50 protein-coding genes, 1 tRNA gene and 1 pseudogene (2 of these 52 running past the window's edge) are annotated in these 57,671 nt (G+C 35.0%); 39 read left to right on the top strand and 13 right to left on the bottom strand.

Features of this window, described 5'->3' with window-relative positions:
• The 6 genes from ACIEHO_RS05660 to dnaN form a co-directional block, all read left to right on the top strand.
• Positions 1-688, top strand: partial view of an SAM hydrolase/SAM-dependent halogenase family protein gene (locus ACIEHO_RS05660; RefSeq protein WP_406969530.1) — the 3' portion only. Its footprint begins 206 nt before the window's first position; the window shows 688 of its 894 coding nt (coding positions 207-894); its start codon lies off the left edge, out of view; its stop codon occupies positions 686-688.
• A 15-nt stretch (positions 689-703) separates the two neighbouring features.
• Complete coding sequence (locus ACIEHO_RS05655; protein WP_406969528.1) at positions 704-1,000, top strand: putative quinol monooxygenase; 297 nt, start codon at positions 704-706, stop codon at positions 998-1,000.
• 70 nt (positions 1,001-1,070) lie between these two features.
• On the top strand, positions 1,071-1,790 hold the full coding sequence (gene gldF, locus ACIEHO_RS05650) for a gliding motility-associated ABC transporter permease subunit GldF (protein ID WP_406969526.1): 720 nt from the start codon (positions 1,071-1,073) through the stop codon (positions 1,788-1,790).
• Positions 1,787-2,272: a hypothetical protein gene (locus ACIEHO_RS05645; RefSeq protein ID WP_406969524.1), complete on the top strand. Its 486-nt coding sequence runs from the start codon at positions 1,787-1,789 to the stop codon at positions 2,270-2,272. The genes gldF and ACIEHO_RS05645 overlap by 4 nt, the downstream gene beginning before the upstream one ends.
• Positions 2,265-3,932 carry a gliding motility-associated ABC transporter substrate-binding protein GldG gene (gldG, locus tag ACIEHO_RS05640; protein ID WP_406969522.1) on the top strand — a complete coding sequence of 556 codons (1,668 nt, stop codon included), beginning with the start codon at positions 2,265-2,267 and terminating at the stop codon, positions 3,930-3,932. The genes ACIEHO_RS05645 and gldG overlap by 8 nt, the downstream gene beginning before the upstream one ends.
• A 175-nt stretch (positions 3,933-4,107) precedes the next feature.
• Positions 4,108-5,226, top strand: a complete 1,119-nt coding sequence (gene dnaN / locus ACIEHO_RS05635; protein ID WP_406969520.1) for a DNA polymerase III subunit beta — start codon at positions 4,108-4,110, stop codon at positions 5,224-5,226.
• Between the two features lie 109 nt (positions 5,227-5,335).
• On the opposite strand, the gene ACIEHO_RS05630 is transcribed toward dnaN, so the two are convergent.
• Together ACIEHO_RS05630 and ACIEHO_RS05625 are read right to left on the bottom strand one after the other, a co-directional pair.
• Positions 5,336-5,671, bottom strand: coding sequence for a DUF4870 domain-containing protein (locus ACIEHO_RS05630; protein ID WP_406969518.1), 336 nt, complete (start codon positions 5,669-5,671; stop codon positions 5,336-5,338).
• Positions 5,672-5,755: 84 nt separating this feature from the next.
• Positions 5,756-7,792, bottom strand: coding sequence for a FlgO family outer membrane protein (locus tag ACIEHO_RS05625; protein ID WP_406969516.1), 2,037 nt, complete (start codon positions 7,790-7,792; stop codon positions 5,756-5,758).
• 135 nt (positions 7,793-7,927) lie between these two features.
• On the opposite strand from ACIEHO_RS05625, the gene ACIEHO_RS05620 reads away from it, so the two are divergent.
• The 5 genes from ACIEHO_RS05620 (at position 7,928) to ACIEHO_RS05600 (ending at position 15,631) form a co-directional block, all read left to right on the top strand.
• The gene (locus tag ACIEHO_RS05620; RefSeq protein ID WP_406969514.1) at positions 7,928-9,760 is read left to right on the top strand and encodes a sigma 54-interacting transcriptional regulator; all 1,833 of its coding nucleotides are present in this window, start codon (positions 7,928-7,930) and stop codon (positions 9,758-9,760) included.
• 12 nt (positions 9,761-9,772) lie between these two features.
• Complete coding sequence (locus ACIEHO_RS05615) at positions 9,773-10,642, top strand: helix-turn-helix domain-containing protein (RefSeq protein WP_406969512.1); 870 nt, start codon at positions 9,773-9,775, stop codon at positions 10,640-10,642.
• Between the two features lie 123 nt (positions 10,643-10,765).
• A complete protein-coding gene (locus tag ACIEHO_RS05610) occupies positions 10,766-11,320 on the top strand; it encodes a hypothetical protein (protein ID WP_406969510.1) in 555 nt (184 codons plus the stop codon).
• A gap of 198 nt (positions 11,321-11,518) precedes the next feature.
• Positions 11,519-12,073 (top strand): OsmC family protein, encoded by a 555-nt coding sequence (locus tag ACIEHO_RS05605; RefSeq protein WP_406969508.1) that lies wholly within the window; start codon positions 11,519-11,521, stop codon positions 12,071-12,073.
• A gap of 72 nt (positions 12,074-12,145) precedes the next feature.
• Positions 12,146-15,631, top strand: a complete 3,486-nt coding sequence (locus ACIEHO_RS05600) for a 4Fe-4S binding protein (protein ID WP_406969506.1) — start codon at positions 12,146-12,148, stop codon at positions 15,629-15,631.
• Here ACIEHO_RS05600 and ACIEHO_RS05595 read toward each other — a convergent pair whose 3' ends face one another.
• A complete protein-coding gene (locus tag ACIEHO_RS05595) occupies positions 15,632-19,045 on the bottom strand; it encodes a tetratricopeptide repeat protein (RefSeq protein WP_406969504.1) in 3,414 nt (1,137 codons plus the stop codon).
• Positions 19,046-19,163: 118 nt separating this feature from the next.
• Complete coding sequence (locus ACIEHO_RS05590) at positions 19,164-20,006, bottom strand: universal stress protein (RefSeq protein ID WP_406969502.1); 843 nt, start codon at positions 20,004-20,006, stop codon at positions 19,164-19,166.
• A gap of 542 nt (positions 20,007-20,548) precedes the next feature.
• On the opposite strand from ACIEHO_RS05590, the gene ACIEHO_RS05585 reads away from it, so the two are divergent.
• The 3 genes from ACIEHO_RS05585 (at position 20,549) to ACIEHO_RS05575 (ending at position 23,174) form a co-directional block, all read left to right on the top strand.
• Positions 20,549-20,917 (top strand): FUSC family protein, encoded by a 369-nt coding sequence (locus ACIEHO_RS05585; protein WP_406969500.1) that lies wholly within the window; start codon positions 20,549-20,551, stop codon positions 20,915-20,917.
• A gap of 129 nt (positions 20,918-21,046) precedes the next feature.
• The gene (locus ACIEHO_RS05580) at positions 21,047-22,099 is read left to right on the top strand and encodes a M28 family peptidase (protein WP_406969498.1); all 1,053 of its coding nucleotides are present in this window, start codon (positions 21,047-21,049) and stop codon (positions 22,097-22,099) included.
• Positions 22,100-22,166: 67 nt separating this feature from the next.
• Positions 22,167-23,174: a M28 family metallopeptidase gene (locus tag ACIEHO_RS05575; protein WP_406969496.1), complete on the top strand. Its 1,008-nt coding sequence runs from the start codon at positions 22,167-22,169 to the stop codon at positions 23,172-23,174.
• Between the two features lie 80 nt (positions 23,175-23,254).
• On the opposite strand, the gene ACIEHO_RS05570 is transcribed toward ACIEHO_RS05575, so the two are convergent.
• A tRNA-His gene (locus tag ACIEHO_RS05570) sits at positions 23,255-23,330 on the bottom strand.
• A 114-nt stretch (positions 23,331-23,444) separates the two neighbouring features.
• Positions 23,445-24,161, bottom strand: a complete 717-nt coding sequence (bshB1, locus tag ACIEHO_RS05565; RefSeq protein ID WP_406969494.1) for a bacillithiol biosynthesis deacetylase BshB1 — start codon at positions 24,159-24,161, stop codon at positions 23,445-23,447.
• A 272-nt stretch (positions 24,162-24,433) separates the two neighbouring features.
• On the opposite strand from bshB1, the gene ACIEHO_RS05560 reads away from it, so the two are divergent.
• The 3 genes from ACIEHO_RS05560 to ACIEHO_RS05550 all read left to right on the top strand — a co-directional run bounded on the left by ACIEHO_RS05560 (position 24,434) and on the right by ACIEHO_RS05550 (position 28,777).
• Positions 24,434-26,275, top strand: coding sequence for an SLC13 family permease (locus ACIEHO_RS05560; RefSeq protein WP_406969493.1), 1,842 nt, complete (start codon positions 24,434-24,436; stop codon positions 26,273-26,275).
• Positions 26,276-26,309: 34 nt separating this feature from the next.
• The gene (gene pckA, locus ACIEHO_RS05555; RefSeq protein WP_406969491.1) at positions 26,310-27,935 is read left to right on the top strand and encodes a phosphoenolpyruvate carboxykinase (ATP); all 1,626 of its coding nucleotides are present in this window, start codon (positions 26,310-26,312) and stop codon (positions 27,933-27,935) included.
• Between the two features lie 182 nt (positions 27,936-28,117).
• The gene (locus tag ACIEHO_RS05550) at positions 28,118-28,777 is read left to right on the top strand and encodes an HAD family hydrolase (protein ID WP_406969489.1); all 660 of its coding nucleotides are present in this window, start codon (positions 28,118-28,120) and stop codon (positions 28,775-28,777) included.
• A gap of 158 nt (positions 28,778-28,935) precedes the next feature.
• On the opposite strand, the gene ACIEHO_RS05545 is transcribed toward ACIEHO_RS05550, so the two are convergent.
• Genes ACIEHO_RS05545 through mscL form a run of 3 tightly spaced genes read right to left on the bottom strand, consistent with a single transcriptional unit; the run spans position 28,936 to position 30,491 of the window.
• Entirely contained in the window at positions 28,936-29,832 is an 897-nt protein-coding gene (locus ACIEHO_RS05545; protein WP_406969487.1) for a DUF2167 domain-containing protein, read from the bottom strand.
• 49 nt (positions 29,833-29,881) lie between these two features.
• On the bottom strand, positions 29,882-30,037 hold the full coding sequence (locus ACIEHO_RS05540; RefSeq protein ID WP_406969485.1) for a hypothetical protein: 156 nt from the start codon (positions 30,035-30,037) through the stop codon (positions 29,882-29,884).
• A 13-nt stretch (positions 30,038-30,050) separates the two neighbouring features.
• Entirely contained in the window at positions 30,051-30,491 is a 441-nt protein-coding gene (gene mscL / locus ACIEHO_RS05535) for a large conductance mechanosensitive channel protein MscL (RefSeq protein WP_406969483.1), read from the bottom strand.
• Between the two features lie 233 nt (positions 30,492-30,724).
• Between mscL and ACIEHO_RS05530 the strand changes: the two genes are divergently transcribed.
• Both ACIEHO_RS05530 and ACIEHO_RS05525 read left to right on the top strand, forming a co-directional pair.
• Positions 30,725-31,327, top strand: a complete 603-nt coding sequence (locus tag ACIEHO_RS05530) for a transcriptional regulator (RefSeq protein WP_406969481.1) — start codon at positions 30,725-30,727, stop codon at positions 31,325-31,327.
• Positions 31,321-32,043, top strand: coding sequence for a DUF3307 domain-containing protein (locus ACIEHO_RS05525; protein WP_406969479.1), 723 nt, complete (start codon positions 31,321-31,323; stop codon positions 32,041-32,043). The genes ACIEHO_RS05530 and ACIEHO_RS05525 overlap by 7 nt, the downstream gene beginning before the upstream one ends.
• A gap of 45 nt (positions 32,044-32,088) precedes the next feature.
• On the opposite strand, the gene ccsA is transcribed toward ACIEHO_RS05525, so the two are convergent.
• Together ccsA and ACIEHO_RS05515 are read right to left on the bottom strand one after the other, a co-directional pair.
• Positions 32,089-35,277 (bottom strand): cytochrome c biogenesis protein CcsA, encoded by a 3,189-nt coding sequence (ccsA, locus tag ACIEHO_RS05520; RefSeq protein ID WP_406969477.1) that lies wholly within the window; start codon positions 35,275-35,277, stop codon positions 32,089-32,091.
• A gap of 263 nt (positions 35,278-35,540) precedes the next feature.
• Positions 35,541-35,942, bottom strand: coding sequence for a group III truncated hemoglobin (locus ACIEHO_RS05515; protein WP_406969851.1), 402 nt, complete (start codon positions 35,940-35,942; stop codon positions 35,541-35,543).
• A gap of 58 nt (positions 35,943-36,000) precedes the next feature.
• Between ACIEHO_RS05515 and ACIEHO_RS05510 the strand changes: the two genes are divergently transcribed.
• The 10 genes from ACIEHO_RS05510 (at position 36,001) to ACIEHO_RS05465 (ending at position 44,428) form a co-directional block, all read left to right on the top strand.
• On the top strand, positions 36,001-36,768 hold the full coding sequence (locus ACIEHO_RS05510; RefSeq protein WP_406969475.1) for a Rossmann-like and DUF2520 domain-containing protein: 768 nt from the start codon (positions 36,001-36,003) through the stop codon (positions 36,766-36,768).
• Positions 36,749-37,279, top strand: coding sequence for a KdsC family phosphatase (locus tag ACIEHO_RS05505; protein WP_406969473.1), 531 nt, complete (start codon positions 36,749-36,751; stop codon positions 37,277-37,279). Before ACIEHO_RS05510 ends, ACIEHO_RS05505 begins: the two co-directional genes overlap by 20 nt.
• 10 nt (positions 37,280-37,289) lie before the next feature.
• Positions 37,290-38,165: an energy transducer TonB gene (locus tag ACIEHO_RS05500; protein WP_406969471.1), complete on the top strand. Its 876-nt coding sequence runs from the start codon at positions 37,290-37,292 to the stop codon at positions 38,163-38,165.
• Positions 38,165-39,079, top strand: a complete 915-nt coding sequence (locus tag ACIEHO_RS05495) for a geranylgeranylglycerol-phosphate geranylgeranyltransferase (protein WP_406969469.1) — start codon at positions 38,165-38,167, stop codon at positions 39,077-39,079. Before ACIEHO_RS05500 ends, ACIEHO_RS05495 begins: the two co-directional genes overlap by 1 nt.
• Positions 39,079-39,672 carry a Maf-like protein gene (locus ACIEHO_RS05490; RefSeq protein WP_406969467.1) on the top strand — a complete coding sequence of 198 codons (594 nt, stop codon included), beginning with the start codon at positions 39,079-39,081 and terminating at the stop codon, positions 39,670-39,672. The genes ACIEHO_RS05495 and ACIEHO_RS05490 overlap by 1 nt, the downstream gene beginning before the upstream one ends.
• 26 nt (positions 39,673-39,698) lie before the next feature.
• Positions 39,699-40,643 carry a septum formation inhibitor Maf gene (locus ACIEHO_RS05485; protein WP_406969465.1) on the top strand — a complete coding sequence of 315 codons (945 nt, stop codon included), beginning with the start codon at positions 39,699-39,701 and terminating at the stop codon, positions 40,641-40,643.
• Between the two features lie 278 nt (positions 40,644-40,921).
• Positions 40,922-41,476 carry a mechanosensitive ion channel domain-containing protein gene (locus tag ACIEHO_RS05480; protein ID WP_406969463.1) on the top strand — a complete coding sequence of 185 codons (555 nt, stop codon included), beginning with the start codon at positions 40,922-40,924 and terminating at the stop codon, positions 41,474-41,476.
• Positions 41,477-41,508: 32 nt separating this feature from the next.
• Positions 41,509-42,573 (top strand): magnesium/cobalt transporter CorA, encoded by a 1,065-nt coding sequence (corA, locus tag ACIEHO_RS05475; RefSeq protein ID WP_406969461.1) that lies wholly within the window; start codon positions 41,509-41,511, stop codon positions 42,571-42,573.
• A gap of 103 nt (positions 42,574-42,676) precedes the next feature.
• Positions 42,677-43,399, top strand: coding sequence for a DUF6090 family protein (locus tag ACIEHO_RS05470; RefSeq protein WP_406969459.1), 723 nt, complete (start codon positions 42,677-42,679; stop codon positions 43,397-43,399).
• Between the two features lie 189 nt (positions 43,400-43,588).
• Positions 43,589-44,428, top strand: coding sequence for a CPBP family intramembrane glutamic endopeptidase (locus tag ACIEHO_RS05465; RefSeq protein WP_406969457.1), 840 nt, complete (start codon positions 43,589-43,591; stop codon positions 44,426-44,428).
• Positions 44,429-44,488: 60 nt separating this feature from the next.
• On the opposite strand, the pseudogene ACIEHO_RS05460 reads toward ACIEHO_RS05465, so the two are convergent.
• Positions 44,489-45,442, bottom strand: a pseudogene (locus ACIEHO_RS05460) (transposase); the annotation flags it as partial.
• Positions 45,443-45,845: 403 nt separating this feature from the next.
• On the opposite strand from ACIEHO_RS05460, the gene ACIEHO_RS05455 reads away from it, so the two are divergent.
• The 10 genes from ACIEHO_RS05455 (at position 45,846) to ACIEHO_RS05410 (ending at position 57,430) form a co-directional block, all read left to right on the top strand.
• Positions 45,846-46,775 (top strand): carbon-nitrogen hydrolase family protein, encoded by a 930-nt coding sequence (locus ACIEHO_RS05455; RefSeq protein ID WP_406969453.1) that lies wholly within the window; start codon positions 45,846-45,848, stop codon positions 46,773-46,775.
• A 258-nt stretch (positions 46,776-47,033) separates the two neighbouring features.
• Positions 47,034-47,888 (top strand): mechanosensitive ion channel family protein, encoded by an 855-nt coding sequence (locus ACIEHO_RS05450; RefSeq protein WP_406969451.1) that lies wholly within the window; start codon positions 47,034-47,036, stop codon positions 47,886-47,888.
• 389 nt (positions 47,889-48,277) lie between these two features.
• Positions 48,278-48,730 carry a hypothetical protein gene (locus ACIEHO_RS05445; RefSeq protein ID WP_406969449.1) on the top strand — a complete coding sequence of 151 codons (453 nt, stop codon included), beginning with the start codon at positions 48,278-48,280 and terminating at the stop codon, positions 48,728-48,730.
• Positions 48,731-48,907: 177 nt separating this feature from the next.
• Complete coding sequence (locus ACIEHO_RS05440; protein ID WP_406969447.1) at positions 48,908-50,494, top strand: alpha-N-arabinofuranosidase; 1,587 nt, start codon at positions 48,908-48,910, stop codon at positions 50,492-50,494.
• Between the two features lie 198 nt (positions 50,495-50,692).
• Positions 50,693-51,178 (top strand): hypothetical protein, encoded by a 486-nt coding sequence (locus tag ACIEHO_RS05435; RefSeq protein WP_406969445.1) that lies wholly within the window; start codon positions 50,693-50,695, stop codon positions 51,176-51,178.
• Positions 51,179-51,343: 165 nt separating this feature from the next.
• A complete protein-coding gene (locus ACIEHO_RS05430; RefSeq protein WP_406969443.1) occupies positions 51,344-53,869 on the top strand; it encodes a PIG-L family deacetylase in 2,526 nt (841 codons plus the stop codon).
• A gap of 117 nt (positions 53,870-53,986) precedes the next feature.
• On the top strand, positions 53,987-55,681 hold the full coding sequence (locus ACIEHO_RS05425; protein WP_406969441.1) for a sodium:solute symporter: 1,695 nt from the start codon (positions 53,987-53,989) through the stop codon (positions 55,679-55,681).
• Entirely contained in the window at positions 55,678-56,664 is a 987-nt protein-coding gene (locus ACIEHO_RS05420; RefSeq protein ID WP_406969439.1) for a Gfo/Idh/MocA family protein, read from the top strand. Before ACIEHO_RS05425 ends, ACIEHO_RS05420 begins: the two co-directional genes overlap by 4 nt.
• 102 nt (positions 56,665-56,766) lie before the next feature.
• Positions 56,767-57,240 (top strand): hypothetical protein, encoded by a 474-nt coding sequence (locus ACIEHO_RS05415; protein ID WP_406969437.1) that lies wholly within the window; start codon positions 56,767-56,769, stop codon positions 57,238-57,240.
• On the top strand, positions 57,230-57,430 hold the full coding sequence (locus tag ACIEHO_RS05410; protein WP_406969435.1) for a helix-turn-helix transcriptional regulator: 201 nt from the start codon (positions 57,230-57,232) through the stop codon (positions 57,428-57,430). Before ACIEHO_RS05415 ends, ACIEHO_RS05410 begins: the two co-directional genes overlap by 11 nt.
• A gap of 174 nt (positions 57,431-57,604) precedes the next feature.
• On the opposite strand, the gene ACIEHO_RS05405 is transcribed toward ACIEHO_RS05410, so the two are convergent.
• On the bottom strand, positions 57,605-57,671 hold the 3' portion of the coding sequence (locus ACIEHO_RS05405; RefSeq protein WP_406969433.1) for a hypothetical protein. 470 nt of this gene lie beyond the right edge of the window; the window shows 67 of its 537 coding nt (coding positions 471-537); the start codon falls outside the window, past its right edge; it ends in the stop codon at positions 57,605-57,607.

Below are 57,671 nucleotides of genomic sequence, written 5' to 3'. Positions count from 1 at the left end.
TGATTCAGAATTAAATCCTGAAAACAAACACATAGCCATTAAGCTTGATGACCATTATTTTATATGTGCCAACAATGGGATTATGAGCATGATTTGTTCTGAAATTGCCCCGCAAAAAATTGTTGAAATAAACATACACGACAGAATACAGAGTAGTTTTCCGGTGTTGGATGTATTTGTAAAAGTGGCTTGTCATATTGCTCGTGGCGGAACATTGGATGTTATTGGTAAAAACATTACTGAAATAAAGCCTATCAAAAACATAAAACCTTATGTAAATGACGATAAAACGCAGATTGTCGGTAGTGTTATTTACATTGATAATTACGGAAATGTAATCACTAATATAAAACGAAGCTTTTTTGAAACTATACAAAAAGGAAGGAAGTTTGAAATCTCGGCACGCAACTATACCTTTAAAAAAGTATATGAAAAATATAGCGATATCGTAAATTTCGAAATTGCAGAACACAAAAGGCAAGATGAAGGGCGTAAATTGGTTGTCTTTAATTCTGGAGGTTTTTTAGAAATTGCCGTTTACAAAAGCAATAATAACACTGTAGGCAGTGCATCAACGCTTTTAGGATTAAGGTTAATGGATGCGGTAAGCATAAACTTCATTGCTTCTTCAGTAATCCCAAAGGGTATTGAAATATCAAAAGGAGTACCAAATACCACCAATTATTAATTAAAAAAATAATTTATGCTAGTTAGGATAGTAAAAATGGGGTTTTATAAACAGAACATTGAGGTTTTCCTTGATAATTTTCATAATACAAAACATGAAATTCGTGGTTTTGAAGGCTGCTCATACCTAGAGCTGTACAGAGATGAGGCCAACCCTAGTGTCTTTTTTACTTACAGTTATTGGGAGTCTGAAGAAGCCTTGGAAAAGTACCGAAAATCGGAATTGTTTAAAAGGGTTTGGGGCAAGGTAAAGCCTCTTTTCAGTATTCGTCCAGAAGCATGGAGTGTCGAAAAAATTGAAACCCTAAATTAATGTTTTGCAAAGTACTTGGACGCTTTGTGAAACAAAATGATAACTTTGTGGTAAAAGCAAAATACTAGTAATGTTCGCCATACTTAAAAAGGAAATAAATTCATTTTTCGCCTCCCCCATTGGATATTTAGTTATAGGTATCTTTTTAATTTTAAACGGGATATTCCTGTGGTTGTTTAAAGGGGATTTTAACATCCTTAATTATGGGTTTGCAGATTTATCGTCTTTCTTTCTTTTATCGCCTTGGATTTTGCTGTTTCTTATTCCAGCGGTGACCATGCGCTGTTTTTCCGATGAAAAAAAACAGGGTACTTTAGAGCTTTTGCTTACCAAACCTATATCGCCTTTCCATATTGTTTTAGGAAAATATTTTGGTGCTTTTATTTTAATTGTAATTGCCCTAGTTCCCACACTACTTTATGTTTATACGATTTACCAATTGGGTAACCCTGTTGAAAATCTTGATATGGCCAGCACATGGGGTTCTTACTTTGGTTTGTTGTTTTTTGTGGCGGCGTACACGGCCATTGGGGTATTTGCTTCTACCCTGTCAGACAACCAAATTGTAGCGTTTATTATTGCCGTTTTTATCTGTTTTATTTTTTATATCGGTTTTGAGGGCATGGCCGATTTTGTTTCAAGTGATTTTATTGAGAAATTGGGTATGAATGCCCATTACAAAAGCATGAGCCGTGGTGTTTTAGACACTCGTGATATAGTATATTTTTTGAGCATCACACTTTTCTTTTTAATATTAACCAAGTTAAAATTAGATAACGAGCGCAAATGATCGTAACTTTTACTTTTGTTATTTTATTGGCTATTGTTTTTGTTTTAGTTTGGTTGTTTGTAAACACCATAGACAAACGTAAATGGCTCACGTTTTTGGTTAGTTTAGTTTTAGCTCCATTGGTTTATTTTTATGTTTTTTATCCATTATTGAATATTTTTAGCAGTTACCACCACCAGAAACATTTTGACGGGGAAGCTTGGAAAGAAATACCTGCACTGCGTTACGAAATGAGTAATGAGATTTTGAACGACAGTATTTTTATAGGAAAAACTAAAGCTGAAGTGACGCAATTATTAGGAAAAAGTGAATGGTACGGATGGGATGAATCACAAAAAGCCAACTCGCCCGAAAACTGGAATTACAACCTAGGCATTAAACCAGGAGCGTTTAATAACATGCAAGAGTGTCTCGAACTGAAATTCGATAAAAACAAAGTGGAAACCGTTAGATTATATCAATTAGAAAGAACCTTTGAATAAACTTATAAAACATATTATTTTACTGATTGTGGCATTGATTGCCATTAACTTTTTAAGTAGTAAGATTTACCAACGGTTTGATTTTACTGCGGATAAACGTTATACCTTAAGCGAATCGGCTATTGGTATTGTAAAAGATATTGAATCGCCCATAGTAGTTGATGTTTTTCTGGAAGGTGATGATTTTCCTTCTGAATTTAGACGACTTCAAAAGGAAACCCAACAATTACTTGAGGAATTTCAGTCTGAAAATGACAATGTTCAATTTAATTTCATCAATCCTCTTTTAGATGAATCCACAAGAGACCGAAACATCCAACAGCTTACACAGCGTGGTTTAACACCCATGCAGCTTAATGTTCAAGAAAGTGGCAAGTCCTCTCAAGCAGTTATTTTCCCATGGGCGTTGGCTAGTTATAATGGGCAAACGGTTACTATCCCTCTGGTTAAAAATAAAATTGGAGCCTCTCAACAGGAACTGGTGACTAATTCCATTCAGCATTTGGAATATGCTTTTGCCGACGGGTTTAGCAAGCTTACCAAGCCTAAACGTAAAAAAATTGCCATTTTAAAAGGCAACCAGCAGCTTGAAGATAAGCACATTGCCGATTTTGTAAAAAAACTGGGCGAATACTACTTTATTGCACCTTTCACCTTAGACAGTGTAGCTAATAATCCGCAAAAAACACTAAATGACATTGAATCGTATGATTTAATTATTTCAGCAAAACCTACTAAAGCATTCACTGAAAAAGAAAAATTGGTGTTAGATCAATATACCATGAATGGTGGCAAGAGCCTTTGGCTAATTGATGCCATTATTATGGAAAAAGATAGTCTTTACAACGCCTCTGGGAAAAACTATGCGGTAACCCGAGATTTAAACCTTACCGATTTTTTCTTTAAATACGGGTTGCGCATCAATCCCGTTATGGTCAGTTCGTTATACTCGGCCCCCATTACATTGGCTATGGGTAGTGGTAGTGACTCCCAGTTTCAACACCTAAAATGGCCTTACTCACCTTTGGCGGGCACCAGTAGTAATCATCCTATTGTCAACAATTTGAATTTGGTTAAATTCGATTTTGCCAATCAAATTGACACATTAAAAAACAATATAAAAAAGACTATTCTTTTAGAATCTGCCCCAGTAACAAAATTAGAAGGCGCGCCACGTGAGGTAAGTTTAGATATTGTTACCAAAGTGCAAAATCCGCAATTATTCAACCAAGGCAACCAAACTTTATCCGTTTTGCTTGAAGGCGAGTTTAATTCGGTCTACAGTAATCGCATAAAACCCTTCAATCTTTCAGAAGAAAAAAATAAAAGCACCTCCACAAAAATGATTGTTATTGCCGATGGCGATCTGATAAAAAACGATGTGGTTAGAAATGTTCCCCAAGAATTGGGCTTCGACAGATGGACGGGACATACCTATGGCAACAAAGAATTTTTACTGAATGCCGTAAATTACCTTTTAGACGACAACGGACTTATAAACATTCGCTCAAAAGAAATTGCTGTAGCATTTTTAAACCAACAAAAAATAGCCGACCAAAAAACAAAGTGGCAGCTTATAAACATTGTACTTCCGATAATTTTATTAAGTGTTTTCGGTTTTGTGTTCAACTACCTACGAAAGAAAAAATACGGCGCCTAAATGTTAATAAGTTTGTTTCGAAATAAACATGGTTTCGAATATATTTGTAAGTAGTATAATTTCAATTTTAACTAAGCCTGTTAGGTGAAATAGAATGGGTTTTAATGTCGTTTCATTAAAATAATCTCGACTAAAATTTGTTTCCCCTAACCATTGAAAAACATAAAAACTTCAGATGAAATTTATAGTATCAAGTACTTATTTATTAAAGCAATTACAAATTTTAGGGGGCGTAATAAACAGTTCTAATACCTTACCGATTTTAGACAATTTTCTTTTTGAATTAAATGGAAATCAACTTACCGTTTCGGCAAGTGATTTAGAAACCACCATGTCTTCTAGCCTTGATGTTGAAAGCGATAGCGAAGGAAGCGTTGCGATACCTGCTCGCTTGCTACTCGATACTTTAAAAACATTTCCTGAACAACCTTTAACCTTTGTTATTGAAGATAACAATACTGTTGAAATTAGTTCTAACCATGGTAAATATGCCTTGGCTTACGCCGATGGAAACGAATTCCCTAAAGCTGTAGCGCTTGAAGACCCAAGTAAAACTATAGTTACCGGTGATGTTTTGGCAACAGCCATTAGCAAAACCATTTTTGCTGCGGGTAATGACGATTTGCGCCCGGTAATGAGCGGCGTCTTTTTTCAATTTTCAACTGAAGGTTTAACCTTTGTAGCAACCGATGCGCATAAATTGGTAAAATATACCAGACAAGATATAGCGGCAAATCAGGTGGCCGAATTCATTATGCCTAAAAAACCATTAAATTTATTAAAAGGTATTTTAGCTGCTAGCGAAGATGATGTAACAATTGAGTATAACGATTCTAACGCGAAATTTACCTTTGAAAATTCAGAATTAATCTGCCGATTGATTGATGGAAAATACCCCAACTACGAAGCGGTAATTCCAAAGGAGAATCCAAATAAATTGGTTATTGATAGAAATCAATTTTTAAACTCTGTAAGACGTGTTAGTATTTTCTCTAACAAAACCACACACCAAATACGATTAAAAATTGCAGGTGCCGAATTGAACATTTCTGCTGAAGATATTGATTACAGCAATAAAGCGGAAGAGCGTTTAACTTGTGATTATCAAGGTGACGACATGCAAATTGGATTTAACTCACGCTTTTTAACGGAAATGTTAAATAATTTAAATGCTGACGAGGTGCAATTAGAAATGAGTATGCCAAACAGAGCAGGCATTTTAACACCCGTTGACGGCCTAGATGAAGGCGAGCAAGTTACCATGCTAGTTATGCCTGTAATGCTCAATAATTAAGTTTACCCTTAAAACCACTAAACTAAGCTAAATAAATCGTTGCTTCGGCAACAAACTAAAAACGCCCACCAATTTGGTGGGCGTTTTGTTTTATCTCATTCTAACAAAACTAACTAATAAAATTAAGAGATAAAGGATATGTTGGGTTTTCTCCGTGGCTCGCTTTTATGGCATTTATTATTGGAAATACAAATGACAGTATTCCTAAAGCAATAAGGTCAAAAATACCCACCAATACAAATATTAAAGGAATACATATTATACTATAAACTAGCATGCTCAACTGGAAATTGACAATATGTTTTCCCTGTTCATCCATGTTATAAACATTTTCCTTTTGCGTTGACCATATTATTAAAGGGACAATTAGCCCTCCAAATCCGGTTAAAAAAGTGAGCAACTGGGTTAAATGCGTAATTACTAAAAGTTGATTATCCTGTCTCATGGCGGTTATATTTTGATTGACACATATATGACGTATGGCAGCTAAAAATGTTACAACTAAATATAAACTCAATAAATACCATAATTATTCAACCTTATTTAACAAGGCAATAAAACGTGGTTCATTGTGTAGTGACTTAAACTTTATATCTTGTTTCAATCCCCAAAAAAACAATCCTTGACCTCCAAATTCATAATCTATTTCTAGATATTTTAAAGCGTTATTTTTATCACCAAGCCCCATATAGATAGTGGCAATCATATAAGCCGGCACATAAACCGTTTTATTTTTATTTAATTGATATTCTAAAATTTCTTTGGCCTTATCATCCTCTCCTATCATACCATAACAATACCCTAGCATCCAATTAGTGTGCGATGCCACGCTTCTAGACGTAAAAAGTTCAATTGCTTCTTTATATTTACCTAATGCAGAGAGATTTGATGCTTTCATCCATATTAGCATATTATCATCAGGATATTTCTTTAAAAATTTACTTGTAAGATTTATAGCTTTTTGAAACTCATTTAAGTAGTAATAAGCCTGTCCCATATCTCCAACATATTTTGTTGATAAAGGATCTAACTTTAAAACTTGATTGAAATTTTCTTCCATTAATTTCAAATTATTTTCAAATGTATATATCCATCCTAACTTATTATAGGCACCTACATAACTGGGGTTTAGTTCTATTGCCTTTTTTAAATATCTTAATGCGCTCTCCTTTTCATATTTATAATAACATATAGCCCCCAGGGCTCCAAAAGTACCACCATCATTAGAATTAATTGCCAAAGCTGTTAAAGCAGGAACGCTAGCCTTTTCTAACATCTTTTTAGGAGACTCTCTTCCCCAAAAAATATACTCGAGATAAGTTTCTGCCAAACCCACATGGGCCCTACAAAACTCAGAATCATACTCAATAGCTTTTTTAAATAAATTTTCAGCCTTTTTTAACTCTTCTACTTTACCCCCTCCCCTATGAAAATACATTTGTGCTTCTTTAAATGCTTTATAGGCTTCAGCATTTTTAGTTGGTTCATTATCTATTCTAAGCACTTCGCTCTCACTTAAAGTAATTTGTAATGCCTTAGCTATATCCCTAGATACATTACTCTGAATTTTAAAAATCTCCACTAACGCATTATCATAATTATCAGCCCATAAATTTTTATTGTTTGCCGCATCAACAAGGTTGGCATTTATTCGAACTTTGTTATTATTAACGCGCACACTTCCTTCTAACACATAATTAACATCTAATTCTTTGGCTATTTGTTTTAATTTCTTTTTGGTATTCTTATAATGCATTGCAGAAGCCCTAGAAATAACTTGTAAATTCTGAATTTTGGAAAGATGTGTTATAATATCTTCGGTGATTCCATCTGTAAAAATATTAGATTCATCATCGTTATTCATGTTCGCAAAGGGCAATACTGCTAACGTGGGTTCTTTACCCAGACTACTTACATTAGACGTTTGGAACATATATAAAACAAGCCCTAAAATTATTATTACCAATACCCCAAGCACATAAAGACTCCTTTTTTTATAGTACTCAAACTCCTTTAGGTCCAAAGGTTTTGTTTTGCCTTTTAATTGTGATTTTTCAGGAACTATTAGATTACCATTAGTTATGGCATAAATTGGAATAACCCTATTTACATTCTTAAATTCTACCGCATCAATAAATTGTGTTTTTAATCCGTTCTTGTTTCTTAGCTGATCATTAACTCTATCGGATACCAAAATACTACCTACAACACCAAGAGACTCTATTCTTGAAGCTACATTAACCGCATCACCAATAATATCTTCGTTAGATTGAATAATATCCCCCACATGTATACCAATGCGTACTGGTATTTTTGGTTCATCTGAAAATGCCTTTTGTAATTCAATAGCGCATTCAACGGCTTCAACTGCACTCTTGAAAACACTTAGCGTACCATCACCAAAATATTGAACAATTTTTCCATTATATGCTTCTGTAGTTATTTCAAAAGCAGTTCTATGCCGTGTTCTAATTGAAACAGCTTCTTCCTCATCTTTCTGCATTAAAGAAGTATACCCTTCAATATCAGTAAACATGATTGCAGCTAATTGCCTACTTCTTGACATTTTGGTTTTTATGTTAGGTATACTAATTTAATCAATTATTGTTAAACATTGAATTGCAAACTAATAGTCCTTCCAAATTATTACAAATAATTAATATCTTTAACATTAATTACCAAACCAAAACGATTCAAAAAAGTGGCAGAAAACCTTAATTATTTTTTATCTAAAATCCCTTTTTTTTCCGAGGTTTCTAAAAGCTCATTGCAGCATTTGGGCAAAAACTTGATTGAAGAAACTTATGTTAAAAATGAAGTGATTTTCAAGAAGAATACCATTGGGAATTCCATGTATGCCGTATTTAAAGGTTCGGTGAAAGTACATGATAAAGATCACATTTATGATAAGCTAACCAAAGGCGATTGCTTTGGTGAATACGCATTAATTGATAATGAAACACGCTCAGCTTCAGTTACTGCTTTAGAAAGCACTAAAGTTTTAAAAATTGAACGTGAGCAATTCTTAGAATTAATTAAATCAGATATAGGCTTTACCAAGGGTATTTTGTCGGTTATGATAAAACGCCATCGAGAATTAGATACCATTCAAGAAAGTTTGGCATCTTCAAAACTGGAAATCGAAGCAGCCAACAGCAAATTAAGCGGTCTAATTAATGGAGCAATGGATGCCATTATCATGTTTGGCAATGATTTTAGGATTGTGCTGACCAACCCTTCGGCCAACAAACTGTTGGAAAACGATGATGTACTGCAACGAAATATTTTATTTTTCTTTGATGACGACAGTGCAAATTTAATTGAAGGAATTGTCAATGATGAAAACAATGCTAAATCAATTAACAAATACTTACCAAAAATCATTAAGGTTATAGGATCCAATGATACTGAAACTTTGAACGAGGGCACATTAAGTAAATATGGTGAAGGCAACAAAACCTTTTACACACTCATTTTAAGGAACATTGAAGACCGCCTAAAAGCTGAAAATAAAATTAATTTACTTACTAAACAGACCGAATATTTAGCCGAAGAAATAAAAGAACTAACCAGTAGCTATGGAATAATTGCTGAAGATAAAAGCATGAAAAACGCCTTAAACCTCATTAAGCAAGTAGCCAAAACAGACGCTACGGTATTAATTCATGGTGAAACCGGAACAGGTAAAGAGTTATTTGCAAGAGCTATTCATAAAGAAAGTAATAGAAATGATAAACCTTTAATTAAGATTAACTGTGGCGCCATTCCAGTTAATCTTATTGAAAGTGAATTGTTTGGCCATAAAAAAGGCGCATTTACAGGGGCAACTGCTGATAGAAAAGGACGTTTTTTACTTGCTGATAAAGGCACTATTTTATTAGATGAAATTGGTGAAATGCCATTAGAACTGCAACCCAAATTATTAAGGGTAATTCAAGAAGGTGAATTTGACCCTGTTGGAAGTTCTGAAACCATTAAGGTAGATGTTAGAATTATTGCGGCTTCACATAGAAACCTTTTTGAATTTTCAAAAGAAGGCAAGTTTAGAGAAGATTTGTATTATCGCCTAAACGTATTCCCTATTGAAGTTCCTGCACTAAGAGATAGAGGTGATGATATTTGTTTAATAGCTGAGGAAATGATACAGCAATTTTCAAAAAAATTAAATAAAACATTTGTCAAATTAACTGATAATGACAAAGCTTTATTAAGTAGTTATGAATGGCCTGGAAATGTTAGAGAACTTCAAAACTTAATTGAACGCGCCGTTATTATATCTCAAAATGGAACAATCAATTGGCAAGCTATTATTCCAAATAGTTCTAATTCAATTGACTTTCAAAAAGATACTCCTCTAGATAAGATTCTAACATCAAAAGATTTAATTGCTTTAGAAAAAGAGAATATTTTGAAGGCGTTAAGACAAACCAAATGGAAAATTTCTGGTACAAATGGTGCTGCGGTTTTATTGAAACTCCCTCCTACTACGCTTGCATCAAAAATTAAAGCTTTAGGAATTGAACGTCCAATTTAAAAATATTTAAAAATGGTTATTGACGTTTACAAACACTTTCTAAAACATCCTCGATACAACAAGCTAGTTGGCAATGATTTTTTATTGGTTGAATATAAATGCCCTCTAGAAGTTGAAAATTTTAAGTTATGGACAGACACACCCTTTATCACCTATGTTATTAGTGGACGTAAAGACTGGACGTCATTAGATAAAACATATACCATTGAAAAAGGAGAAGCTCTATTTATAAATAAGGGTGTTTACAATACCAAGCAATATTTTGAAGTAGATTATTGCGTCATGCTATTTTTTATAACAGTTGATTTTATCAGACGATTTGTTAATAATCATAAAGACCTATTACATTCTAAAGAATCAGAAATTTTAAATAGCCCAATTTTCAAGATAGATGTTGGCGATACTTTAAACTCTTTATTCTTATCGGTTTTTAATTATATGAATCAGGGTGATAACATTCCTAAGGAATTAGTAGAGATGAAATTTAATGAGCTCCTGTTTAACATAACTTTAAACCCTGCCAATAAAAATTTGGTTAAATTTTTCAAATCCTTACTTAGCACCGAAAGAACATCACTTAATGATATCATGATGAAAAACTTTCATTGCGATTTAAAACTTGAAGAATTTGCCCGTTTATATGGTAAAAGCCTTTCTTCCTTTAAAAGAGATTTTAAAAATCATTATAAAGAAACTCCAAGAAAATGGCTCAATAAAAAACGCCTGGAATATGCCAAAACCTTACTTGAAAATCCTGAGTTAAATATCAACGATGTTTGTTTTGAAAGTGGTTTTAAAAACACTTCACATTTTAATAGTAGTTTTAAAAGTATGTTTAACCTTCCACCAAACCAGTATAGAAAACTACACCAAAACCCATAAATCTTTTGATTTTTTAGCACTTTTTAGCTTTTGAACTTTTTAGAAATAAAATTGAACTTTAGAGAAAATTTGAAACTATAGAGGTGATATACTTTTGTCTCATAATAATTAAACACATGTATTATGAGAACATTAATTTTATCAATAGTATGCGTTTTTACCTTAAATGGAATTACAGCACAAGAAAACGACCTAGCACTTTTAGATTATAATTCAATTGAAACTAAAAGTATTGAACAGCATGTAAATTATACAACTTCTGCTACACCAAACTTTACTTACTTAAGAGCATTGCCATCCAATCAATCTTCTAATATAGTTGAAGAATGGAGAGAACGATTAGCTAATTATAATCTAAAAAACACTTCTGTTTTTGATGATTCTGAAAAGGCAACATATCGTGTGGCTTTTAAAAACAAGCAAGTTCATATTGTTGCAGATTATGATAGTAATCGTAAAATATTATCTACTAAGGAAACTTATAAGAACATAAATATTCCTTTAATATTGAGAGTAAAAATAGCCAAAGCGTATCCTGGTTGGTCATTTTCAAAAAGTACCTTCCATTTAAACTACAGTTACAAAGAGGGTATTTATTATCAATATTACCGTATCCAAATTAGTAATGGTAAAGAAAAAAAAATCCTGAAGGTTAACAAAGATTTTTATACGATATAAACTTAAGCCCTAGTAGCCAAAACTAACGAAATCTCATTAAAAATATAACGAAATATCGTAAATAAATGAAATATAGTAGCTCAAAATCAATACACGAAACCATTTAATAACCACATAATCAGTCATTTAAAAACAATGGCACGCCATTAGCTTAATATCAACCAAACAATAATGTTTAACAATTTAAATTTAAAAAAAATGATTACAACAGCAAATGTAAAGAACGGAGTAAATGTAGACCAATTAGTCGAAACAATCGGTCACATTCAAGAACAACCAGAATTAGCAAAATTCGAGTTCAGAGCAAAAAACAATTGGATTGATGGTGGACATTGTGTGTCCAGCATAAAAGGATTCTACGGTGCAGGCCAAGAAGATAGCTCTCGTGAAGAAACGTTCACTATGGAATGTAGCCACCCTCATGTTTTACTAGGAAAAGATGAAGCTGCAACACCACCAGAAGTGGTATTGCACGCATTAAGTTCTTGTTTAACTGGAGCCATGGTTTATCATGCAGCTGCAAACGGTATTGACATTGAAGGCGCAGAATCTACAATTAAAGGTAATGCCGATTTACACGGTTTTCTAGGATTAGATCCTGAAGTAAGAACCGGTTTTAATGGTATCACCATGCAATTGAAAGTTAAATCGGATGCCACTGCCGATCAGTTAGAAAATCTAGCTAAATTTTCACCAGTATTCGATATGATTACAAACCCAACCCCTGTTAAAATAGAAATTATAAAAGGGTAACAAACAATTAAAAAAATGGCTACTTAATTTTTTAGTAGCCATTTTTTTCTTTTCCTTTTCAACACCATAAAAATGAAATCCGCTATCCATAACATATTAAATGCCAATCAGGCCGTAGCTCAAATAGCTTATAAAACCAACGAGGTGTTTCCTATTTATCCTATTACACCAGCCTCAGAAATGAGTGAACTGGTAGAACAATGGAGTGCCGAAAACAAACCGAACGGATTTGGATACACCCCTTCTGTTTTTCAAATGCAAAGCGAATCTGGAGTAGCCGGGGCCATGCATGGTGCCCTGCAAACTGGAACACTGTCATCAACATTTACGGCGTCACAAGGTTTATTGCTTATGCTACCGAATATGTATAAAATAGCCGCAGAACTTATCCCAAACGTTATTCATGTAGCAACACGAAGTATAGCCACACATGCCCTTTCTGTTTTTGGAGACCACAGCGATATTATGGCTGTGCGCCAATCTGGTTATGCCATGTTAGCAAGTGCCTCTGTGCAGGAATCCCATGATTTTGCTTTAATTTCTCAAGCCGCTTCTTTAGAGTCCAAAATACCATTTGTTCACTTTTTTGACGGATTTAGAACTTCGCATGAAATCAATAAAATTCACGTAATTGACGATGCTACTATTCTTTCACTAATTGACCAAAATGAAATCCAAAAGCACAAAAAACGTGCTTTAAATCCCAACAGCCCTGTTTTAAGAGGAACATCCCAAGGAGCAGATGTATTTTTCCAAAGCCGGGAAGCGATTAATTCATTCTATAAATTATGTCCAGATATTGTACAAAATAAAATGGATTTGTTTGGCCGTCTTACCTACAGAAAGTATAAGCTTTTTGATTATGTTGGTCATCCCATGGCAGAACAGGTTATAATTTCAATGGCCTCATCTACCGAAACTATCGAAGCCACAATCAATCAACTAAACTTAGAAGGTGAGAAATATGGTTTAATAAAAGTGAGGCTGTTTCGACCTTTTAGCACAAAACATCTTATTGCAGCATTACCAAAATCAGTAAAAGGAATTTCTGTTTTAGATAGAACAAAAGAACCGGGAAGCACTGGGGAACCCTTATATTTAGATGTACTTCAATCTATTTTGGACGCTCTTCAAAATAGAAAAATTTCGCATTTTCCTAAAGTTGTTGGAGGCCGTTATGGCCTATCTTCAAAAGAATTCACGCCATCCATGGTGCAAGCCGTTTTCAACAACCTAAAACAAGAGCAACCGAAAAACAACTTTACAATTGGCATTAACGACGACGTAACAAATTTAAGTTTGGACTATTCTGAAACTATCCCCATAATAATTAATCAATACCAAGCCATATTTTATCAAGAAAAAAACAAACCGGCTACAGAAAGTTTTACAAATACTTTAAAACGAATAGGAACAAAAGAAAACGTCTTTGTTCAAGGTTATATTGAATGCGATTATAAGAAATCCAACAGCTATAATGTGGCGCATTTACGCATCGATTCCAAACAAATAAAAGCACCATATTTAATAGAACAAGCCGATTTTATAGGTTGCCAACATGCCCACTTCGCTCAAAACACTGATGTAATTAAAAAACTTAAATCGAGAGGCATACTCTTGGTTAATACTTCTCAAACATCAAAAGCATTTTGGCAATCACTATCGGTTAATACACAAAATTTAATTACAAAGAAAAACATACAGCTTTTGATTGTAAACATAGATGAAATAAAAACAATTAGCGTTCATAACAACATAGATATTTCAGAGTTCCATGCGTGTTTTTTAGCTATAAAAAAAGACATGTTTTTTGATGATATCCAAATTAATTTTAACGAATTTATTTATAAAGTTGACACAACAATTATTAACAAAGAAGAATTAATTCATGTCGGCTTTAATGATATTTACAGCTCATCACTTTTGGAGCACCTTTTAAACAACAAAGGCAATGATGTGCCGGTTAGCCTACTACCAAAAGATGGTACTTATCCAACTGACACCTCAAAATATGCTTCTATTAAAAATAACAATTACACCCCTAATTGGAATACCAATTTATGTACTCAATGTGGTGCGTGCAGTATGGCCTGTCCACAGGCGGCACTAAGAATTAAAGTTTTTGAAGACAGATACTTAGAAGCTTCACCAGAAAACTTTAAGTATATAGTTTCTGAAGATTTTGATTTGATGAATTACACCATCCAAACCAATCCTGAGCAATGTAATGGCTGCAACAACTGCATAGATGCCTGTCCTGCTAAGGCATTAATAATGGTTGGTAAAACCGAAACATTAACTTTGGAAAAAGAAAACTGGCATTTCTTTGAATCACTTCCGGAATTTAAAAGGACCAATATTAACGTCAACAAAGTGAGCCAGCAACAATTACAAGAACCTTTATTTAAATATTCAAGTGGTGTTGAAGGTTGTGGTGAAGCACCCTATTTAAAACTGTTATCACAATTATTTGGAAACAGATTACTCATGGCCAATGCAACTGGCGCAAGTTCTATTTTTGGAGGTGCTTTACCTACAACGCCTTGGTCCAAAAACGCAAAAGGACAAGGTCCTGCATGGTCAAACTCATTGTTTGAAGACAATGCTGAATTTGGTTTGGGATTTAGATTATCACTTGACCATCAAAAAAACCAAGCCAAACAACTTCTTAAAAAACTTATTCCAAATACAGAGGCTGACTTAGCAAATGATATTCTTGAGGCATCGCAACAAAATGAAACTGAAATTGCCCAGCAGCAATCGCGGGTTACAAAACTTAAGGAACAATTATTTAATCTTCACAACCCCGAAGCAAAGCAGCTTTTGGAGATTGCCGACAGTTTAGTCAAAAAAAGTATTTGGATTGTTGGTGGTGATGGTTGGGCATACGATATAGGTTATGGAGGATTGGACCATGCAATTGCTACTGGAAAAAACATTAATATTTTGGTATTAGACAATGAAGTTTACGACAATACAGGCGCACAAGCATCAAAGGCGACGCCGTTTGGTGCAGCAGCAAAATTTTCATATAACGGCATACAAAAACAGAAGAAAGATTTAGGGCTTCTTGCCATGACTTATGAAGATGTTTATGTGGCATCGGTAGCCATTGGAGCCGACCAAGAGCAAACTTTAAAAGCTTTTAATGAAGCTGAAAATTTTGATGGCCCTTCCATAATTATTGCTTATTGTCACAGTGAATCACACGGAATTGACATGAAAAACCCATCACAATACCATAAAGCGGCTGTCAATTCGGGACAATGGTTACTGTATAGAAATAACCCAAAACGTGCTGAAAAACGATTGAACACCTTGCAATTAGATTCTGATGTTCCTTCAATTAAAATTCAGGACTATCTAAAATTAGAAGGTCGTTTTTCAAAATTATTTGAAAAAGACAATGAACAGTTAAGCTCCTTAATTAGGCAAATGCAAAACACAGTAGACAACAGATTTAACAAATATCTGGCCATGGCATCGATAGGTGTTATAAACAGAGCCAAATTAATTCAAGACAATAAAATAAAAAAACAGCTTAAAATAAGTAAGTGATTATTTAGTATTTATAATATTCACCTTATCCCAATCTTCAGACGTTCCTGAAATGGTATATTCTGCAGATTTGGTTACAAAATAGTTCGCCACATAATCTTGTGGGTTTTTGGTTAAAACCTTATCAAAAGCGGCAGATGCCTTTGGAAATTCTTTATTGAAAAAATATTTCAATCCTTTTTCAAAAGTTTTGATTGTTTTTAGTTTTTGCTCCACACTTGTCCTATCATCTCCATCAAAACATTCATAAATGCCTACAGGTTTGCTCTTGCCCTTCACCCTTACTTTTCCTAAATACCTAAAGTTATAATTGTTTTTGTTATCGATGGTATCTAAACTGTCTTCACTAATAATAATATTCGCGCCGTAATACTTGGTGACGCCTTCCATCCGCGAGGCAGTATTCACAGTGTCAGCTATTATTGCGGTATCATTTCTTTTACTATCGCCAATAATTCCCATAACCAGATCCCCTGTATGAAGGCCAATACCAATTGAAATTGGTTTAAAACCTTCTGAAACACGTCTTTTATTATACACTAAAATAGTTTTTTGCATCGCTATTGAAGCCTGTAGTGCATGGCACGCCTTTTCAGGAAATAAAGCCATAATACCATCTCCCAAATATTGATTGACAAATCCGCCATTGTTTTGAATTAAGGGTCCCATTCGGCCTACATAAGCATTCACAAACTTAAAATTTTGCTTCGGCGTCATGGACTCAGAAAGACTGGTGTAATCTCTAACGTCAGCAAACATTACCGTTACTTTCTTTTCAGTAAAATCGCCTAAAACCACATCTGTTATTGCCTCTCTCCCAACTGATTTTAAAAATTCTGATGGCACAAATCGGCTTGTAGCTTTGTGGATTCCATTTAAGTTTAAATGCATTTTAATCCTGCTAAGCAACTCGTTTTTCGAAAATGGTTTGGTTAAATAATCATTGGCTCCTAAATTAAAGCCCGTAACCAAATCGCTTACCCTATTTTTTGCGGTTAGCATTACTATCGGCAACTCACTTGGTGATTTTGTTTTTCTGATAATTTCGCAAACCTCATATCCCGACATGGTTGGCATCATAATATCCAACAGAACCAAATCAAAATCATCATTTTCAATAAGCTCTAAAGCTTCCTTACCATTATTGGCTTCTACAACTTGATAATTCGCAAGGGTTAAATGGTTTTCCAGCACTCGCCTATTTATTGGCTCATCATCGACAATCAATATTTTTATATGCTTTCTATCATTATTTTCTATTGATGAAATAATTTCCTGGTTTTCAGAACTCATTATTTGAACTTGCTCTTCAATTTCCTCAGTCCCTTTTATCCCAATATCCTCACGAGTTTTATCGCTAACGGACAAGGTAAAAGTAAATTTTGACCCTTCCCCAACTTTGGAATGGACTTCAATATTCCCTCCATGAAGTTCTACCAATTGCTTAGTAACCGAAAGCCCCAAACCAGTGCCGCCGTGAGCCCGAATATTTGAGCCATCTAACTGCTCAAAAGATTTAAAAATATCGTCAAATTTATTTTCTGGAATGCCAATTCCCGTATCCGTAATAGAAATAGCCACCTTACCATTTAACTCCTCGGTTTTAATTTCAACTTTTCCTTCCTCTGTAAACTTTATGGCGTTCCCTATTAAATTATAAAGTATTTGTTGCAATCTATTTTCATCAGCCTCTACTAAAACTACATTCTTAGGAATAGCATTGATAAGTTTTATGGATTTTCCATTAACCAATGTCTCTGATACCTTAATCACCAATTTTGAAACCGAATATAAATCAACAGGTTGTAAAGACAGTTTTAGGTCTTTATTTTTAAGTTTTGAAAAATCTAAAATATCGTTAACTAAATTTGACAAGCGTTTACCACTGTTGGCTATCATATCTAAATTTTCTATTGCCCTTGCAGACAACTTACCTGCAGCTCCATCCTTTAGAGATTCCGAAAGTCCAATAATGCCATTAAGCGGCGTGCGCAATTCGTGTGATGTATTTGCCAAAAACTGATCTTTTAATGTATCTATTTTTTCCAATTCCAAAACCCTTTGCTTTTCGTACTCGGTCTTTCTTTGGGCTTCTTCAATTTGTCTTTTTTTCTCTATAGCCTCTATTTTAACACGGTGCTTGAACGTATACCTATTGTACAATAAAAACGACAGTACAATCACTGAAATAGCCAGTGCTATAAGTATATTTCTCAAAGTACCTTGACGCCTTAGCTTTAAATCCTTGATTTCCGCATCTTTTTCCAACGCTAAAATATCGGCCTGTTTCCTTTCTGAATTAAACCTTTCTTGTAATTCCTGAAGCTGTTTCGACTTGGTTTCGTTAAAAACACTATCCTTAACAGCAATAAACTTTTTGTGAAATTCTAGTGCTTGTTTGTGTTGTAACGTTTCCTCATAAAGTTTAGAAAGCCATTTATAAGCATTTTGCAATTCTGCATTAGAGCCCACATCTTCAGCAAAGAACAAAGCGCGTTCTAAATTTTCTTTGGCCCTTATATAGTCTTTAAGCATTAAATAATCTAATCCTACTTGTGTATGAGCGGCCGACAGTTCTCTTTTTTGCTGAAGTTTTTCCCGTATACCTAGAGCCTTTAAATGAACTTGCAAGGCGTCATTATAATTTTCTCGCAGAAAATATACCTCGCCAATAGACTCATAATCGTAAGCCGTACCCCATAGACTATTAACTTGCTTGTCTAGCTCCAGGGCCTTATTTAAATACTTAAGCGCATCATCGTATTTTTTCTGGATTGCATAAGTGGTTCCTATATTGTAATAGCAATTAGCCATATCGGCTTTCGCATCAAGTTTTATAAAGATGTTTAGTGCCTTATTATAATTCACCATAGCCTCATCAAGCCTATCTGATTTTTTCAATATTTCACCAAGACTGTTGAGTATATTAGCAGTACTATACTCGTCATTGTTGGCCTCATAAATCTTAAGTATCTTGTAATAAATTTTTAAGCTTTCGGTATACCTACCTTTATTATCGAATATTACAGCCTTTTGGTATAGTCCATTAGCCAAATCGATTTGGTCGTCTGTCTTATTTGAAAACTCAATATACTCATCAAAATATGCCAAGGCCTCTGTATAGTTTCCCTTCTGCCGTTCTAAAACGCCGTACTGGTATTTAGCCACTGCTATACCCCACTCCAACCGTATCTCTTTGCTTAAATAATAAACACTATCAATATATTTTTCAGCCATTTGTATATTGGACCGGTTGTTCAAATATTCCCAGGAAATATCCTTAAGAACCTGAACTTTTAAGGAGTCGTGCCCTGCCTTTTTTAGTTCAATTTGCAAACTATCAAGCCTAGAGGTTTGGCTAAATATGTTATGAAGACAAAGAAAAAATACTATGGCAATGAAATTGAACTTCATATAAAATTAAGGATTGGTCGATAATTTCATAAAGTTACTAGTTAATATTTAACAATAAAAATTGTTGAACATTATCTGTTTGTCCATAATTCTAAAATTTTTAATCTCAAAAACAGTTTCAGCTATTTTTATGCATAACCAAAAAAGGGACATCTATTTTAAATGCAAAAGTTTCAACAGTGTGCCTTGTAAACAATCGTTCTAAAAAAGAATGCTTTTTACTCATCATAGCGAGCAACTCAACACCATCGTCTTCTATGTAATTATGAACTGCACCAAAAACATCTGCACCTTCAAATTTTATAAATTTGTGCTTGGCCTCTGGAAAATGGGTTTTAAAGAATTCCATGTTTAGGTTTTGTTCAATTACTTTATTTTGGACATCTGAAACATGAAGTACTTTTAGTTTTAAAGAATCACCATGAAGTAAATCAGCTAGGGCCTTTAAATCGCTATTATCAGTAAAGGTTATATTTTTAGTCATAAAGGCTACAGAGCCCAATCCATTGAATTTATAGTCGTTTGGAACTGCCAATACAGGTGCTACACAACGCTGCATAACACGCACTGTGTTGCTGCCAAAAATAACTTTATCTAAACCTGACGCGCCCTTTGTACCCATAATAATCAAGTCGATGTTACGGGTTTCACAAACTTGATTAATAGAATCTATAAAATTATCGTAATCTATTATCGGATGAAATTCATGCCTTTCGTTATCAAATTCTTTCTTTACCCCAACAATGATATTCTGAATAGACTTTTTTGCCGCATCGATTAAGGTTTTATAGATAGTAGCTGATGAATTGACCACCATCATATCATCTGAAATAAAAGAAGATGCCTTTTGAACATTCAAAACATAAAACTGGCAACTTTCCTTTTTCAGCAAATCCAAGGCATAATGAATAGCATTAATGGAGTTTCTGGAAAAATCCGTGGGTAGCAAAACTCTTTTCATATGATTTGAATTTTATTTTCTTGTATTCCAAAAAATTATTTCTAATCAGGAAGCTTAAATTAAAATACAAAAAACTGATTTATACTCAAATATATTGGAGTACTTGAAATAAAACTATGATAAAAATCAGTTGACAAAACCCATCCAAAAACTTACAAAAATCAGCATAATAATTTCAAGCATCCTATTTTTAGGCATAATAAATGATAGTGTAACGTTATGTTTGGGATATTAACCGATTTAACTCAGGTTACATGGAAACTAGCCCTATAAATACATCAAAAGCTACTCTTATACACTTAAAATGTACGGCCATAACCTACAACCAGGTAGATAGTTTTAAAAAAAAAATTAGAGATTTATGCGAGAGTTACGTAAATCAGATAGCAATAACCCCGTGTTTATCCGGTTGCTTATGACTCTATAGCTAATGGACGACGATAACAAAATACCAGTATATGGTAAGAATAAAATACCTGTAAGGAACTGGCGAACTTAAAAATAAATCGGCCACTGGTCTAAAAAACTAAACTCTTTATAAAATGAAAAAGCTATTTACCATTTTTGCTATAATATCCTCGTTTTTGGCCATTTTACTGGCCGTTTTACCTGTTTCAAATTTAGCCATTTTTCCGTCTATCGCAGCCCTTGTTTTTGGAACAGGAGCGTTCTATCTTTCTAAAAGAACGGGGCAGGTAAAAAAAATCATCCAGTTTACCTTTCTATTAACTATATTGGCTTTAACCATTGCTATTTACAAAGCGATTTTCACTGAAATTAAAATTGGCAATACAGAAGGCTTGGAAGCCAAGGAAACCAAACTAGAAGAAACAATTAAAGAGCTAGATGATATTCAATTAGATAAAATTGAAATTAACAAAAGTGGATTGGAAGATATTCTAGCAGAATAGTAAGGTATTTCTCCTTTTTTTATATCTTTGCCGTAGATTTTTATATGAATCTCGCACAATAAAAAGTTTTCCAGCCCCAGAGAATGTTTTGATTGTAAGTTGCATGGGATTAAACCTATTTGAACACAAATGAAAACTTTTACTATTCTCTCTCTCTTAACCTTGGTTGGCACATGTGCCTCTCCAAAGTACACCACAAAAATCGAAAACCTAAAAAACAGCATAAAGCTTGAGGACAGCGTTTTAGTTACAAAATATGCAAACACCATCACTGCAGATGAGTTAAAATCACATCTATACCAGTTTTGCTCTACTGAATTTGAGGGTAGAAAAGTTGGTGAACCTGGGCAGAAAAAGGCGGCTGTTTTTTTAAAACACTATTATGAAAACGAAAACATTTCATCACCCATGGGAAAAGGTCAATACTTTCAGACCGTTCCTTCAAGCTTTTTTGAATACAAATACAATAGCTCTGAAAATGTTTTGGCATTTATTGAAGGTAATGAAAAGCCTGAGGAGGTCATAATAATTTCGGCTCATTTAGACCATCTTGGCACATCCAAAAACGGGAAAATTTTTCATGGCGCTGATGATGACGGCTCTGGCAACGTAGCTCTTATGGAAATGGCACAAGCATTTAAACTGGCTAAACAACAAGGTGATGGTCCAAAAAGAAGTATTTTGTTTCTTCATTTAACTGCGGAAGAAATTGGACAACGTGGTTCTGAATTTTATATAAAAAATCCTGTTTTCCCTTTAAGCGAAACAATTGCAAACCTTAACATAGACATGATAGGAAGGGTTGATAACGAGCAAAAAGGTAATGAAAACTACATTTACCTTATTGGATCCGACAGATTAAGCAAAGAGTTGCACTTTCTTTCAGAAAAGGTAAACAGCACATATTTCGATATCGATATCGATTACAGGTATAATGTCAAAGACGAGGTAAATAACTACTATTCACGTTCAGACCATTACAACTTTGCTCTTGAGGGCATTCCTGTTATTTTTTATTTTAACGGCGAGCACGATGACTATCACAAAGAAACTGATACTCCAGATAAAATAAACTTTAAGCTTTTAGAAAAAAGAACGAAACTCATTTTTGCTACGGCATGGCAAATCGCTAACCAAAAACGTCGATTGACAACAGACGACAATAACGAATTGTTAAAATAGCCTAAAAGCTATACCAATCTAAATACATTTTTTGTATTATAGGAATACGCATTTAAAACTTACTGCTTTGAAAATATTAGCTCTATTTATTTCTACGGTCATAACCATTTCATCTTGTAGTTCTCAAGATAAAAATGGACAAAACAAAACCGCAAGTCCAGAAACATATGCCAAAACCATTACTGCATCAGAGCTTAAAGATATGCTATATGTTTATGCCTCTGATGATTTTGAAGGTCGAAAAACGGGTGAACCTGGCCAAAAAAAGGCTATAGAATTCATAAAAAGCCATTACCTTGATGCTGGTATCTCCTCTCCCATTTCAGAAGGTGACTATTACCAGGAAATTCCAGCGTCCTATTTTCCAAGTGGCATCAAAGATTCCGAAAATGTTTTAGCTTACATAAAAGGTAGTGAAAAGTCAGACGAAGTCATTGTTATTTCGGCACACCTCGATCATATTGGAATTACAGGGAACGGAGACATAAACAACGGTGCCGATGACGACGGCTCTGGCACTGTTGCCATAATAGAAATGGCTAAAGCTTTTAAGGTGGCGCAAAGCGATGGGCATGGCCCTAAACGAAGCATTTTATTTTTACACGTTACAGGTGAAGAATTGGGACTTTACGGATCACGTTATTATACCGAAGAGAATCCAATAGTACCATTAGAAAACACCGTTGCTAATTTAAATATAGACATGATAGGACGCGTAGATTCCAAACACGAAGGAGGGAAAAACTATTTATACTTAATAGGCTCAGACAAATTAAGCAAAGAATTGCATGACCTTTCTGAAGAAGTCAACAAAACCTATTTCAATCTGGAGTTTGACTACACTTATAACGAAGATGATGACCCAAATCGTTTTTATTACCGATCAGACCACTATAATTTTGCAAAACACAACATTCCGGTTATTTTTTACTTTAACGGAACACATGCCGATTACCACAAACCTACAGACACGCCAGACAAGATTAATTATGAATTTTTAGAAACCCGAGCTCGGTTAATCTTTCATACGGCATGGGAACTTGCCAATAGAGCTGAGCGGGTAAGGCTGGATTAATTATAAATCATTTAAATACGATGATTGCCTTATTATAAAACAAAAAAACCTTTCAATTTCTTGAAAGGCTTTTGCTTTTTGGGTGGAAGACCGGATTCGAACCGGCGACCCTTGGTACCACAAACCAATGCTCTAACCAACTGAGCTACAACCACCGTGTAACTGCATTTTGTAATGCGTGTGCAAATGTAAATGTTTTCAATGGTATCTACAAAATCTTTTTTAATATTTTGAGTCAAAATAAAAAATAAAAACCGAGCTTAAATCCAACTATTTCAAATCGAATAAACTATCAACAGTAACATTTCGCTCTACAGTAAAACCTTCTGCATGTTCCACTCCTACTAGCCGACCCAAATCCCTCGCTCTATAAATCACACTATCTGTGAAATTTTTACTTGATATGGGTGTTTGGGGCTCTTTACTACTTTCGTTAAAAAACTGTGTTTTATATGCTAAAACCGATTCCATTTTTTTATCGATATACCCCGATATATCAACAGCTATATCTGGTTCTAGGTTTTTCCATTGTATAAAATGATATACCTGTTTTGGTCTCCATGGTTCTTGCGATTTCCCATTAAGAGTAGTTTCAATTTTAATCAATCCACTTAAAAAACAAGCATCACTAGCCAGTTTACTAGCCTTACCGTGGTCAATATGTCTATCATCAACGGCATTACACAATACAATTTCAGGCTGATACTTTCTAATTATTCTAATTATTTCTAATTGGTGGGTTTTATCATTTACAAAAAATCCATCGGCAAACCTGAGGTTTTCCCTTACCGAAACCCCCAATATTTCAGCAGAATTTGTGGCTTCTTCATCTCTTATTTCAGCAGAGCCCCGTGTACCCAGTTCTCCTCTTGTTAAGTCGAGAATCCCCACATTCTTACCACTGGCCACTTCCTTTGCAATGGTACCACCACAGCCCAATTCAACATCATCCGGATGGGCACCTATGGCCAAAATATCTAATTTCATAGTCATTTTATTTCTATTTTATCCCCAACTTGTAATTGGTTACTTCAAAATATTCAGTAAAAAAATCAATAATTATTAAACACCCAACAACGAAAACGTATTCGATAACACATTCTTCATTTTTTGTATGCTAAATATAACAATAATTAAAAAATGCCTTGTATAGCGCAATTATGATATATATCATAATTAAAAAGCCGTTACCAAAGTAATTTTACACTATTATTACTGAACACAAATTAAGTTTCAAATCTAAAAAAGAAAATCAAGATATGATTTATTTAATGCTCTTCATTTTAGTTGTTACCATTGGTCTTTTCGTTTGGGGAAAATTTACACCAGATATTGTAGCACTAATATCCATGCTAAGTTTGTTTTTAACCGGTATTTTAACTGCCCAAGAAACCTTAAGCGGGTTTAGCAACCCTACCGTTATTATGATTGCAGCACTATTTATTATTGGCGAGGGTATTGCCCAAACGGGTTGGACAGCCATGGCTGGTAAAAAGTTTGTAGAATGGGCCGGAAAAAGTGTTCCGAAACTTCTCGCTATTGTCACATTAGGAGCAGGTGTCTTATCTGGATTTGTAAGTAACACAGGAACCGTAGCTACATTGATGCCACTTACTATTTCATCGGCTTGGAGCATTGGCACATTACCATCAAAAATGCTCATGCCTGTTGCTTTTGGTTCTAATACAGGTGGTTTGCTTACTTTAACCGGAACACCACCAAACATTATTGCAAGTAATGCACTGATTGATGCAGGTTTTGAAGGATTTTCATTTTTTGAGTTTGGATTGATAGGGCTTCCATTACTTATTGTTGCCATTCTGTATTTTAGATTTGTTGGCTTTAAGCTACTTCCTAAAAACAAAACCAACAACAAGCCCGTTAATATTGAATCTACTTTACACAATTGGATTGAATCCTACAAAGTAGATAGTGGTTATTACCGACTCCGTGTACGTTCAATTTCACCATTGCTCAATACAAAAATAGAAACTTGGCTATTTGAAAAAAATTATAATGTTTCCATAATCCGTATAAAAAGACGACACCCAAATATTTTAAAAAAGGTACCTCAATTTATTGAGTTTCCAGACCCTAGCACTGAGTTTTTATATCACGATATCATTACTGTGAAAGGTGATACAGAAGCCATTAATAAATTGATGATAAATTTTAGATTAGGTCTTTTACCTCTAGATCCGATTGCCGATGAGTTAAAAAACAATTTAATAAACCAAGAGGTAGGTATGACCGAAATTATTGTTAACCCAAATTCTATGTTAGTAGGAAGAAAATATAAATTGGGCGATTATTTTAAAAGATTCGGCATTCAGCTTTTGGCAGCCTCACGTAACAGAGAGCCCTTGTTAGAAAAGGAAATTACTGTAAAAGCTGGTGACGCCTTTTTAATACGCGGAACTTGGGAAAATATAGATGACCTAAAAAAGCAACACGAAAACTTAGTCATTATTGGCAGTCCGGAAGGCATGGCTAAAAACGTGGAAAAACTAAACTTTAGGTCTTATATAGCATTGGGTGCCCTTATTTTAATGATTGTATTTATGGTCTTTAAAATTGTACCTGGATCTATTGCCGCTTTAATTTCTGCTGGTATTGTATTATTAACAGGTTGTGTACCTATATCTAAGGCTTACAAAGGTATAAGCTGGACTAGTGTGGTTATGATTGCCGCTATGATTCCCATGGGCATAGCACTTCAAAAGACTGGTACCGCACAAATTATTGCCAATGCTTTGGTTGACTATTTAGGAGCCATACATCCCATAGCTCTTTTAGGTGGTGTATTTTTACTAACCACTACATTTAGCCAGGTAATTAACAACTCTGCCACAGCCGTATTAATGGCTCCCATTGCTATTTTGGCCGCAAGTTCGCTTAACCTATCACCTGAACCTTTTATGATTGTAGTTGCCATTAGTGCTTCTACTGCATTTTTAACGCCTATTGGAACCACTACCAACGCTATGGTAATGACCGCCGGCGCTTATAAATTTATGGATTACCTGAAAGTTGGTGCCCCGCTCCTACTTCTATTTTTTACAATAACCTTATTACTTGTTCCAACAATCTGGCCATTTTAAGAATATGTAATTAAGAACCTTAAAACATAACATCATGGAAACAGCAGCAATTAACAGTCCTGATTTGAAAAAATATGGACTAAAAAATGTGAAGGTAAACTGGAATCTATCTCCAGAGGAACTCCAAAAAATTACGGTGAAAAAAGGCATGGGGAAAGAAACCGCTAATGGCACATTGGCCGTGAACACCGGAAAATTCACTGGGCGTTCTCCGCAAGATAGGTTCTTAGTAAAAGATGATTACACCGCAGAAAAAGTATGGTGGGGCAAAACCAATAAACCTGTTTCTCCTGAAAATTTTAACAAATTAAAACAAGAAATAACAAAATATCTTTCAGGAAAGGAAGTTTATGCGAGAGATGGATATGCATGTGCGGAACCTGAGTTTAGAACCAATATAAGAACCATAACAGAACTTCCTTGGTCTAACATGTTTGTTTACAACATGTTTTTAAGACCCAGCGAAAAGGAATTGGAAAACTTTAAAGAAGACTGGCTCATTCTTTGTGCCCCAGGCTATGTCTGTCAAGAGCCCAAAGCATACGGCATTCGCCAAGGCAATTTTTCTATTATAAACTTCACCCAAAAGATAGCATTGATTGGAGGCTCTGCTTATACCGGTGAAATGAAAAAAGGTATTTTCTCAGCCTTAAATATGATTCTTCCGATTGAAAAAAACGTCCTACCCATGCACTGTTCGGCTAACGTAGGCAAATATGGCGATACGGCTATCTTCTTTGGATTATCAGGTACGGGTAAAACAACACTTTCGGCAGATCCTGAAAGAAAATTAATTGGTGATGATGAGCATGGATGGACGGCCGACAACACCATTTTCAATTTCGAGGGCGGCTGCTATGCTAAAGTTATAGACCTTTCTGAAGAAAAAGAACCCGATATTTTTAAAGCGGTAAAACCTGGTGCCTTGCTTGAAAACGTAGTCTTTAAAGACAATGACGAACCTGATTACAAAAACAGTAGTATAACACAAAATACACGTGTAAGCTACCCCATTCATCACATTAAAAATATTCAGGAAACTTTGTATGCCAACAATCCTAAGAATATTTTCTTCCTAACCTGTGATGCTTTTGGTGTATTGCCTCCAGTTTCAAAACTTACACCAGGCCAGGCAGCATATCACTTTATATCTGGATACACCGCAAAAGTGGCTGGAACAGAAGCCGGAATAACAGAACCTGTCCCATCGTTCTCGGCTTGCTTTGGCGAACCCTTTATGCCTTTGCATCCAACAGTTTATGGTGAAATGCTGAGCGAAAAAATGCAAGAGGCAGGCGTAAACGTTTGGCTTATCAACACGGGATGGAGCGGTGGCCCTTACGGCGTGGGCTCACGTATAAAACTAAAGTATACCAGAGCTATGATTACCGCAATTCTAAATGGAGAACTTGATAATGTTGATTACGAACAGAATTTTATTTTCGGATTGTTTATGCCTAAATATTGTCCAGGTGTACCATCTGAAATACTTGACCCTATGAATACGTGGCTACAGAAAGGCGCTTATATTGGAAAAGCGATTCAATTAGCCCATTCATTCCATTTAAACTTTGAAAAGTTTGCTCAACAAGCATCTGAACAAATTATTGAAGGTGGCCCATTAATTGATGAACATCATCATTTACATGAACACTTTTAATTTGTTGGTTGTTATACACTCCAAAGGGGGCTTTTAGTCCCCTTTTGTTTTGTATTAAACCTGTCATGTTTAATATTCAAAACCGGAATTATAAAAAAGTACTTTTAACTAACACTATCTTAAAGAGCATTTTTTTTAAACCTACCCTTATTTCAATATATTCGCAAAAAAAAAAGATTAAAATGCTAAAAGCCGTTATTTTCGATATGGACGGGGTTATTATAGATAGTGAGCCCATGCACAATAAAGCCTACCATGATATGTTTGATGAAATTGGGATTGACGTTTCACCAGAGCTTTATCAATCATTTACCGGACAATCCACCATCAACATATGCAAGCGTTTACGTGACCATTTTAAATTAGAACAATCTCCCGAAAGTTTAGTGGCTTTGAAACGCAAACATTACAAACAGTTTTTTGAAACCGATTCTGAACTTGGACTTATTGATGGTGTATTGGATTTAATAAAAGATTATTACAGTAACGGATTAACTCTAGTTTTAGGATCTTCTGCTTCCATGGGGGGCATTAAACAAATTTTTGAACGTTTTGATTTAAACCAATATTTTAAGGCCAAGTTTAGTGGTGGCGATCTAAAACAATCTAAGCCAGATCCCGAAATTTTCATAAAATCAGCTGAATCCACCGGTTTTAAAAGAGAGGAATGCATGGTTATTGAAGATTCAACCAACGGCGTTGAAGCGGCAATAGCTGCAGGCATATTTTGTGTGGGCTACGATAGCTTTCACTCGAAAAATCAAGATTACAGTAAGGCTGATATGGTCATCAATAATTTCGACGAAATTGCTTTTTCAAAAATTAGCCACCTTTTTAAATAATTAAAGAGGTCTAAATAAGTCGTTTTTACGAAAATTATAAAGCAATCTTCTAAAATCCAAGTTTTTTGGTTATGAGATGGCTTCAAGATAATAGTTTCCTGCAATGACCTATGTTCATCACTTTTTTAGACCTCTTTTTAAAAAACTATTTTAATTTTTTAGGCCTCCTCTTCTTTATTGCCGCCAAAAATCTTTTTACGAAAACCACTAAACAAGGCCACAGCGCCAATGGCTATAAACTTCCAAAATTTTAATATTACAGCAAAGAAACCAACTTTTGCCAAGACTTTACCGGCAATTAAACCGCCAATACCATAAGCTGCCACTTCATCAATATCTGGGTTAAAATCTGAATATCGGTTTCCTGGCGTAAATTCTACACTGTGTAAAATTTGGTCTCTATCGGCATTAAACGTATCGAGTATATTAATATCTCCAATCGCGTTTAGGTTTAAATAACCTTTTCTGCCCAATACCCTAATGTTGTAATTAAGTGTATTAACCTCATAATCTTCAAACTTTAATTCTTTTGCCCAATGCAACTTTTTAGTGTCTTGATTGTAGTATGGTGGTGAAGCCCAACCTACCAACTCCATAGTAGGATAACCTTGTGCGGTACGTTCTGGGTTTGCAGCTATTATGTCTTCCTGCATTTCTTCGAGCAAATCGTCGTAATCAAGGTCTTCGGCTTCATCATCATCAATATAGCCTTCTTCTGCATATTCAATTTCTACGGCATATGTAAACGCCTCGTGCATGGGTGTCATGTTTTCGGGGAACAGTAGTCCAAGAGGCTCGCTTGGCGGATTTCCCCATAAATCGGTTAAAACACGTTTACTTTGTTCTCCATTCAAAAACTTAAAACCCTCTGGGACATTTAATATAGCTAAACCGCCATTTAGTATGACTTCGCCGCGCTGGTAGGTGAATGAATGGTTAATACTATCTAACACCATAGAATAAATTTCTTGTTGGATAGCTAAGGAATCTACCTCGTCTTGGGCATTAATCTGAATCGTGAAAAACAGCAAAAATGCCAGTGTAAGTTTGTTCATAATCGGGGTTCTTTAGTTATTGTTTAGCCTATAAAGGTAATTTTTATTTTTATTCACCCGAATTTTCTTTCGTTTTTTCGATAATCTGCTTCAATCGTTCTCTTCTAAAGGCCAGTTCATTTTTCTTCTTATTTTTCTTTTGCGCCATTAGCTTGGCATGCTTTGCTTTATTTTTGGTGTTCTTTTCCCTTCCTTTTTTCGCCATATATACTTGCTTATTATTTTGTTTTTAAAAGTTTATTCTGTTCCTCCATTAGGGTATTCAGATTGGTTAGTAATTCAATATCCTTAGGTGTCGCTACAGTTTTATCCTTAGTATCTTGTGCGCGGTTTTTCAGGCGGTTCATAAACTTTACAACAATAAATACGGTAAACCCGATAATTAAAAAATCGAGAACGACCTCGCCCAGTGCACCATAGCCAATAGCTACCTCATCTGTTAAAATGGCGCCTTCAGCATCAGTTGCTGCATCTCTTAAAATTATACGTCTTTCTTCAAAATTAACACCATTGGTGAGTAGAGACAATGGTGGCAAAAATACCTGTTTCACCAATACATCTATCACTTTATTAAACGACGCGCCAATTATAATACCTATGGCCATATCTATCATATTGCCTTTTACAGCAAACTCTTTAAATTCCTTTATTAACTTCATATGTCTTGTTTTTAATTTGATTACAAATATAAATGGAACTTGGTTTTAGTTCTTGATGTACATAAATGAAAATTTAATGCCTTTCAAATAAAATTGAAAAAATTATCACCCCAAAAAGCAATATTACTAATTATAATCTTTTAAGCTAATATTTAATATTATTAGTTTATAAGCTAATATTTTGGCAATTTGAATATTATTTTATAGATTTGAACAATCCACTCACAAAAAGCATGACCAGTATTATAACAGGCGACATCATCAATTCCCAGAAAGCACAGCCCAAACTGTGGCTAGAGGCTCTAAAGTCTGTCTTAAACAAGTATGGAAAACCGCCCTCTGCTTGGGAAATATACAGAGGCGACAGCTTTCAATTAGAAGTTAACCCAAAACATGCTTTGGAAGCCTGTGTTTTTATTAAAGCTAGTATTAAACAATTTGACGGACTGGATGTTAGGCTAGCCATTGGAATAGGTGATAAAACCTATGACTCCCAAAAAATAACCGAGGCCAACGGTAGTGCTTTTGTTCATTCTGGTGAATGTTTTGAAAACCTTAAAAAAACAAGATTAGCCTTAAAATCACCATTTGAACCCTTCGATACCTCAATAAACCTCATGCTGGAGCTAGCTCTATTAACCTGGGATAATTGGACGAGCAATTCGGCAATGTTGGTTAAAACAGCTTTAGAAAACCCCAATTTAAACCAAAGCCAAATTGCAAAACTTTTAGGAAAGACCCAAGGCAACATAAGCCAAGGACTAAAACGTGCTGGTTTTGACGAAACTTTAAAACTCTTGCACTATTTTAGAACCCAAATACAAACCTTATGCTAACTTTAGCCTTAAAATTAATTCTGGCCCATTTAGTGGGCGATTTTTTACTGCAACCACAAAAATGGGTATTCCATAAGGAAGAACACAAGCACAAATCGAAATTTTTATACTGGCACGTTTTCATTCATGTTTGTGCATTGGTATTGATTTTACAATTCAATTTTAAATATTGGCTGGGGATTATAATTATTGGAGTATCGCATTACCTTATCGATGTCATCAAATTGCACCTAAAACCGCATTTCAACAATCGATGGCTCTTTGCTTTAGACCAATTGGCGCACCTACTCGTTATTGCTTTAGTGGTTAAGCTTTATCAGCCTTACAACATTGATTTCGAACTACTTTTTAACACAAAAACCTTGTTGGCCTTAATCTGTATTTTGGGCGTTACCAAAGTATCATCTATCATTATGAAAACCTTGATATCCAAATGGGACCTTACCGAATACACCGAAGAAGCCTCACTTAAAGACGCCGGGGCTTATATTGGTATTTTAGAGCGCCTATTCGTTTTTATTTTTATTATCACCAACCATTGGGAAGGCGTAGGCCTTTTAATCGCAGCCAAATCAGTATTTCGTTTTGGTGATTTATCGAAGGCCAAAGACCGAAAACTAACCGAGTACATTTTAATAGGTACACTTCTTAGTTTTGGGCTTGCCATTGCATTTGGGCTGGGGTATAATTACGTTTTGAGTGCTTTTGAAGGTTAATAGTGTACAGAATTTTCAATTTTTGAAAATCATTACTATTCTTATTTACTTTTTATAAAACTTAGCATACCCGCGATAAGCAAAAAAAGCTAAAATTGCCACCAAAACACAGGTTATGCTGATAAACTTAACGCTAACAATTTGGTCGCCACTGGCGTAACTATGAAGGCCAGCCAGATAAAAGTTTACACCAAAATAGGTCATGATGATACTGGCAAAAGCAATAATAGACATCAGGTTAAAAAACCAACGACTTCGCAATCCTGGTACTAAGCGCGCATGGATTACAAAAGCGTAAACCATAATACTAATAAGGGCCCAAGTTTCTTTAGGGTCCCAACCCCAATAGCGGCCCCAACTTTCGTTGGCCCACATGCCGCCCAAAAAGTTTCCAATCGTTAACATTACCAAACCTACTGTTAAAGCCATTTCGTTGATAATAGTAAGTTCCTTGATGTTTAAATCCATTTTGGCTCTATTGGATTTGGTTGTAAAAATCATGAGCAACAACGATACCACCCCTAATATCATACCCAATGTAAATGGCCCGTAACTAGCCACAATAACAGCCACGTGAATCATCAACCAGTAGCTGTTTAAAACAGGTTGTAAGTTAGCTATAGCGGGATCCATCCAGTTCCAATGGGCAATCATTAAAATCATAGACGTTACAAAAGCGGTAGAAGCCAAGGTTAAATCACTTTTTCTTCCAAAAGCCAAACCAAAAAACATCGTTGCCCAAGCTACATAAATCATCGATTCGTAGGCATCACTCCATGGTGCATGACCAGAGATATACCATCTCACAATTAAACCTGTCGTGTGCAGAGCAAACAACCCGACGATTATCCATTTAAAAACATTAACAGCCAAATTTAACGGCTTACTCGTTTCGTTAAAAATCTGAACAATCAACAAAACGAACATTAAAAAGCCAGCATACAAATACCAACTAAATAGCTTTTTAAATATATCATATTTGTTATAAATGATTTCGGTTTTGATTTTATCGTCGCTGAGCATCACTTCGCTTCCGTAGCGGTACTGTGTTTTTTTGAAGGCTTCTAAAAGTTTTTCAGCTTCCGAAAAATTACCCGTTTGCTTCGCTTGGTTTAAAGTGAACAAATAAGTCCTGAAACCATTTTTCACAAAGTTACCGTAAAGCGAATCGCTTATCTTCGAAGAATCTTTTCTGTAATCGTAAGCCGAAATCCATTTGTTGTTGTCATCATTAGGGATTGGGAATATTTTTAAGGACATTCCTTCGATAGCGTTGTACAATAAACTAACCCGTTGATCGGTCTCTTTAAATTCCTTTTGAAATCCGTTGGGCACTTGCGCTTTGTAGGCTTCATCTAAAAAAGGCGCTAATTTATATTCACCTTTATCGGTAAAAAAATCGGCCAGTGCGACATACTTTTCAGATTTAGGAATATTGATAAGTGACCGAATGGAATCACCTTTTTTCGGTTTCAAGTAAATAATAGGTACGTTGTACCAAAGCATTGGACTTTCTTGAATAGAAAGAAACACCTGGTTGGCATTAATATCTTCGTAAACATCGTGTTTGCTTAATTTACGAAGCATTTCAGATGCATAGGTATTTACAGGCATCATACGCCCGCTTAAATCCTGAATCACCAAATGCCCAAATTTATCGGCATGCTCTTTAGGTGTTATATTCGCCTTTAAAATGGAATCGATTTGTGCTTTGGTTGTTTTGGTATGGTTGTGGCCATCGTTTGCCGAGTGCTCCTGAGCAAAACCATTAAGACCAAAACACAACACTATTACACCTAGTAGTTTTGCTTTTTTAGACTTTACATTTTCGAGATGCCTTTTCAAATCGCCAAAACGCGAATGCTTGCTAAAGAGAATAGCCATCAAACCAAAATACAACATAAAATAACCTATATAGGTAATGAGTGAACCCCAATAGTCGTGGTTTACCGAAAGGATGGTTCCCTTCTCATCGGGATCAAAACTAGATTGGAAAAACCTATAACCACCGTGGTCTAAAATATTATTCATATAGATTTTATAATCGAAATCTTCACTTCTATCGTCAATTACAGTTACCTTACTCGAGTATGCCGAATAACCCCGTTCTGTACCGGGATAGCGCTCGGCTTCAAAATCATTTAATTTGATTGAAAAAGGCAATTCCAGTACTTTAGACCCATATCTAAAAGCAAAGTCTAAGCCACCTACTTCCGTTTGTTTAAACCTACTATTGGAACCTTTTCCCCCTATAACGCCCACTTGTTTAGATTCACCATTAGTGGTTACTTTTAGTAAAACGCCATCCTCATTGCTCTTTAGAATTTTTGAAGCTTCAACCACATCAAATCGGCCTTTAACCACAGGCTTCGGAAACACCATTTGCATGTTACCAATAACGTAGCGCGAACGGAGATGTAATGGCTGCAAGCTGTCTTTCTGCAATTTACCTTGCGCTCTTGTTGCCATGGTCATGTATTCGCCTTCAAAAGGAGATTCAATAGTAAGCGAATCGCCCTGATAAGTAATATTTATAGCACCACTCGTTGGTTTATTTAGGGCAAAAAGCACATTATGGATGCTACTTACCTGCCCAACTTTTAAAAAGTGGTTGTGTGGCCCAGATTGACTGGCTTCCACAATTTTTAAATATTCCTCGCCGTTTTCGTCAGGAACAATGTCTTCTTCGGCACCAACAATAAATTTTTCTAATTCAATGGTAACGGGCTGTTCGTTGTATTTGGTTTCAATTTTAAAATCGTTTTCCATTCTACCTGAAAAATCGACCTCACGCTCAATAGGCAAGCGCTGTGGCACGCCATCAATCTTATAATCACCGTCAATATAAGTCGTGATATATGTTTTTTGTGATAGAAATGTGTTTTCGGTAGCGCCTTCACGGATGGCCATCATGCCTTCAAAACTTGCATACCGCGTAATAAATGCTCCCAAAAGAATAAATATAAAAGAGATATGTAAAATAAAAGTAGCCCATCTTTCCTTTTTATAAAGTCTGAACCTAAAAATGTTTCCAACAAAATTAATGACAAAAAACACCATAATAGCCTCGAACCACCAGGCATTGTAAATCAGATTTCTGGTATATGGAGTTGGCGAAGTTCCCTGCCCGGCGTCCAAAATCGTTCCAGTAGCCATAGCAGCAGCAAAAGCAATAAATAATACGGCGGTTAGCCTAGTTGAAAAGAAAATATTGGCCAGTTTTTTTTGTATCATAAACGCCTCTTTTTAAGCTCGTGCAAATTTAGGGATTTAAGTTTATTCTAGGATGTTAAAGTGTTATAAAAAGTTGGGAGACCGCAGCTAGAAGTTTGGAGACGGAAGATTGGAGAAATGAAGTCGTTCAGGTTTTTGAAGCTGATAATGGATTATCTAGTGAAGATGTAAAATCTCAGAGTTCGTCGTTTATGAAATAAACTCTTGAAAGCTCATATTCTGATGACTGAATACCTTCGACTGATGACTGAGAACTGCCCCCACTACCCCTTTCTTGCTTGAAAAATACTCATGTATAAAAACGTACCCATTTTTCGTGCCCGACGTTTAGCGTTTTCGGCTATATCGCCTCTAAAGAGTTCATCGATGGTTTGCAACCAAAGGTTCAGCCAAATTCCAAAATGCATTTCTGTGATGCTATGATTCTGTTCGTTATCTACTTTTATATGGGCTTCCAAAGGATTTCCTGCGTACTTTTTTTCTAATTTTCTGGACATAAACAAACTGCTTTCCCAAAAGGTGGTTAAAAGTTCCAAGTGCTCATCCCATTTTTTTATGGTTTTATTAAAAATTGGCCCCAGCACCTCGTCTTCTCTAACTTTTCCGTAAAAAGTAGCGACTAACAAAAACACATCTTTTCTGGTTTCTATATCTTTTTTGTCCATAATCAACAAAGATATATCATAGGTTTTTAAATCGGGCATTATTAACTATTTTAGCGCTATGATTTCAGTAGTATTACTCGGGGCCGGCAATGTGGCTTCACACTTATTTAAAGGTTTCAGTGAGTCCAAACATACATCTGTTATTCAATGGTTTAACAGGAGTTTAGATTCCATAAAACAACACAAAAACCTTGTTGACGTTACCGACAACCTTAACGAATTAAAAGATGCCGATGTTTACATTTTGGCCGTTAGTGACGATGCCATTGCTAAACTGTCAACCAAATTGCCATTTGAAGATAGATTAGTGATACATACTTCGGGCTGTGTTAATATTCATGATTTGGACAAGAAGCATAAACGAGGTGTATTTTACCCCTTACAAAGCTTTAGCAAAAATGCCAAAATGGATTTTGCCCATGTGCCCATTTGTATTGAAACCATCAACAAAAATAGTTATCCGCTTTTAAAAGAATTGGCAACAAGTTTGGGCAGCCCAACAAAACGGGTAAACAGTAACCAACGTCGTGTGCTACATTTAGCTGCGGTGTTTGTTAACAATTTCACCAACCATCTTTACAGGATTGGGCATGAAATTACCGAAAGTGAAGGCGCAGAATTCGATTTACTAAAACCGCTTATTCTAGAAACCGCCAAAAAAGTACAGGACATGTCGCCTTATATGGCACAAACAGGACCAGCTAAACGTGGTGACAAAAAAACCATTAAAAACCATCTAAAACTATTGAAAAATGAGTATCATCAAGATATTTACAAACTTCTAACTGCATCGATACAACATACCCATGGAAGAAAAAAGCTATAAAGAATACCTAGAACATATCACTACTTTTATTTTTGACGTTGATGGCGTTTTAACAGACGGCTCGGTAACCATTACCACAAACGGCGAAATGCTGCGCACCATGAATACTAAAGATGGTTATGCCATAAAAACCGCTCTAAACCAAGGTTTTAATATTTGTATTATCTCTGGCGGAACCAACGAAGGCGTTCGCATTCGTTTAAACCATTTGGATGTAAAAGATGTGTTCTTGGGCTCGGATAATAAAATTGAACAGCTCAACCAATATTTTATTGATAAACAAATTAAGTCGGAAAACGTACTTTATATGGGTGATGACATCCCAGATTTTCCAGTGATGAAACTGGTTGGGCTACCCTGCTGCCCACAGGACGCCGTTCCAGAAATAAAAGGTATTTCAAAATACATTTCACATAAAAAAGGTGGCAAAGGTGCCGTTCGCGATGTGATTGAACAGGTTTTAAAAGTACAAGGAAAATGGAGTGGCAACTACGGTGCTAAATATGATTAATAAAAGTAATATGCTAAAAAAAACAATATTAGCCTTTATCTTAACAGCCTTTCATTTAGCAACTTTTTCACAAGAAATTTCAAAAAAATCTATGCTAGGAGTTTGGGAAGTAACAGAGGTTCAATTGGATTCCAATGTTTTCAACTCTTCCAATATCAATAACTTCAAAAAAAATGAGTCTTTTTTTAAAAAAGTGAAATTCTTATTTAGCAAAAATGGTTTAGTTAAAATTGAATCTCAAGAAAAGGCCTACGCACCATTTAATCAAAATGTAATAAACACTACTTTTTATTTTAATGCTAACAATAATATTATTTCTATTGGAAGTTGGAAAAAATCATCGAATATTCTTTACATACAAGCCAAAAAAGAAAATGACTACTACTTTTTTAATTTTAATGGAGGCCTGATTAAAGTAAAAAAAACAGAAGGCAATTGTAAACTTAGAATAAATAAAGGTGTCCTAAAAACGAAAACGGCATTTTTAAAACATAAACCATTAATTCTTTCAAACATTAATGCCAATAGAATAATTACTGAAAACATAACCCAACCAGTCCAAACTTTTAATTGTTCGCATATCATCGATAAAAATCTTTTAAAACAATGTGTTTCGCATACAATCACTTGGCTATTCAACAGAAAATTCAACACAGATATTGTTTCTGAAATTGGCTTATCGGGACGATTTGAAAACTCAATAAGTTTCATTATTGATAAGGAAGGAAACGTGGTCAACATTGAAGCCGAATCAGTCAATTCACAATTAAGCAATGAAATAAAAAGAACCGTAAACCTTCTTCCTAAATTTATTCCAGCAAAAAAAAATGGCAAACCGATAAATACCAAATATAGCTTCCCATTTATATTTCAAATACACGACTAGTGACTTTCTTAAACCTTATCCGTTGGAAAAACCTCTTGATGATTGCCATAGTGCAATTACTTGTTAAATATGCTCTTTTAGAACCTTTTGGCGCTCAAACCAGCCTAAACGGCTTAGGTATTTTTCTTTTAATTCTATCTACCATAAGCATTGCTACCGCTGGTAACATCATAAACGATATTTACGATATCGAAACCGACAAAATCAATAAACCGCATCTTGTAAACGTTGGAAAAACCATATCAAAAAACACAGCTTATAATGCTTTTATTGCGTTAAACGTAACTGGAGTGGCTATTGGTTTTTACCTGTCACAACATATAGGCAAACCCTCATTTTTTTCTGTGTTCATAATAATCTCCATATTACTTTATATCTACGCTACCTATTTAAAACAAACCCTTATAGTTGGTAACCTGGTCATTTCTGCTTTAGTAGCGATGAGTTTAATTATTGTAGGAGTCTTTGAATTATTACCTGCATTAACACCTTCAAACCAACCAACACAAATTCTTTTTTTTAAAATTATTTTGGATTATGCGCTCTTCGCTTTCGCCATTAATCTGCTACGCGAAATAGCCAAAGACATTGAAGATATTGATGGTGATTATGACTCTGGCATGAGCACGCTCCCTATAGTTCTAGGAAGAACACGCACCAAAAATATTTTAGCTGTTTTAAATTTTTTGCCTTTAGTAGGGATTATCTACTATTTAAACTCAAACTTTTACAAACAACCGATTGCTGTTGGCTATTTTCTACTTTTTGTGTTGGCACCGCTTATTTATATCACCATTAAAACCATTGGTGCAAAAACAAAAAAAGATTTCGGTCATTTAAGCACTATGTATAAAATAGTGATGTGCTTCGGAATGCTTTCATTACTTTTATACAAATATGTGATACTTAATTGATGTTAGACGAAAAATTAAAAAATCATCATATTATTTTGGCTTCGGGATCCCCCAGAAGGCAAGAATTTTTTAAAAATTTAGGTTTGGATTTCGAAATTCGGCTAAAACCTGTAAAAGAAGAATACCCACCACGACTAACGCATTTTGAAATCAGTAATTACTTAGCGCAGCTTAAAGCCCTTCCGTTTAAAGACGAATTGCGCCCAAATGATATTTTAATAACCAGTGACACCATTGTTTGGCACAATAACAAAGCATTGGGAAAGCCCCGTGATGAAAATGAAGCCTTTACCGTGTTAAAGTCCCTAAGTGGTAAAACGCACGACGTGGTGACATCGGTTTGTTTCACTACCCAAACTTTTGAAAAAACGCTTCACGATATTACCAAAGTGACATTTAAAACACTTACCCACGAAGAAATACGCTACTATATAAAAACCTACAAACCATTCGATAAAGCTGGCGGTTATGGTATACAAGAATGGATTGGGCAAATAGGCGTCACAAAAATTGAGGGCTCCTATTTTAGTGTTATGGGTTTACCTGTACATCTTGTTTATAAAACGTTAAATACCATTGCAGACCTGCCTTAACTTTGTAATTTTAAGAAAAATAAATTATGAATAGACGCATTTTAAAAGCCATAAAACTATTCGGGGCCGCACTGGTTACATTAATGATGCTTTCATGTAAAAAGGAAAAGGGCACAAAAGATATCGCTCATAATTGGGAAACCAAACTTATTGTACATAAGGATTTCAACAAAAAGCAACTACCCGAAGCATTTAAAAAGTATTGGTACGCTGGCGAAGCCGAGATTTCTTCATACAAGCTAGAGCAAGCACGCTATGGCGAAATAAGGAAAGGCAAAGCCGTGTTAGTTTATGTTACCGAAGATTTCTTGCCAAACATTCAAGTGAAAGCCGGAAACCAAAACAACAAAAACATCCCTGTTTTAAAACTCAACGCTACTAAAAAATTTAATACAGGCATTTACCCCTACTCCATTATGCAGAGCACGTTTTATCCGGTTTCAAATAGCCAACATGCCCTTAAAGTTTCCAGTTCCATTCAGGAATGGTGTGGTCATGTTTATGCTCAGCTAAATAACCGCCAGCAATTCGAAGTCGTTTCTCATTCCTATTTTCAAGGTGAAGCCGACCAATCTTTCAAATTGGAAAAAACCATTTTAGAAAACGAATTATGGATCCAGTTGCGCATAAACCCAAAATCGTTACCGACTGGAAATTTAGAAATAATTCCGTCTCCGGAATTTACAAGACTAAAACATGTGCCCATAAAAGCTTATCGAGCTGAAGCTACCTTAACAAAAAACAGGTATTCCGTTGACTACCCTGAGTTAAACCGAAAACTCACCATCACTTTTAATCCCGATTTCCCATATGATATTATAAGTTGGGAAGAAACCTTTAAAAGTGGTTTTGGCGCTAATGCCCAAGTTTTAACCACAAAAGCAACCAAACTAAACACCATTAAATCAGCATACTGGCAAAAAAACAGTAATAGTGATGAAGTTTTAAGACAAACGCTTCAGTTAGATTAAAATAGTTTTCATTTTGATGAAATTCGTCAATTCGAGTGGATTTCACCATAGAATGAGTGAAATTTGTATCGAGAAAAAGAATTTTTGTCTAACAAAGGTTCTCGATACGATTTTTTAAGCTCCGCTTAGGTATCGTCAATCAAAATGTATTTTGATTTCGATAATCTCGAAATCACTCGAACTGACGCCTAAGCTAATTTTATTTTCAAAATGCACAACAGGTTAAAATAGTTTTTATTTTGAGCGTATATTTGTTTTAATTCTAACCTTACTCATTTATGTTTTTAGATTTTTTAAAAGATTATCAAAACGAATTGATAATCAGTGGAATCATACTTTTTTCATTGTTCATTATCAGGTTCATTATACATTTTACCATTACAAAAGTTGCGCGCAAAAATGGTATAAACGATGCTAGAATCCGCCTTATTAGAAGGTACATCACGGTAACCATGCTGCTCATTGCCATACTTATTGAATCTTTCATTTTTGGAACAGAATTCAAAGAAATTGCCGTAGTTTTTTCATCTATTTTTGCTGTTATCGGTATTGGGCTTTTCGCCATATGGTCCATTTTAAGTAATATCACCTCAGGTATTATTATGTTTTTTAATTTTCCGTATAAAGTGGGTGACAAAATTGAAATACACGATAAGGACTTCCCTATTATGGCTATAATAGAAGATATCAGAGCTTTTCAACTACTCTTGAGGTTGGATAATGGCGATTTGGTCACCTATCCCAACAACCTCATGCTTCAAAAGGCTGTTACGCTTATTCAAAAAGATGCTATTGATGGCCCTTCTGATGATGACGGTGCCGAAGCTGTTTAATTAATCGCTATATTTAAGCTATTATTGTTTCTATGGCTAAGGCAAGAAGACATACATCCAAAAAAAAGATTGGTCAAATACCGGGCAGTGTCATCTATACGGGTGAAAAAGCGTCGCAAAAACTTTTTATTGAATCGTATGATTACAACCTAGACCATTACATAGAAAAAGAACTTTTAAACGTTGAAGAATGTTTTAGCTTTGAAGAAGGCACCATAACCTGGATAAACATAAACGGACTAAACCACGTAAAGGCCATAGAAAAAATTGGCGAACACTACGAGCTGCACCCCTTGGTTCTTGAAGATATTGTAAACATTTCACAACGCCCAAAAATTGATGAGTACAATGACTATCTGTTTGTTGTGCTTAGAATGCTATATTACGATGCCAACGAAAATATAGTTTCAGAACAGGTTAGTTTTATCTTGGGATCAGATTATGTGCTCACTTTTCAAGAATCTGAAGGTGATGTGTTTGATAGTGTGAGGGAGCGCATTAGGCATGCAAAAGGCCGCGTGCGCAGTATGGGTGCCGATTATTTACTTTACGTTTTAATTGATGCCATTGTTGACCATTATTTTAGTGTCATTGAAATTTTAGGAGATAAAATTGAAGATTTTGAGACCTCTATTTTTTCTGGTAATGTGGATGACGACATTAGCCAGAAAATTCAAAACCTAAAACGTGAAATTTTAAGGGTACGCCGAGCTATTTTTCCGTTGCGTGAAGTTTTAAACCGAATTGAAAAGAACGACAGCAACCTAATCAACAAAAACACAATCACTTACTACAGAGATGTTTACGACCATTTAATTCAAGTGTCGGAAAACATAGATATTTATCGCGAAATGATTTGGAGTTTAATGGATATGTACATGACCACCATTAGCAATAAAATGAACGAAGTGATGAAAGTACTAACCATCATGGCTTCTATATTTATCCCCTTAACCTTTATAGCGGGCATTTACGGAATGAATTTCGAATACATCCCCGAGCTGCAATACAGGTATAGCTACTTTATCCTTTGGGGAGTTATGATAATTCTTTTTATAGGAATGCTTATTTACTTTAAGCGGAAGAAGTGGTTATAATAATGTAAATGTTTACTTATATTTATTAAAATTAAATATAATGCAGATAAACGCAATTGTGTTTATCCAACCGTTGTGCTTCATTATTACAAACCAATAACTAATGATAAAATTCTTTAGAAAAATCAGACAAAGATTATTGACTGATAACAAATTCAGCAAATATCTATTATATGCCATTGGAGAAATTATCCTAGTCGTTATTGGGATTTTGATTGCCTTACAAATTGGAAATTTAAACGAACAAAGAAAAAAATATGAACAGGGAATTATTCAAGAAAAAGCATTGAAGATTGATTTACAAAATGATTTAGAAATACTGAAATTGGATTTGGAATATATAACGAAAGAAATAAAAATCAACAATGCCTATGCTGAAAGGCTGTCCAATTTAACTTCTAATATAGATACACTTGTAAAAATTGTTCGTTACGAATACTATGGAGGTCTTAATACCTTGAAAGAATTAAATAAAACTACATTTAATTCTTTAGAGTCAACAGGTGAAATTGCTTTATTCGAGAAAGATTTAGCGAAGAATGTACAGGAATATTATACAGAAAGAAACACAATGATAGCAACTTCAAATAATAATATGCGAATTTATTACAACTTACTTGAACCTTTTATGTCTAAGTATCCTGGCTATTGGTTTATTATACAAGGGCATCTTCAAGATTCATATTGGAAAAACGCAAATAAAAAAACAATCTATAGTGAGTTTAATGGACTTTTGACTGTCAGATTGTTTAATATGGAAGTGAGAAAAAATATTGTAGAGAGATTAATTGATAAAACAGAAATATTAATTGACAAACTTGATTAACGTGTTGTAATATAAAAAAAGAGTTAAAGACAAAAATAACGAAAGCACAACACCGTATAAAAAAAATTGCTAGTTTTAGCTAAACCAAAGTTAGTTGCTCGTTTGCTAGCTTCTGATTTTCCTTCGGAAAATCCTCGCACACAAACACGCAACTTTCCTTATACAACAACGTTGGCACTTATTTAAAAAATGAATAGAAAAAATTTATTTGTGTTTTTAATACTGACCTTTTTATGGTCTTGGACACTTTGGATTATTGGATTAAACCATCTATCAGACGGTATTAATCAAGAGTCAATTGATAAATTTTTAGTTTTCTTTTTTGTTGGTTTATATGGACCAACAATATCCGGAATAATTACAACTCTATTCTTTGATGGACTCAAAGGGCTATTGGAATTAATCAAAAAGCTTTTTATATGGAAAGTCCCTTTTAAATATTATGTATACATAATTCTTGTACCTCTAATATTTGTAATTATTGGTATTGCACTTTACAGCCAATTTATAGGGGAAATTGGAGGTTTTGATAAAATGGCATATTTATCGATACCAACAATATTATTAACGGGATTGTATGCTGGACCTTTGGGAGAAGAACTAGGGTGGAGAGGTTTTTTATTGCCCGAATTTCAAAAAAAATATTCAAACCTGAAAAGTGCAATCATTATTGGAGTTATATGGTTTGTTTGGCATATTCCACTATGGTGGGCACCATTCGGAACATTGGTTAGTGGAGAACCAATATCTATAATTCCTGTAATTGCATATTTCACTATACTAATCTGCCTATCCATAATAATTACTTGGTTAGTAATTAATTCTAGGGGAAGTGTTCTTATAGCAATTTTATTTCACTTGTCAATTAATGCAGGAATCGCATTGCTATTTTACCCTGAATTAAATATGGATTTCAAAAAAATACATTTATTATCAAGCATCGGAATTATGATATTTACTGGATTTTTAATAGTAAAGAATAAATTAAAAACAAGTGCCAACAATGGTAGCCGTTGCACAAGCCCATAATTTTACAAAATCATGATACAAAACAACCATTTTAAGGGCGTTTGTTTTATACCATCATGATTAAAAGCTAAATCTAAGTCGGTCATACGGGCTTAATATTAGCCCTATTACTGCTAGAACACGAGATAAAAGCGCAGGCAGGCTTGCCGCTCCGCTTTTACTGTGTTTTTCTACAAATTTCAGGTACTTTTTAAGGTTGTACGCAATAGCAGATAGCTGCATGCACTTATTGGCCTGCTTAATGCCAATGGTATTGACTTTCCTTAAGCCCATAAACTGGGTCAAGGTGCCAAATACAGGTTCTACCGTACTTTGACGCTTGGCTTTCATATAGCGCCCCTGTGGACTGTTGACCCTAGCGATGTTACGTTCGTACTCGGCGCGGTAATAGGTAACGGTAAACTTCTTTTCCTGGGCGCTCTTGCCCAAACACTGGCTACGGACCGGGCAATCGATGCACACTTTCTTTGATGCGCGATATTCTTTCTTTTTGGTGTGGTTCTTGGTTTCGTAAAACACCTTTTTAAACGGTACCACCTTACCTTGTGAACAGACATAATGATCTTTGGCTTCGTTATAAGCAAAGCCATCGGGGCAGCCTTTATACGTGCCATGGGGCGGTATAAAGCTTTTCAGGTTTCTACCTTCCAGAAAAGCGTAATTCTCACCGCTACTATACCCGGTATCGGCCACACAGTTGTCCCAGACCAAACCCGAACGGCGTAAGCGGCGCTGCACGCGGACCACTATATCTTGTAACTGTTGGTTGTCTTTACCATCGGCATGATAGGCCTTGATATCACTGATCACATGGTGGGCGGTATCTACGGTAAGCTGGCTTTGGTAATTGAGCTTTCTGGCCTTGCCCGGTTTTACACTAATACGCGCATCGGGGTCGGTAGGACTGTAATGCGTTTTGTTACTGGTATAGCGACTGCCTTTGTTACCTGCTCCCGGACGCCCGTCTTGGTCCTTGGCCCATTTGGCATTTCTGCTTTTTATAGCCTGTAACTTCATTACTAAACTGATGAAACAAGCCATCAATTCCAGTCACATCAAAAACATCTTTACTAATGTCAATTCCAAAATAATTCGTATTTTCATTCATATTTAATATCTTATGAAGGAACGTATCTACCGTGTTTTCTAAAACTTAAAAACGAGATCCTTAGTCTCTTAGAACTGTACGAAATAAGAGTAGAAAAGAGAGAGGATTTTTAAGAAAAACGAGATCAAGTCTCACTATACAAAATAACCTTAATTCTCTCTTTTTGTTCTTTCTGGTTATATACTTAAATTTATAACTTTTATATTATTATTTAACTTAAGTTATACATAAACGTTGTAGCACATTATGACCCGTCCTGAATAAAGGCTACATAATTTTAAACATTATATACAAAAAAGACAAAGTAAGATGACTAAAAATATAAAGGTAGCAGCTGCACAACTTTCATCCGTTTTTTTAGATAAAGAAAAAACGGTTGATAAGGCCTGTAAAGCAATTTTAGAAGCTGGTGAAAACGGCGCCAACTTAATCGTTTTCCCAGAGGCCTTTATTTCTGGTTATCCAGATTGGGTATGGCTAATTCCAAATAGTAAAGGAGCTGATTTAAATGAGCTTTACTTAAAACTTGTTGAAAATGCTGTTTCTGTGCCTGATGGTTCTACACAAAAACTTTGTGAAGCGGCCAAAACAGCTAGCATTAATGTTGTTATTGGTATGCATGAACGTAATGTTGAAACCAGTAGCGCCAGTTTATTTAATAGCTTACTTTTTATAGACGACAAAGGCATAATTCTAGGTAAACATAGAAAGTTAATACCAACAGGCGGAGAACGTCTAATATGGTCTCAAGGAGATGGTAGTACCTTATGCTCTTATGACACTTCAGCAGGAATAATAGCTGGGTTAATCTGTTGGGAGAATTTTATGCCATTGGCAAGAAATGCTATCTATGAATTTGGAACTCAAATATTAGTTTCTCCTACCTGGGATAAAAGCCCCAACTGGATTCAATCTATGCAGCATATTGCAAGAGAAGGCGGATTGTTTGTTATAAGCACTTGTATGGCTTTAAAAATGGATGATATTCCTGATGAGTATGAATTTAAAAAACTTTACCCAGAAGGAAGGGAATGGATTAATGTAGGTAATAGTTCTATAATTGCACCAAACGGGAAAGTTATCGCTGGACCACTAGAAGCAAAAGAAGGCATATTATATGCAGATATTAACCTCCAAGACATTATAAAAGCAAAACGAATGTTTGATGTCGTCGGACATTATTCAAGACCTGATGTTTTTAATTTCGATGTAAATCTAACAAATAAAAAAAAGCCATAACACAGCATGCATAGTTCATTGCGCCTAAACTCCTAATGGAATTCATTGCAATTTGCTGTCTTTAGCCTAAGACGGAAAAACATAGCGGATTTTCACAAAACGAAACCATAGCCCAACCGTTGGTATTCAATTAAGAAAACATGCCTGGTTGCAATTTCATAATGGATTTACATAGACTAGGTCTAGTTCAAAAAATTGCGCATACCCCACCTTAACCGACGGTTATTCTATACCTTTATGTTAATTTAAAAAGACAACATGGAAACATTAAAGAAATTTTTAGAATTGGAGCTTATTAATTTGGGAGAATCTAATATACGGGTTTATACATTAGTGACTATCTTAATAATTTTCTTGATTACCAAATTGATTTTATGGCTAATTAAGAAAGCACTTTTTAGTAAACGCAAGTCTAAAAAACTTGACAAAGGGAGTGCCTATGCCTTATTTCAAATCATAAGATATATTATATGGATAATTGCTGTTGGGCTTATTTTAGAAACTATTGGTGTTAAAGTAACTGTATTAATAGCTGGTTCTGCTGCTTTGCTTGTTGGAATAGGATTAGGGTTGCAGCAAACATTTAATGATGTTATATCAGGAATAATTTTACTTTCAGAACAATCCATAAAAATAGATGATGTTTTAGAAATAGATGGTGATGTTGTAAGAATTCAAAGTATTGGATTAAGAACATCCAAAGGATTAAACACAAATGATATTTCTATTATCATTCCGAATTCATTAATTACAACCAATAAAGTAATAAATTGGAGCCACCAGACAAAGAAAACCCGGTTTAGAATTGATGTTGGTGTTACTTATGGCAGTGATGTAGATTTAGTTATAAAAATTTTGGAAGAAAGTGCATTTGAACATCCAGATATATCTGACCGGGAATTAACTGAAGCTCGATTAGTGGGTTTTGGAAATTCATCATTAGATTTTCAAGTTTTATTCTTTAGTAAGAACATATTTAGAATAAATAAAGTAAAAAGCGATATCCGCAGAATTATTAGTCAAAAATTTGCTGAAAACAAGATAGCTATACCTTTTCCGCAATTGGATTTACACTTAAAGTCAAATGATGCTGAAATATTAAAGAAGAGCTAAGTTAAAAACATGGTGTATTTTAGTCTAAACCAAAGCTTGTTGCTCTTTTTTTACTTAATCATTAATACTGGATAAGCACTGCTATTTTTGCCAGAATTGAATCCTGAATTCAAAAAATTAAATTAAAAATAAGTTTCAAAAACCATGCTTAATTTGTTGCACCCGCAAACTCTCAAAATTTCTGTGGATTTTTTATTCGGTTTTTAATTGTTAAATTAGGCACTTATACAAGGTAACTAGCCCTATAGAGACCTTGACCAATCAAAATATAAATGACAAGAATAAGGGAAATAATATATAAGCATATATCGGCCAAAAAAGTGCTACTGCTTTTTATACTAACAAATATTGTTTATGCGATAATGTTGACAATTACCATTCCCAAAACAATGACATTTTCAAATAATCTGAAATTATTAGACATGATGCCTTTGGGATACACTTCAGAATATATTGAAACGCTTTTGGAGACATTAGGTGAAAATGGAAGACAGGTGTATTTAAAAACGCAACTTCCTGTCGATATGATCTACCCACTTCTGTTTGGAGTAAGTTATAGTTTATTGATTGGGTACTTTTTAAAAAAACTGGACAAACTTAACTCCGTCTTTTTCATTCTCTGCTTCCTTCCCGTTATTGCAGGGATAGCCGATTATTCTGAGAATTTTGGAATTATCACCATGTTGATCAATTATCCTGATTTATCCCCTACTACAATTAAAGTTACAAATATTTTTTCGGTAGTAAAAAGCATGTCAACAACTGTCTTTTTTGTTACATTAATCATAATCTTAATATTTTTTGGAATTAAAACGATAAAAGAAAGAAAAACAAGTCACTAACAATATATAAGAAATAAAATGCCGTTGTACGCTATTAAATAACCAACTATTCCAGAAAAATCAGCCAAAGCCTATTACTGAAAATAAGTTTAGTAAATATCCTTTGAGCAATTGGAGTTGAGATGTGCGTGTACGGTATAACAAGTAAATAATGAAAACCACCTAAAACTAGATAATATGAATGTTTTTGTAAAATTAATTATTGGATGTTTCATTTTAACAATTGTGCAGAATGATTTAAATGCGCAGCAACTGGCAAAAATTAAAATTGACCCGGACAGAACTATTGGGGAAATAAGTCCTCTGCTCTATGGCAATTTTGTGGAACATCTGGGCAGGTGCGTCTATGGAGGTATTTATGATCCTGGATCACCTTTGGCAGATGCCGATGGGTTTCGCAAAGATGTATTGGATGCGGCCAAGGATTTAAATGTTACCATTACACGTTATCCCGGTGGAAATTTCGTATCCAACTACCATTGGGAAGATGGTGTGGGCCCAACAAGGGTTCCCAGAATGGAATTGGCATGGTCCCGCTTGGAAACCAACCAATTTGGAACGAACGAGTTCATGGATTTCGCCAAGAAATTAGGCACCGAACCTTATTTTGCCGTCAACATGGGAACAGGCACCATAGAGGAAGCTCAGCGATGGGTCGAATATACCAACGTAAAAGGTGAATCGCATTATGCCAAATTAAGAGAAGTACATGGATATCCAGAACCACATGACATAAAATATTGGAGTCTGGGCAATGAAATGGACGGGTTTTGGCAAATGGGACACTTAAATGCAGAAGATTATAGCAAAAAAGCCAGAGAAGCAGCAAAATTGATGAAGTTGACAGACCCAAGCATCAAATTGATTGCAGCAGGATCATCCAATTACCGCCCCTTTGCAGACCCTAATAAATGGAACGCCACCATATTGAAAGAACTTAAGGATGTGGTAGACTATCTTGCTATTCATATGTATGTGGGAAATCCTGATGACAATTACTATAATTTTTTATCCACTCCCCTGGTCATGGAACAAAGAACCAAGCTCATTAAAGGGTTGATAGATGTTGAAATGCAAAAAGCCGACAGAGGTGAACGAGACCCTATTTTTATTGCCTGGGATGAATACAACGTATGGTATAGGGCAAGAAGAGGGCCTTCGTCAAGAGGTGAAAGGGCTTTGGAAGAGCATTACAATCTTGAAGATGCACTTGTAATTGCAGGTTTTCTTAACGGATTCATTAGAAACGCAGATGTGGTAAAAATGGCCAACATGGCGCAATTGGTTAATGTTATTGGCCCCATGTTTACTAATGAGAAAGACATGTTCAGGCAGACCATTTATTTCCCACTTCAATTATTTTCCCAAAACATGCACGGCACATCGTTAGATGTTTATGTAGATTGTGGCACCTATGATACCGAAGAATTCAATATTGGTCTAGGTGAACAAACAACGAAACAGACTGATGTTCCTTATCTAGATGTTTCCTCGGCCATTAATGGTGACGAAATCATTATTTCCGTAATGAATCGGCATCTAACAGAAAATATTTCCACAGATATCATCTTACAAGAAGGATCGTTCAAAGGTGATTTTGAAATCATGGAAGTTAATGGGCCAGACACAAAATCACAGAATACTTTCGGAAAAGAAATTGTAAAGACACAGCAGAAAGACAATGTAAAACCCAAGGGCAATAAACTTACATATTCATTTCCTCCGCATTCATACACCATGATAAAGGGTAAGTTCAAAAAATAGGTTTAGATTAAATGTAATATTCTCACGAATTGAAGGATGCGGTTAAAAGTTGTTAGATTTTTAACCGCACTTTTTAAACCATTTCATCTCCCTGCCAACCTGACATTTTAAGAAAATATTAAAGTAATACCTGTTCACATGGTACATTTTTTGATGTTTTTGAAACGAATATTTGTTTAATTTAAAAGGTACTCAATTATGAAAACACTTAAAATTATTCCGATTTTTCTTCTGCTTATTTTCAATTGTACTGGTCAGGAAAAGCAAAAACAAAATAATAAAACCGATATAAAACCTGATGAAAACATTACAGTAAATAAAGAGTATGATGACCAAGGGAATTTAATAAAATACGATTCCATTTACTCATACAGCTATTCATCAAACGGAAAATTAAGCGACAGTTTAAAACTGCAGTTTCAAAAGCACTTCAACAATCATTCGTTTTTTAACGATTCCTTTTTTGATGATTTTTTTGGTAAAGATTCCATCACTGGAGGATTTCATCCTGATGACTTTTTTCAGAAAGGTTTTATGAACCAAGATGAGCAAATTAAAAGCATGATGAAACGTATGGATTCCATTCAACATTTGTTTTTCAATCAACGCTCAAGACCAATCATTCCAGCCGAACCCCAAGAAACTAAGCCTAAAACAGAAGAAATCAATTTGAAACAAATCTAACGGTTAAAACAAAAAATCAGCTAAACTTAGCAAAGTCTAACCAACGATACATTATATTTTTTAAATAAAGTCGTTCTGATATTTTCATAAGCGTTAAATAAAAATTAAAACCAGCTGTAGTGCTGGTTTCTTTTTTATATTTGGTTTTTTGCTAACACCAATATTATGCGCAGAGCCTTACAATATCTATTTATTCTTGCATTTACCTGTACAATTGCCCAAGCTCAAAAACCCAAAACACCCTCGTCGTCAGAAATTTATAAAGCCATTGAAAAACTTAATTTTTTAGGTTCGGCATTGTATGTGGCAGCACACCCCGACGATGAAAATACAAGGCTGATTTCATATTTATCTAACGAGTTAAATGCCAGAACCGCCTACCTTTCCATAACCAGAGGTGATGGCGGTCAAAACCTTATTGGACCTGAAATTAGAGACTTATTGGGCGTGATAAGAACTCAAGAACTTTTGGCCGCGCGGCATATAGATGGTGGGGAACAAATTTTTACCAGAGCCAACGATTTTGGCTACTCCAAACACCCCGATGAAACTTTAGAAATTTGGAATAAAGAAGAGGTGCTTAACGATGTTGTATTGGCTATTAGAAAATTTAAACCCGATGTTATCATCAATCGTTTTGACCACAGAACTCCAGGTACAACACACGGGCATCATACCAGTTCGGCTATGTTGAGCATGGAAGCTTTTGAACTCGCTAACGATAACACCGCATATCCAGAACAACTAAAACAGGCTAGCCTGTGGCAACCAAAAAGATTGTTTTATAATACAAGTTGGTGGCGTTATGGCAGTAGAGAAAACTTTGAGAAGTTAGATAAAAGTAAGATGTTAGTCTTTAATATTGGAACCTATTATCCTTTAAAAGGTCTATCCAATAACGAAGTTGCGGCTTTGGCACGCAGCAAACATTTAAGCCAAGGATTTGGAACATTGACGCAACGCGGTACCCAAAATGAATATATTGAGTTTTTAAAGGGCGAACCCCTTGCAAACAATGAAGATATTTTTGCAGGTATTGACACCTCTTGGAATCGTGTAAAAGGCGGAAAAGCCATTGGTGAAATTTTAATCGGGGTTGAAAATAACTTCAATTTCAATAATCCTTCAGAACATATCCCACAATTGATTGAAGCCTACAATTTACTTCAAAATATTGAAAACGACCATTGGAAAACCCAAAAAACAAAAGAACTCAAATCCATTATTGAAATGTGTGCCGGTTTATATCTGGAAGCTTCCGCAGATAATAATACAGCGGCTCCAAAAGAAATAGTCAACTTAAGCATAGAAGCAATAAATAGAAGCTCACTTCCCATAACATTGGTAAGCTACAGCAATCAAAACGATTTAAATATTTCGAAAAACATTCCTTTAAAAAACAATATAAAATATGATTTTAAAGAATCCATAAAGCTTAAACCAGACGCCAAACCATCTACACCTTATTGGCTTAACAAAAAAGGATCCTTGGGCATGTACAACGTTGAAGACAAATCTTTAATTGGGTTACCCGAAACACCCAGAACTTTAAAAGTCAATTTTAATTTACTCATTGAAAACACCCCAATAACTTTCACCAAAAACATTGTTCAGCGCTATTCAAAACCAGACAAAGGCGAATTGTACCATCCGTTTGAAATCATCCCTGAGGCTTCGGCAAAAATCACAGAAAAAGTCATCATCATAAATAATGGCAATCAACGGGATATTACTGTTGTTGTAAAAGCAGGCCGAGATAATTTAGAAGGCTCGGTGGAAGTTTGCCATCCAAACGATTGGAACGTTTATCCAAAAACCCAAAAAGTTACTATTGCCCATAAAGGCGAAGAACAAACGCTCATATTCACGGTAATTCCACCAAAAAACCAAAGTGAAGGCTATATAGGACCTATTGTACACGTTGGGGATAAAGAGTACACCAAAGAACTGGTTGAAATTGAGTACGACCACATTCCAACCCAAACCGTATTATTACCAAGTGAAAGTAAAATTGTTCGATTGGATATCGCAAAACATGGCAAAAACATTGCCTATATTCAGGGTGCAGGCGACGTCGTGCCTGAAAGTTTGGAGCAAATAGGATACAACGTACGTGTTTTGGAACCCGAAGACATAAATCCAGAAAACCTTAGCACTTTTGATGCCGTGGTTATTGGAATACGCGCCTACAACACTGTTGATGAGCTTAAATTCAAGCAGCAGATCCTTTTTGATTTTGTCGCTCAAGGCGGAAATATGATTGTGCAATACAATACCAGTCATCGATTAATTACAGAAAATTTGGCGCCTTACGACTTAAAACTTTCTAGAGATCGTGTAACCGATGAACATGCCGAAGTCCGTTTGCTAAAACCCGAACATCCTGTTTTAAACTATCCCAATAAAATAACCCAAAAAGATTTTGAAGGGTGGACACAAGAGCGCGGTTTATACTTCCCCAATTCTTGGGCTAGCGAGTTTACCCCTGTCCTATCAATTAACGATAAAGGCGAAGATGCGAAGGATGGTAGTTTATTGGTCGCTAAACATGGTAAAGGCTACTATATTTACACGGGCCTAAGCTTTTTTAGGGAGTTCCCTGCTGGGGTTTCTGGTGCCTACAGGCTTTTCGCCAATATGCTCTCCATTGGAAAAGAAGACCTAAAACAACAAGCCCAATTAAATGATTAGATTATGGAAAAAAATAAGACACCCAAGCAAATTTGGTCAAAATGGTACTCTATTGTATTAATTGCTAATGCTATTTATTTTTTTGTGTTCTATCTTATCACCAAATCATTTTAAAGTATGCAAGTTTTAAGTTGGATTGACTGGACGGTTTTAGCCATAACACTTGCAGGCATTGTAGCTTATGGGACCTGGCAAACGCGTGGAAGCAAAAACGTAACGGATTATTTACGGGGCGGAAACACCTCAAAATGGTGGACCATAGGTTTATCGGTCATGGCCACCCAAGCCAGTGCCATAACTTTTTTGTCAACACCGGGCCAAGCATTTAACGACGGTATGGGGTTTGTACAATTCTATTTCGGTCTTCCCATAGCGATGATTGTAATTTGTATGGTTTTTATTCCATTATACCATCGACTGAAAGTTTACACAGCATACGAATTTTTAGAAAATCGTTTTGACTTAAAAACTAGAACGCTCGCAGCAATTTTATTTTTAATTCAACGCGGGTTAGCTGCGGGTATTACCATTTTTGCGCCTGCTATTATTCTTTCAGTCGTTTTGGGCTGGGACTTACTAACCTTAAATATTGCCATTGGCCTGCTCGTTATCATTTATACAGTTTCTGGTGGTACGCGCGCTGTAAACGTAACTCAAAAGCACCAAATGTTGGTGATTTTTATTGGGATGCTTGTAGCTTTCTTTTTGATTGTTGACAAACTCCCGGAAGACATCACCTTCACAAAAGCCCTTGATATTGCAGGGGCTAGTGGAAAGATGGAAGTATTAGATTTTTCATTCAGCTTAAACAACCGCTACACCTTTTGGAGCGGTATAATTGGTGGTACGTTTTTAATGCTCTCGTATTTTGGCACCGACCAAAGTCAGGTTCAGCGCTACCTATCGGGAAAATCAGTTAAGGAAATGCAGTTGGGCTTAATATTCAACGGATTACTTAAAATCCCTATGCAATTTTTCATTTTACTGGTTGGTGTCATGGTATTTGTCTTTTATCAGTTTCACGAAGCACCAGTAAACTTCAACCCTACTGCTACCGAACTCGTTTTAAATTCTGAATATGCAAACGAATTCAAAGCGCTTCAACAGGAGCAAAAAGCTGTTTTTAACGATAAGCAGACCATTATAAAATCGTTTATTGAATCGGATAATCCCAGCGCTTCAAAATATATTGCCATTGCCAATGAAGCGCATGACGACATTAGAGCTGAAGCCCGAAACCTTATTGATAAAGCTTCCGAAAAGCAAGACTTAAAGGTAGAGAGCAACGATAAAGATTATGTATTCATCCATTTTATTTTAAACAATTTACCGCGTGGTTTAATTGGGTTACTATTGGCCGTTATTTTGAGTGCAGCCATGTCTAGCACAGCCAGCGAACTTAATGCTTTAGGCTCTACCACTACTATTGATTTATACAAACGAAACACCAGCGAAAAAACCGAGGAGCACATGGTGAAGGCCTCAAAATGGTTCACTTTTGCATGGGGCATTATGGCCATTGCCGTGGCATGTGTCGCCAATCTGGCGGAAAATTTAATTCAGTTGGTAAACATTATCGGTTCGATATTTTACGGCAATGTACTGGGTATTTTCCTATTGGCATTTTTCTTTAAATTTGTAAAAGGCCACGCCGTTTTTATCGGCGCTTTAATTACCCAAGCTCTGGTTATTGCCCTTTACTTTTTAAATGAATTCAGCATAATCAACCTTCCATTTTTATGGCTTAATTTTGTAGGTTGTATCATAGTTATTACATTGGCTTGCTTACTCCAATTAATTCAAAGAAAATGACAAAACAAGAAGACATAAAAAAAATAAAGTGGGGTATTATTGGTTTGGGAAGAATTGCCAACAGTTTTGCAACCGACCTCGCCACGATAAGTGATGCCGAATTGTATGCTGTAGCATCACGTTCGCAGGAAAAGGCTGATGAATTTGCTAAAAAGCACAAAGCTACAAAAGCTTACGACAGTTATGAAACCTTAGCCAACGACACCAATATTGATGCGGTTTATGTGGCCACGCCACATAGCTTGCATAAAGAAAATGCATTAATGTGCTTAGAAAATGGCATAGCTGTTTTAGGCGAAAAGCCTTTTGCCATGAATGCCGAAGATGTTAATGAGATGATAGTCAAAGCGAAAGAAAAAAATGTGCTTTTAATGGAAGCGCTATGGACCTACTTTCTACCCCATTACCAATACGTTTTAAAAGAACTGAAAAACAAGACTTATGGTAATATTTTAAAACTTGAATCGGACTTTGGTTTTAAACGTCCATACGATACTAGCACCCGTCTTTTCGATAAAAAATTAGGTGGCGGTAGTCTGCTAGATATTGGTATTTACCCCATTTTTGCAGCACTATCTACTTTGGGCACCCCTAAAAAGATTGAAGCCAGTGCAACTTTTTTTGAAAATGGTGCGGACTCTTCTTGCGATATGGTTTTTGAATATAACAACAATATAAATGCTTATTTAAAAAGCTCGCTAATTGAAGAATTGCCAACCCAAGCCGTTTTTTATTGTGAGGATGCCATTGTAAAAATAAACACGCAGTTTCACGCACCGTCAACAGTTTCGATAATTAAAGACGGAAATGAAGAGGTTATAGATTTTAAATACAATACTATTGGCTATAGTTTTGAAGCTATTCATTTCAATCAACTTTTAAGAGAGGCCAAAACTGAAAGTGATGTTATGACTTTTGATTTTAGCAGAAAACTCATTAAAACTTTAGATCAGGTTCGTTCTATCATCCAATTAAAATATTAAAAGTTATGTTTTTGTTACATTAAGTAAATTTTATTTGTCTATATGTAAAGTTTGTTTTACTTTTTGAACGTCAATCATTAGTTAATTTTAAAACGAACAATTATGAAAACAAACTATTTATTACCAAATAATTATAAAAAACTTGGATGGTTGTTATTTATTGGAGGTATAATTTCTGGATTAATAACATATTTTATTGGACTTAAGACTGAACCTCTAAAAATAAAAGTACTTTCCATTTTTAATAATTTTGCTTTTGGGCCAAAAGAAATGCAGTATTTCAAATTTATAGAAACTGGGTTTATGTTTGAGTTAATTCTCCTATCTATTATTTTTGGAGGACTGATAGTTGGATTATCAAAGGAAAAAGTTGAAGATGAGTTTATTTATAAACTCAGAAAAGATTCATTAGTTTGGGCCATAGTCTTCAATTATGCCGTACTTACTTTTTTAATTTTTTTTATTTATAATTATACATTTGTACATGTCTTGGTATTAAATATGTTTACACCTCTTTTATTTTTTATTATTCGCTTCAACTTCCTAAAATTAAAATTGAGAAGTCATGAAGAATAACATCAAAGTGCAACGTGCCATTCATGACATGACACAAGCCGATTTAGCTGAAAAAATTGGGGTTAGCAGGCAAACCATAAATGCTATGGAAAAAAATAAATATGTGCCTTCTACAGTACTTTCTTTAAAAATAGCAAAACTTTTTAAAATATCTGTAGAAGATATTTTTATTTTAGAAGATTCGGATTAAGAAGTTCAAAAAACAGCAATTACATTAGAGTTAACAACTTAAGCTCAAACCTTTTGTGAAGTGTTTTTGTAATCATTATGTTGCGCTTAATTTAGGAAACAGAGAAGCCAACTTATATGGCATAAAAAAAGCACAACATTTAAAAAGTTGTGCTTTTAGTTTGGTTGGATATTTTTAAATAAATTCACCATCTGCAGTTATCTTTATTTTCTTTTTTGAATTGTTTTGTAGTATGGTTATT

It is taken from the genome of Flavisericum labens (assembly GCF_045446075.1).
GTDB classification, from domain to species: domain Bacteria; phylum Bacteroidota; class Bacteroidia; order Flavobacteriales; family Flavobacteriaceae; genus Flavisericum; species Flavisericum labens.
The sequence above is the reverse complement of the archived record's forward strand: the minus strand, read 5'-3'. Positions and strand labels throughout refer to the sequence as shown.

Coding starts and splice junctions, on each gene's coding strand:
- corA (WP_406969461.1), top strand. CDS start 41,509: ATGGCTAAGGCAAGAAGACATACATCCAAAAAAAAGATTGGTCAAATA.
- ACIEHO_RS05465 (WP_406969457.1), top strand. CDS start 43,589: ATGAATAGAAAAAATTTATTTGTGTTTTTAATACTGACCTTTTTATGG.
- ACIEHO_RS05410 (WP_406969435.1), top strand. CDS start 57,230: ATGAAGAATAACATCAAAGTGCAACGTGCCATTCATGACATGACACAA.
- dnaN (WP_406969520.1), top strand. CDS start 4,108: ATGAAATTTATAGTATCAAGTACTTATTTATTAAAGCAATTACAAATT.
- pckA (WP_406969491.1), top strand. CDS start 26,310: ATGGAAACAGCAGCAATTAACAGTCCTGATTTGAAAAAATATGGACTA.
- ACIEHO_RS05500 (WP_406969471.1), top strand. CDS start 37,290: ATGCTAAAAAAAACAATATTAGCCTTTATCTTAACAGCCTTTCATTTA.
- ACIEHO_RS05585 (WP_406969500.1), top strand. CDS start 20,549: ATGAAAAAGCTATTTACCATTTTTGCTATAATATCCTCGTTTTTGGCC.
- ACIEHO_RS05505 (WP_406969473.1), top strand. CDS start 36,749: ATGGAAGAAAAAAGCTATAAAGAATACCTAGAACATATCACTACTTTT.
- ACIEHO_RS05540 (WP_406969485.1), bottom strand. CDS start 30,037: ATGGCGAAAAAAGGAAGGGAAAAGAACACCAAAAATAAAGCAAAGCAT.
- ACIEHO_RS05490 (WP_406969467.1), top strand. CDS start 39,079: ATGTTAGACGAAAAATTAAAAAATCATCATATTATTTTGGCTTCGGGA.
- ACIEHO_RS05550 (WP_406969489.1), top strand. CDS start 28,118: ATGCTAAAAGCCGTTATTTTCGATATGGACGGGGTTATTATAGATAGT.
- bshB1 (WP_406969494.1), bottom strand. CDS start 24,161: ATGAAATTAGATATTTTGGCCATAGGTGCCCATCCGGATGATGTTGAA.
- ACIEHO_RS05530 (WP_406969481.1), top strand. CDS start 30,725: ATGACCAGTATTATAACAGGCGACATCATCAATTCCCAGAAAGCACAG.
- ACIEHO_RS05435 (WP_406969445.1), top strand. CDS start 50,693: ATGAAAACACTTAAAATTATTCCGATTTTTCTTCTGCTTATTTTCAAT.
- ACIEHO_RS05630 (WP_406969518.1), bottom strand. CDS start 5,671: ATGAGACAGGATAATCAACTTTTAGTAATTACGCATTTAACCCAGTTG.
- ACIEHO_RS05480 (WP_406969463.1), top strand. CDS start 40,922: ATGTTTTTAGATTTTTTAAAAGATTATCAAAACGAATTGATAATCAGT.
- ACIEHO_RS05610 (WP_406969510.1), top strand. CDS start 10,766: ATGAGAACATTAATTTTATCAATAGTATGCGTTTTTACCTTAAATGGA.
- ACIEHO_RS05590 (WP_406969502.1), bottom strand. CDS start 20,006: ATGAAAAGAGTTTTGCTACCCACGGATTTTTCCAGAAACTCCATTAAT.
- ACIEHO_RS05545 (WP_406969487.1), bottom strand. CDS start 29,832: ATGAACAAACTTACACTGGCATTTTTGCTGTTTTTCACGATTCAGATT.
- ACIEHO_RS05655 (WP_406969528.1), top strand. CDS start 704: ATGCTAGTTAGGATAGTAAAAATGGGGTTTTATAAACAGAACATTGAG.
- ACIEHO_RS05510 (WP_406969475.1), top strand. CDS start 36,001: ATGATTTCAGTAGTATTACTCGGGGCCGGCAATGTGGCTTCACACTTA.
- ACIEHO_RS05440 (WP_406969447.1), top strand. CDS start 48,908: ATGAATGTTTTTGTAAAATTAATTATTGGATGTTTCATTTTAACAATT.
- ACIEHO_RS05470 (WP_406969459.1), top strand. CDS start 42,677: ATGATAAAATTCTTTAGAAAAATCAGACAAAGATTATTGACTGATAAC.
- ccsA (WP_406969477.1), bottom strand. CDS start 35,277: ATGATACAAAAAAAACTGGCCAATATTTTCTTTTCAACTAGGCTAACC.
- ACIEHO_RS05615 (WP_406969512.1), top strand. CDS start 9,773: ATGGTTATTGACGTTTACAAACACTTTCTAAAACATCCTCGATACAAC.
- ACIEHO_RS05525 (WP_406969479.1), top strand. CDS start 31,321: ATGCTAACTTTAGCCTTAAAATTAATTCTGGCCCATTTAGTGGGCGAT.
- ACIEHO_RS05645 (WP_406969524.1), top strand. CDS start 1,787: ATGATCGTAACTTTTACTTTTGTTATTTTATTGGCTATTGTTTTTGTT.
- mscL (WP_406969483.1), bottom strand. CDS start 30,491: ATGAAGTTAATAAAGGAATTTAAAGAGTTTGCTGTAAAAGGCAATATG.
- ACIEHO_RS05600 (WP_406969506.1), top strand. CDS start 12,146: ATGAAATCCGCTATCCATAACATATTAAATGCCAATCAGGCCGTAGCT.
- ACIEHO_RS05560 (WP_406969493.1), top strand. CDS start 24,434: ATGATTTATTTAATGCTCTTCATTTTAGTTGTTACCATTGGTCTTTTC.
- ACIEHO_RS05415 (WP_406969437.1), top strand. CDS start 56,767: ATGAAAACAAACTATTTATTACCAAATAATTATAAAAAACTTGGATGG.
- ACIEHO_RS05485 (WP_406969465.1), top strand. CDS start 39,699: ATGAATAGACGCATTTTAAAAGCCATAAAACTATTCGGGGCCGCACTG.
- gldF (WP_406969526.1), top strand. CDS start 1,071: ATGTTCGCCATACTTAAAAAGGAAATAAATTCATTTTTCGCCTCCCCC.
- ACIEHO_RS05450 (WP_406969451.1), top strand. CDS start 47,034: ATGGAAACATTAAAGAAATTTTTAGAATTGGAGCTTATTAATTTGGGA.
- ACIEHO_RS05580 (WP_406969498.1), top strand. CDS start 21,047: ATGAAAACTTTTACTATTCTCTCTCTCTTAACCTTGGTTGGCACATGT.
- ACIEHO_RS05425 (WP_406969441.1), top strand. CDS start 53,987: ATGCAAGTTTTAAGTTGGATTGACTGGACGGTTTTAGCCATAACACTT.
- ACIEHO_RS05625 (WP_406969516.1), bottom strand. CDS start 7,792: ATGTCAAGAAGTAGGCAATTAGCTGCAATCATGTTTACTGATATTGAA.
- ACIEHO_RS05515 (WP_406969851.1), bottom strand. CDS start 35,942: ATGGACAAAAAAGATATAGAAACCAGAAAAGATGTGTTTTTGTTAGTC.
- ACIEHO_RS05595 (WP_406969504.1), bottom strand. CDS start 19,045: ATGAAGTTCAATTTCATTGCCATAGTATTTTTTCTTTGTCTTCATAAC.
- ACIEHO_RS05605 (WP_406969508.1), top strand. CDS start 11,519: ATGATTACAACAGCAAATGTAAAGAACGGAGTAAATGTAGACCAATTA.
- ACIEHO_RS05420 (WP_406969439.1), top strand. CDS start 55,678: ATGACAAAACAAGAAGACATAAAAAAAATAAAGTGGGGTATTATTGGT.
- ACIEHO_RS05430 (WP_406969443.1), top strand. CDS start 51,344: ATGCGCAGAGCCTTACAATATCTATTTATTCTTGCATTTACCTGTACA.
- ACIEHO_RS05445 (WP_406969449.1), top strand. CDS start 48,278: ATGACATTTTCAAATAATCTGAAATTATTAGACATGATGCCTTTGGGA.
- ACIEHO_RS05455 (WP_406969453.1), top strand. CDS start 45,846: ATGACTAAAAATATAAAGGTAGCAGCTGCACAACTTTCATCCGTTTTT.